The organism is Echinicola rosea, assembly GCF_005281475.1.
GTDB classification, from domain to species: Bacteria; Bacteroidota; Bacteroidia; order Cytophagales; family Cyclobacteriaceae; genus Echinicola; species Echinicola rosea.
The window spans coordinates 5,353,701-5,411,371 of sequence record NZ_CP040106.1; the positions used below are offsets into that span (position 1 = coordinate 5,353,701).

31 protein-coding genes (2 of these 31 cut by a window edge) are annotated in these 57,671 nt (G+C 44.8%); 2 read left to right on the forward strand and 29 right to left on the reverse strand.

Annotation, left to right across the window (positions count from 1 at the left end):
- The 24 genes from FDP09_RS20925 to FDP09_RS21030 all read right to left on the reverse strand — a co-directional run.
- Positions 1–1,169, reverse strand: partial view of a glycoside hydrolase family 43 protein gene (locus FDP09_RS20925; RefSeq protein ID WP_137404463.1) — the 5' portion only. Its footprint begins 577 nt before the window's first position; only the first 1,169 of its 1,746 coding nucleotides appear in the window; its start codon is at positions 1,167–1,169; its stop codon lies beyond the left edge, outside the window.
- A 117-nt stretch (positions 1,170–1,286) separates the two neighbouring features.
- Positions 1,287–2,660: a glycoside hydrolase family 43 protein gene (locus FDP09_RS20930; RefSeq protein WP_229683326.1), complete on the reverse strand. Its 1,374-nt coding sequence runs from the start codon at positions 2,658–2,660 to the stop codon at positions 1,287–1,289.
- A gap of 13 nt (positions 2,661–2,673) precedes the next feature.
- The gene (locus tag FDP09_RS20935; RefSeq protein WP_137404464.1) at positions 2,674–4,035 is read right to left on the reverse strand and encodes a glycoside hydrolase family 43 protein; all 1,362 of its coding nucleotides are present in this window, start codon (positions 4,033–4,035) and stop codon (positions 2,674–2,676) included.
- 4 nt (positions 4,036–4,039) lie between these two features.
- On the reverse strand, positions 4,040–5,992 hold the full coding sequence (locus tag FDP09_RS20940; RefSeq protein WP_137404465.1) for a glycoside hydrolase family 97 protein: 1,953 nt from the start codon (positions 5,990–5,992) through the stop codon (positions 4,040–4,042).
- A 105-nt stretch (positions 5,993–6,097) separates the two neighbouring features.
- Positions 6,098–8,017, reverse strand: coding sequence for an alpha/beta hydrolase-fold protein (locus FDP09_RS20945; protein WP_188834917.1), 1,920 nt, complete (start codon positions 8,015–8,017; stop codon positions 6,098–6,100).
- 12 nt (positions 8,018–8,029) lie between these two features.
- Positions 8,030–8,866 (reverse strand): sialate O-acetylesterase, encoded by an 837-nt coding sequence (locus tag FDP09_RS23955; protein WP_188834916.1) that lies wholly within the window; start codon positions 8,864–8,866, stop codon positions 8,030–8,032.
- Positions 8,867–9,030: 164 nt separating this feature from the next.
- Complete coding sequence (locus FDP09_RS24230) at positions 9,031–9,165, reverse strand: hypothetical protein (protein WP_262710636.1); 135 nt, start codon at positions 9,163–9,165, stop codon at positions 9,031–9,033.
- Between the two features lie 51 nt (positions 9,166–9,216).
- Positions 9,217–10,176, reverse strand: coding sequence for a glycoside hydrolase family 43 protein (locus tag FDP09_RS20950; protein WP_137404466.1), 960 nt, complete (start codon positions 10,174–10,176; stop codon positions 9,217–9,219).
- A gap of 34 nt (positions 10,177–10,210) precedes the next feature.
- A complete protein-coding gene (locus tag FDP09_RS20955) occupies positions 10,211–11,623 on the reverse strand; it encodes a glucuronyl esterase domain-containing protein (RefSeq protein ID WP_222840304.1) in 1,413 nt (470 codons plus the stop codon).
- 17 nt (positions 11,624–11,640) lie between these two features.
- Positions 11,641–14,136: a glycoside hydrolase family 95 protein gene (locus tag FDP09_RS20960; protein WP_229683325.1), complete on the reverse strand. Its 2,496-nt coding sequence runs from the start codon at positions 14,134–14,136 to the stop codon at positions 11,641–11,643.
- A 5-nt stretch (positions 14,137–14,141) separates the two neighbouring features.
- Positions 14,142–15,494 (reverse strand): family 43 glycosylhydrolase, encoded by a 1,353-nt coding sequence (locus FDP09_RS20965; protein WP_137404467.1) that lies wholly within the window; start codon positions 15,492–15,494, stop codon positions 14,142–14,144.
- Positions 15,495–15,512: 18 nt separating this feature from the next.
- Positions 15,513–17,081, reverse strand: a complete 1,569-nt coding sequence (locus FDP09_RS20970) for a glycoside hydrolase family 43 protein (protein ID WP_137404468.1) — start codon at positions 17,079–17,081, stop codon at positions 15,513–15,515.
- Positions 17,082–17,090: 9 nt separating this feature from the next.
- On the reverse strand, positions 17,091–18,248 hold the full coding sequence (locus tag FDP09_RS20975; RefSeq protein WP_229683324.1) for an endo-1,4-beta-xylanase: 1,158 nt from the start codon (positions 18,246–18,248) through the stop codon (positions 17,091–17,093).
- A gap of 302 nt (positions 18,249–18,550) precedes the next feature.
- Positions 18,551–18,928, reverse strand: coding sequence for a hypothetical protein (locus FDP09_RS20980; RefSeq protein WP_137404469.1), 378 nt, complete (start codon positions 18,926–18,928; stop codon positions 18,551–18,553).
- A 70-nt stretch (positions 18,929–18,998) separates the two neighbouring features.
- Positions 18,999–20,612 carry a peptidylprolyl isomerase gene (locus FDP09_RS20985; RefSeq protein WP_137404470.1) on the reverse strand — a complete coding sequence of 538 codons (1,614 nt, stop codon included), beginning with the start codon at positions 20,610–20,612 and terminating at the stop codon, positions 18,999–19,001.
- 530 nt (positions 20,613–21,142) lie between these two features.
- On the reverse strand, positions 21,143–23,281 hold the full coding sequence (locus FDP09_RS20990) for an endo-1,4-beta-xylanase (protein ID WP_137404471.1): 2,139 nt from the start codon (positions 23,279–23,281) through the stop codon (positions 21,143–21,145).
- Between the two features lie 144 nt (positions 23,282–23,425).
- On the reverse strand, positions 23,426–24,451 hold the full coding sequence (locus FDP09_RS20995; RefSeq protein ID WP_137404472.1) for a DUF5627 domain-containing protein: 1,026 nt from the start codon (positions 24,449–24,451) through the stop codon (positions 23,426–23,428).
- Positions 24,452–24,513: 62 nt separating this feature from the next.
- Positions 24,514–26,277, reverse strand: coding sequence for a RagB/SusD family nutrient uptake outer membrane protein (locus FDP09_RS21000; protein WP_229683323.1), 1,764 nt, complete (start codon positions 26,275–26,277; stop codon positions 24,514–24,516).
- Positions 26,278–26,307: 30 nt separating this feature from the next.
- A complete protein-coding gene (locus FDP09_RS21005; RefSeq protein WP_229683322.1) occupies positions 26,308–29,328 on the reverse strand; it encodes a SusC/RagA family TonB-linked outer membrane protein in 3,021 nt (1,006 codons plus the stop codon).
- A gap of 40 nt (positions 29,329–29,368) precedes the next feature.
- Positions 29,369–31,264 carry a RagB/SusD family nutrient uptake outer membrane protein gene (locus FDP09_RS21010; RefSeq protein WP_137404474.1) on the reverse strand — a complete coding sequence of 632 codons (1,896 nt, stop codon included), beginning with the start codon at positions 31,262–31,264 and terminating at the stop codon, positions 29,369–29,371.
- A gap of 13 nt (positions 31,265–31,277) precedes the next feature.
- Positions 31,278–34,724 (reverse strand): SusC/RagA family TonB-linked outer membrane protein, encoded by a 3,447-nt coding sequence (locus tag FDP09_RS21015; RefSeq protein WP_229683321.1) that lies wholly within the window; start codon positions 34,722–34,724, stop codon positions 31,278–31,280.
- Positions 34,725–34,865: 141 nt separating this feature from the next.
- The gene (locus FDP09_RS21020; RefSeq protein ID WP_137404475.1) at positions 34,866–35,891 is read right to left on the reverse strand and encodes a FecR family protein; all 1,026 of its coding nucleotides are present in this window, start codon (positions 35,889–35,891) and stop codon (positions 34,866–34,868) included.
- An 18-nt stretch (positions 35,892–35,909) separates the two neighbouring features.
- Entirely contained in the window at positions 35,910–36,563 is a 654-nt protein-coding gene (locus FDP09_RS21025) for an RNA polymerase sigma factor (RefSeq protein WP_137404476.1), read from the reverse strand.
- 1,189 nt (positions 36,564–37,752) lie between these two features.
- Positions 37,753–38,013 (reverse strand): JAB domain-containing protein, encoded by a 261-nt coding sequence (locus FDP09_RS21030; RefSeq protein ID WP_187328733.1) that lies wholly within the window; start codon positions 38,011–38,013, stop codon positions 37,753–37,755.
- A 569-nt stretch (positions 38,014–38,582) separates the two neighbouring features.
- On the opposite strand from FDP09_RS21030, the gene FDP09_RS21035 reads away from it, so the two are divergent.
- Positions 38,583–39,215: a response regulator transcription factor gene (locus tag FDP09_RS21035; RefSeq protein ID WP_187328734.1), complete on the forward strand. Its 633-nt coding sequence runs from the start codon at positions 38,583–38,585 to the stop codon at positions 39,213–39,215.
- 34 nt (positions 39,216–39,249) lie between these two features.
- Entirely contained in the window at positions 39,250–41,064 is a 1,815-nt protein-coding gene (locus FDP09_RS21040) for a sensor histidine kinase (RefSeq protein ID WP_137404478.1), read from the forward strand.
- A 61-nt stretch (positions 41,065–41,125) separates the two neighbouring features.
- On the opposite strand, the gene FDP09_RS21045 is transcribed toward FDP09_RS21040, so the two are convergent.
- From FDP09_RS21045 to FDP09_RS21065, 5 genes are all read right to left on the reverse strand, one after another.
- Positions 41,126–41,629, reverse strand: coding sequence for a hypothetical protein (locus FDP09_RS21045; protein ID WP_137404479.1), 504 nt, complete (start codon positions 41,627–41,629; stop codon positions 41,126–41,128).
- Between the two features lie 45 nt (positions 41,630–41,674).
- On the reverse strand, positions 41,675–50,224 hold the full coding sequence (locus FDP09_RS21050; RefSeq protein ID WP_137404480.1) for a DUF6923 family protein: 8,550 nt from the start codon (positions 50,222–50,224) through the stop codon (positions 41,675–41,677).
- A gap of 235 nt (positions 50,225–50,459) precedes the next feature.
- Positions 50,460–54,431, reverse strand: coding sequence for a beta strand repeat-containing protein (locus tag FDP09_RS21055; RefSeq protein WP_137404481.1), 3,972 nt, complete (start codon positions 54,429–54,431; stop codon positions 50,460–50,462).
- A 91-nt stretch (positions 54,432–54,522) separates the two neighbouring features.
- On the reverse strand, positions 54,523–56,001 hold the full coding sequence (locus tag FDP09_RS21060; protein WP_244940518.1) for a T9SS type B sorting domain-containing protein: 1,479 nt from the start codon (positions 55,999–56,001) through the stop codon (positions 54,523–54,525).
- Positions 56,002–56,105: 104 nt separating this feature from the next.
- Positions 56,106–57,671: the 3' portion of an OmpA family protein gene (locus FDP09_RS21065; RefSeq protein ID WP_187328735.1), read on the reverse strand. The gene runs 792 nt beyond the window's last position; only the last 1,566 of its 2,358 coding nucleotides appear in the window; its start codon lies off the right edge, out of view; it ends in the stop codon at positions 56,106–56,108.

Genomic DNA, 57,671 nt, shown 5'->3' on the forward strand with positions numbered 1-57,671 from the left:
TCATCGGAAAAAATAAAGTTACCATTGGGAAAATATCCATTTTGTCCGGTTTTGTTTTCCACGCCTTTGGGCATCTTCAGCTTAGGCTCCATCGGCACCAATCCATTTTCGAAAACCGGAAACTTACCAGACCAATCCACTGGGAGGATAAAGGTTTCCCGACCGGTGTTTACCCGGTCTTTTTCATTGGGACGAATACCCAAGAAAACACCGTAATACTTGTCATCAGGTCCCAATACCAGATCCGCATGACCTGCCCAATCCACTTTGTTCTGTCTATTTGGTGATAAATACCGCTGGCTAAGGATCGGATTATTGGGTGCTGGTACATAAGGTCCTTTTGGAGAATCACTAACAAAGATCACTTCACTGTGCCAGCCTCCCGTGCCGCCTTCCGCACACATCAAAAAATATTTTCCATCTTTCTTATAGATGTGTGGAGCTTCGATCCATATCGGTTTTTTGGCCAGGTCCACACCACCATTGACAATCACCTTGTCCGTTCCCGCAATGACCTGGTCCTTTTCCAGGTCATATTCCCAAACCTTGATCACCCGGTGGCCATTATACAACTCCTCTCCCTGTGCCGGTGCATCATTGTGCACTACATAGGCCTTCCCGTCTTCATCAAAGAATATGGAAGGGTCAATACCCTCAAAATTCAACTTATACGGTTCACTCCAACCTTTCATGGGATCTTTGGTTTTGACCACAAAATTTCCCAACCCACCGGCAAAAGCAGTAGTGATCATATAGAACGTGTCATTGTAGGGATTATAGCGGATATCAGGGGCATAAACCCCGCCACTGATACCGGTATCATGCACATCCAACTGGGAGGTCCTGTCCAGCACATGACCGATCTGGGTCCAGTTTACCAAATCATTGGAATGAAAAATCGGCACTCCTGGGAACATGGCAAAAGAGGATACCACCAAGTAATAATCATCACCCTTTCTGGTAATGGCCGGATCAGGGTAACAACCTTGAAGGATCGGATTATAAAACTCGTCCTTTCCTAAGGGGTTGTTCTCATAGACCTCGTCATTTCCTTCATAAACTGCCTTCGAAAATACGGGAATACTTTTTGGTTTCTTTTGGCTATAAGCTCCGGTCATGGAGAAAACAGTTATCAAAACTGCTAGAATACTTTTTAAATGCTTTTTCATGGTATGGTTAATCTTTTTTTCACTATAAATTTCTTCTCGGTCCAACACTGCCATTTCGATTTCTTGTTGAAACAGTGTCTTATCATATTGTCCCTTCAGCTGTCATCCGGCAATGACTCAATCGGAAAACCTCCAATAGTCGAAATACAGGATATTGCTGGGGGCGTTTCCTTTAAACACAAAATAAAGATCATGGACACCTTCAATCTGTTTTACTTCGGCGGACACCAATGACCACCGGTCATCTCCGCCCGTTAGTGGCACATTGACCGTCCCTAACAGCTCCCCATCCAAACGGTCAAGTCTGATTTCCATGCTTACATTGCCATTATGGACAGTTCCTACCCTTGCCGTAAAATCAGCAGGGCCGCTATTACGGAAATCCACTCCCTTTACTTGAGTATAGGCCTTGTTTTTAGTAGCTATTATAAAATTCCCCACTACCTCATTCTTATTGGCCTTTACCCCTTCTGACCAAGCAATGGTCTCCGCTTCATTTTTGATATAGGGATTGATAGTTCCCAAACTCCGGGTGATACCTGCTGACATTTTCATGGGAACAATGGTACCGTCATCATTGAACTTTACCTCATCGACACAGACAGATCGTGTAAAGCCACTCCCTCCGGGCAAAGCGCCATTATGGTAAAACAAATAGGTTTTCCCCTTGAAATCCACCATCCCTGGATGGTTGGTAAAACTCTTTCCCTCCGTTGGCATCAAAACGCCTTGGTATTCCCATGGGCCAGTCGGACGGTTACTGGTTGAGTAACCAATGTGCTCTGGCAAGGGACCCGCCGCAAAAAGCAGGTAATACAGGTTATTTCTTTTATACAACCATGGCCCTTCCTCGTAGGTAGTGGGACGACGTGGATCTTCTTTACCTTGCCGCTCTCCAAAAGCCTCCATCGTATTGGGAAACTGCCCTATCTCCCCGTCAAGGGAAATCATGTCCTCATTCAATTTTACATAATAGCAAACCGGGTTTCCCCACATCAGGTAAGCCTGCCCGTCATCATCCACAAAAACAGTCGGGTCTATGTCCGCCATGCTGTTACTGATCAACGGTTTGCCCAGTGGATCAATGAAAGGGCCATAAGGGCTGTCTGCTACCGCTACCCCAATACCGTTTTTATGGTCCCTATCGGTAATCGGTACATACATGTAGAATTTCCCGTCCCGTTCTATACACTGAGGCGCCCAAGCATTCATCTTGCCCCAACTAAAATCCCTATAGGACAAAACAGTCCCATGATCTGTCCAGTTGACCATATCTTCGGTCGTGTACAGTCTCCAGTCATTCATGGTAAACCAAGTAGATTCATCCTCATCATGAGAGGTGTACAAATACAGTTTGCCGTTATAGACCATAGGCGCAGGATCCGCGGTATAGGAGGTTTGGATGACGGGATTTTGGGCTTTTACTTGTAGAACAACCGTACCTATAATAAGCACGGATATTATGAGTATTCTAAACTGAAATTTCATCATTTATCCAGGTCTTTTATTTCGTAAATTTCCACCAATCAAAATTGAACAAGTCCATTTCTCCTTTAAACACAAAATACAGATCGTGCACACCTTTAATATTTTTTACCGGTTCGGTCACGGTCTTCCATAAATCACCCTGGCCTTTTGCATCTATATTGACTGTCCCCATTAATGGACCATCAATATTGTCAGCACGAACTTCAATTTTCCCACCATACAATGAAGCCACACTTACCTCAATCGTCTTTGGCCCATCGGAAAAATCTACCCCCTGTACTTTGATATAATCTCCATTATGAATCGCTGTCGCAAACAACCGCTCCGCCACCTTTTTACCTCTGTCCCATGAGATGTTCCGTTCCCATTCCGTGGCAAATTCAGTTTTCACCCCTTCACTCCAGGCAATGGTTTCGGCTTCAACACGATTGTATGGGTTTAAAACGCCAACTTGTTCTACATTTCTGGACCAAAAAGGGTGTTTCTGAATGGTTCCATCAGCATTATAGCTCAACTCCTCAACACAAATGGATCTTCGTTCATAATGCTTGGCCATGGTTTGTTTTAAAATGTTATAATTGAAACCAAACACGTAGTGCTTGCCTTTGAAGTCAATAATTCCCGGATGGTTTCCGTTTGATCGTTTGTCACCGTCCATGATCATACCCTTGTACTCCCATGGTCCGGTTGGGGAACTGCTCATGGCATAACCTATACCTTCAGGACAACAGGTTGAGGCATAAGACAGATAATAATGTCCGTTTCTTTTCCAAACCCAAGGTCCTTCCTGGTAATTCTTCGGAGTTGAAGGCTCTTGAACGATCTCTCCCGAGTAAGAAATCATGTCCTCATTTAATTTCACATAGTAAACTTTGGGATTTCCCCAATAAAGATAAGCCTGTCCATCATCGTCAATAAATACCGCTGGATCGATATCATGTTCACTCTTTTTTATCAATGGTTTTCCAATGGGATCTTTGAATGGCCCATAGGGACTGTCCGAAACCAAAACGCCTATACCTACTCCTCCCGGTACAGGACAGTAGAGATAGAATTTTCCATTACGCTCAATACTGTGTGCGGCCCACGCTCCGTTTTCCTGGGAAACCCATTCAAAATCTTTCAGCGAAGCTACCGCGCCATGCTCGGTCCAATTGACCATATCGGTAGATGTGTAGAGCAACCAATTGTGCATTTTGAAGCCAAACGCATCATCCTCATCGTGGCCGGTATAGAGGAAAACAGTATCATCATGGACCATCGGAGCGGGATCAGCGGTGAATTTTGTCTGGATAATCGGGTTTTGGGCATGGGTATTCAACCAGACTCCTCCAAGGAAAAATGCTGTGCATACGAGTTTTTTATAGTTTATATTCATGAGCCTATTTTGAATTTGTTATCACAAAGCCTCCACTTGGCTGGACGGTAACGGTCAATTCCCCATTTCTGCCAACTTTCACCGTATCGAGCGTGGGCTGTCTTTCTTTATCGTCATTGTATAAGGAAACCTCCTGTCCGTTGAGCATGGGCAGATCGATTTTCAAGGTCTTGGCACTGCTCTCTGCATTGACTCCTGCGATATACCATTGCTTTCCATTCCTTCGTGCCAAAACACTGTATTTACCAGGGTAGCCATCAATAAAGACCGTTTCATCCCAGACTGTGGGAAGCCTTTTCAAAAAGTCCAACTCAAATTCCGGAACATCGATCAGGTTGTTAGGTGTCAAACCAAACATTTGGACGGGGTTTTGAAACAGCACCCCCGTGGCCAACTGGAAGCTGTCCGTGGTCAAGCGCTCTTGGCCCGCTTTGTTTTCCCTGTTGAGGAATTTATTGAGCAACACCCCGCCAAACTCCATACTACCCACTGCATTTCGGATAAACGGATGAAGGGATGCATAAAAAGCTTCTTTTTCCCGCACATCTTGGGAAAAAACCAACATCTCTGATGCCAATACTGCTTCACTTCCTACAAAATTTGGGTACATCCTTTCCCAGCCTCGGGGCAATGTCGTTCCATGGAAAATCACCATCAGTCCATAGTCATTGGCATCCAGTAAAATGTCCTCATATAGCCTCATGGTTTCCTGCTTGTCCCCACCAAAAAAATCCACTTTCAAGCCTTTGACTCCTACTTCCTCCAGCCATTCCATCTCTTGTTTTCTGGCAATGGAGGTGTTCATTTTGTTCAGGGGAGTCTGAAATGCATCGTTAGCACTTCCATTGGAATTGTACCAAAGGAAGACATCCACATTCTTTGAGTTGGCATACTGGATCAACTTTTTCATCCTTTGATAACCAATTCTTTCATCCCACCAGGCATCGATCAGGATATATTCAAAATCCATGGCAGCAGCCAGGTCAATGTACTGCACCTGATCTTCATAATTCATACTGTTGTCCTGCCAGAGGATCCAGCTCCAAGTGCCTTTTCCATATTGATACGCGGTGGACGGTTCATACAGTGGCTCCACCACATCAAAGGGAATGGTGGTCTCTACAATCGGCTTTAGGGTTTCCCCAACGGTAATGGTGCGCCAAGGGGTAACGCCTGGAAGACTTATTTGGGCTCCGGTGCTGCCAAATCCATTATTTTGCTCCATGTGGGGATATTCCACGGTATATACGCCATCTTTAAAGCCACTGAGGTGCGATCCATTATAATTACTTTCTACCCCGGTTTCGGAGAGCAGTATCCATCCATATTCCCCTACTTTAAAAAGACCTGGAAAAACGTAGCCAAATTTCGCCGTAGTACTTTCCAAAGCCACCTCTGTCACATAACCACTTTCATAGCTGGGCGCTGTCCGGGCAAAGCCGGTCATGGGCTTCATCATAGAAGAGAGAAAAGCAGTACTGACCGATGGAAAGCGAAACCCGGTCAGTTCACGCTCCACTACAGTGGCCTTGGTATCTCCCCATTTGGGCAATTCGTACCGAAATGCGATATCATGATCACTCACCCTAAAGTGAAATGCAATTTGCTTTCCTTCCTCATTCCTGACCGTGTAAGTCAACGTATTGGCCTGATACTTCACAACAGAACTCTTGATCTTATCTTGGGTATAAGTCTTATCGATTTCCCCAGTAGAAGCATCCACAAAGGCCACATTAGAAGTAAAATCCCCGTCCTTGGTCACCAGCCCCAAAGGGGAATTTTCCATCATTATCTTATCCTGATAGCGAACCGTATATGATACCATGTCGTCGCTAACAGAAACCCTGACGTTAAGATTGCCATCGGGACTGGAAACGATCCTCATATTTTGTGCACCAACCTCCGCGATAAGCAGCATGCAAAAGGCACATAAAAATGTAAAAGAGATAAATTTCATTTTTGAACTTTTGAATTATTTGTTAGTCAACAATCTTACTTTTTGTATTTGAGAGCAAGGAAAAACCTGAGAGGTATCAACAGTACTCCATTATAGCTTAGGCACTTACTGAAACAGTAACTGAGCAAAACTGTGGAGATCATGCCGCCACACCGGCCAAGTATGGCCACCGGGATACTCACTGTAATCGTATTCAATCCCTATTTTATCGAACTCCCCAAGCATTTTCTCGCAATTGTCATGGGCAATGTCCTCTTCCCCTCCCATGGAAATCCAAAAAAGGTCCAGGTCAGCATTGATCATGGCGGCATTTTTTTCCATCATGGCATACTGCCCTTCGGCGATACTATTTTGACGTTGGGATATCCATCCTGAACTGAATACGCCTAAGTGGGAAAACAGGTCTGTATTGTTGATACCGGCATACAGTGTTTGGATTCCTCCCATGGATAATCCCGCCAGTGCCCTGTTTTCAGCATCCTTTAGCGTGCGGTAATGTTTCTCCACATGCGGAATAAGCTCATTCTTTAATTCGTTTTCGAACAGTTGCAAGCCTCTCTCCTCAAACGCGGCTATCGGCATATTGCCATCTGGCATGACCACCAACATTGGCCTGGCCTTTCCTTCAGCAATCAAATTGTCAAGGATCAAATCCGTTTTTCCCTGCTGGGCCCAGCCTCTTTCGTCTTCTCCACCGCCATGCAGGATGTAAAGCACGGGATAGTCTCGGTTTACATCCATATCATATCCTGGAGGAGTATAAAGGAAAAACCTCCTCCAAGTCCGTAACCCTTTAGAATAATACCTTACCTGCCTGATTTCGCCATGGGGGACGTCCTTTACCGCATAGAAATCATCCCCCGAAAAAGGCACCTCAATGCCACTTGCCATTCTGCCCATGCCATAAAAAGCCTCACTGGCAGGATCCACTACCGCAACCCCATCAATCAACAATGAGTAATAATGAAACCCCTCTCCCAATGGATCGGTGGTCACTTCCCATTCTCCTTGATCGTTCTTTGTCATTGGGTATTTTTTTCCCAAATCCACCTGGATATTATCCGCAGATGGCGCCCTAAACTTGAACTTGGCACTTCCATCAGGCATGATTTGCGGATATTTGCCCCCCCTGACATTTGTGGTCGCAGGAATGCCCAAGGGACTATATTGGTCAAATTTGGATGGATCAACTGGCTTGAACAGCAGTTGCGAGAACATATAGAGCCCGTTTTTCCAAACCTTAAAGTCATGGCCGCCTTCTTCGATATAAAAAATATGGGGTACGTCATTTTTCACCAAATAATCATGAGTGCGCTGGCTGAATCCCAAAAGGCCATCCTGATCTCCGCAAGAAATCCACAGCAATTTTAACTGCTCCTTGGCATAGGCAGGATCCGGAACCAGTATTTCAGGACTTTTGGTGTTGGGTGCCGCAGAATAACTCCCCACCCAAGCAAACTCATCCAGGTTTCCCAAGCCGAAATTCAGGGTTTGACCACCGCCCATGGACAGTCCGGAAATGGCCCGGTGTTCCCTATTAGCCAAGACGGGATAATGGCTTTCCACAAAAGGAATCAGATCATGGAGCAGGTCTTTCTCAAAAGTGGCAAAGGCCTCTACTTTATCTTTGGACATGATATTGCCCGTGGGGCGGTCATCTTTCATGGCGCGGCCATTGGGCATGACGATGATCATGGGTTCGGCCTTTCCCGCTGCATAGAGGTTGTCCATGATCACTTGGGGTTGGCCACCCCGCAACCATTCCGTTTCATCTCCGCCAATTCCATGTAGGAGGTACAGGACGGGGTATTTTTTTTCTTTGTCAAAGTTGGGCGGGGTATAGATTACCGCTTTGCGATCGGTGCCCACTGTGGTGGAAGCATATTCCACTGTGTCCAATTTTCCTTGGGCAATTTCACTTTGCTTCTGGTCAAAACCTTCCGGAGCTTCTTTTTCCAAATGCTGGGCATGTACACCAACTGCACTCCATATAAAAATGATCAATAAATAAGCGCTCTTTTTCATGGTCCGTTTATATTAATATCCTAAAATTGTAAGCATTTGGTTTCCATAACGGCTGCCAAGTTTTCGATACCCTGCTGCTGAAAAATGCAGTCCGTCTGCAATGGCCTCACAATCTTCCGAAGAAATGACATGTGCAGTGGGAATCACCACCGGTAAGGTGGCGATGATCGCATTCATGCTGGCACATTTCCCTCCTTGCTCGGCACTGACCATTTCCCCGGCCAATAGAGGCACTTCCTCTGATACCAAGCCCAAGTCGGAAAGCAGGTTTTCATATACGCCCTTCACTTTTTTGGGCCACTCGACATCCCCTGTATTGGACTCGCCCTGGTGGAGCAAAATCCCTTTGATCACGCCACCCTCCTGCGCCTTTTTTGCAAGTTCTACCAAGTGCTGATAGGGATTTCCATCATAGGCATTGATCATGTTGATCATCCAGTCAGGAGCTGTTTCCACATAGGTCTTGTAACGGTTCTTTTCGAATAGTTCAATTTTACAACCTCCCACAGACACATTGATCACTCCCACCCGTATGCTGTCAGGCAGGCTTTCTACCAGGGTCCTCCCAAAATAGTCCACTGGTGTAAGTCCGGTATGGCATCTGGTCAAAGGTGGTACAGCAGGATACCAATTTCCCCTTTCCCTATCCAGATCAGGGCAATTAATGGATTGCAAGACCTGAAACCGTGGATTCACCTCCATGTCCTGTTCTTCGAACTTCGCTGCTCCTTCCATATTGGATTGGCCAAAAGCCAAGAAAATATAAAAATTCTTGTCTTGCGCTTGGCTTGAAAACCCTACGGCCATAATGACAAGCGCCAGAGATATTTTTTTGAATGGTTCTTTCATTTATATGGTTTATTAATTGGTTATATTTTGTTTTCTGACCCTCCGATCATGATAGCTTTCGATAGCCGTTAATTTAAGCTGAATAAGCATCTAAACATTTCAGTGTTATCATCTCTACTCCTCAGGTTTTTACCTTGTAACTTTTTTGCTTCAGGTCAAAAAAGTCACCTAAAAACCCCGTCGCCGTGCATCTTTTGGCTAAAATTCAAGTCCACTCCCGCACAGGCAAACTCCTCACTTGTGAGCAGCACCCATTGCTGTTTGCTATTGGCCGTCAAACAAGCCTGTGCCTTTGCCATCCCACTTCTTAAATTTCTTTACTCTTTTTTTGTCTTGATAAAGCTGGATAATCACTCTGCCGAAAGTACTCCCTCTTTTGTCTGCGTCACTTTCCGGATGGTACCATCTTCGTTATAGTGCATATAGTCCACGCAGATAGAACGCCGGTAACTGCCTCCAGTGGGAAGTGTCCCATTATGGTAAAAGAAGTAGTCTTTTCCCTTGAATGTGGCTACTCCCGGATGAACGGTAAAGCAGTTGGGTACATTTCCCATAATGATCCCTTGGTAGTTCCACGGACCTTCAGGGCTCTTGGCGGTGCAATATTCAATCATTTCCGGTTTTGTCCCGGCGCTGGCATAGACCAAATAATACAGGTCTTTCCTTTTATACACCCAAGGACCTTCTATAAAATGCTTCGGTTTAAAATGATGGATGGGGCCATCCAGTTCGACCATATTATCCTTGAGTTTCGCCCATTTACAGCTTCCATTGCCCCAGTAGAGATACGCTTGGCCATCATCATCGATAAAGACTGCTGGGTCAATATCATCCCAGCCATGCTCATTATCGGTAGTCATTTCATTGGTGATCAATGCTTTTCCAATAGCATCTTTAAAAGGCCCCGTGGGACTGTCTGAAACTGCCACACCGATGGCCGCCCCACCGTTACTGTTTTTGTTCTTTTTATGAAAAGTAGATACATACCAATAGAATTTCCCATTGCGCTCTATACAATGGGCCGCATACGCATCTCCTGTGGCCCAGGAGAATGACTTTGGGGATAATTTTGCCCCATGGTTAGTCCAGTTCACCATATCAGTAGAAGAAAAGACCAACCAATCTTTCATTTGGTAATTGGTTGCTTCTACTGTGGCGGTATCATGGCTCGTGTACAAAAAGACTGTATCATTATGGACGATAGGAGCCGGATCAGCCGTAAAAACATCCTGAATGATTGGGTTTTGTCCATAGGATTTTACACTTATAAATGTGCAAAGAATAAGGATCCAATACGCTAACAGTTTCATTTTAAGAATTTATTTTTTAGGTTTTTTAATGCAATCATTTCCAGTATCGTGAAGCCCAAGCAATCCAAGTACTCCAGTTTGGACCTGTGGAGTGGCCACCGGCGTGCTGCCTGAACGCCACTTCTCCACCTGTCAGTGCTTTACCCATTTCAGGAAATTCCGAGGTTTCCAGTCCTTCCTTCTCCAAAAGCCCATAAACAGGGGAAGCATGAACCCCTGCCAGGAACATTCCTTTTGCGTCCACCCATTGACCTTCTATAAATGGCGAGCCTACGCTTATAAAAACAGGCCTTGGCGCACATAACGCCAAGAGGGAATGGGCGTCCACCGGCAGATCATCCACCGAAAGCTCACTGGCATATTTCAAGAAATTCCCGCAAAACCAATGGTATTCACTCGAAGAAGCCAAGTTTTCAACCTGCTCCCCAAAGTTTCTTCTTAGAAGGGATGCACCTCCCGCTCCTGAAGAACCCAAAAAACCCAGTGAAAATCGGTCATCAAAGGCCATCGTGACCAATGCAGCCTTTCCATACCGAGAAGTGCCTTCAATACCTATTCTAGCAGCATCCACAGCAGCGTCTGACTCGAAATAATCCATGGCACTACTGGCTCCCCAGGCCCAAGCACGCAGGACTCCCCATTGTCCTGGCTCACGGGACTTGCCCTTATTGGCCAAGCCAATAATACCAGTTCTCAATCCAGCACCGTGATCCGGTTGGATGCTTGAAGGCACCAATACTGCATATCCCCATCCTTTGGAAAGCAACTGCTGTTTCCAGCGAGGTTCATAAGGAGAAATAAAGTAACTATTAGGCTCGGCAGGAGGACTGCCAAACGGCCATTTTAAAAACCCAAACTCCATAACAACCGGTACTGCATCAACCGCACCCGAGGGTACGCCAACGAGCAGTTGGATATGAACGTCAGTTTGGGGATAGGAAGAATTGTCCACTTTTCCTATCAGCAGTTTCTCGGTCACCGGAAAATTTGCGATTACCGTATCCTTCTCATGGACCACTTGCCAATCCACAGTGGGCAAGTCCTCTGGTAGTGCCCCAAACATTTCATTTTCCAAATCATTGGCGATTTGGGACCTTCTTATTTCCTGCCACACCTCCTTGGATTTGACCACACTTCCATCATTTGCTACGAGTGGATCAGGCAAGGCGTAATGCCTTACTTTTGCCTCCTCCATATTGGCAGCATCGGGTGCGGAAGGATCTCCAGATGGGCCGGGACGCATAGCAGCTTTTAGCCCCAGTTTTTTTTTCATCCCTTCGTAGTCCAATTGGGTCAAGCGGTTTAGGCTGTCACGGGCCATCCCCTGTGCACAAAGCCTTTCGCCCATAAACAAACAAATACCCAACAGGAATGGAATTGTAATTACCGGCAAAAGCCGCTGTCCACCTTTCTTGATTTTACACAGTAGGTCAAATAGTCTTTTCATATCGGCAACCTATATGATCATTTAGCTTGTAGTTCATATTCCATTCCCGCATTGGTGGACAAATCATATTCATAGATTTTGTCCAGCAACAGCGGTGCAAACACCGTTTCGGAAGAAACCAAAGGAGTTTTCACTTTCGGAGGCTGATAAAATGGATTACTGTTTTGTCCTGTGGCTGGCCGCAGTCCCACTCCCTCGAGGGGAAAATACGACCTGATCCGGCATTGACCTCCCAGCGTGGACCGGATAATCACCCGTTTTGGCTTCTTCTCCTCCCAAACCATCTCTACTTCGAATCCGCCCCTGGTGCGGAGACCGGACACTTTTCCTGTGTCCCAAGCGTCCGGAAGTGCGGGAAGAAGGTGAATGGCTCCATCGTGGCTTTGCAATAACATCTCTGCAATGCCTGCCGTACAGCCAAAATTACCATCGATCTGAAAAGGAGGATGCGCATCGAACAGGTTTGGATAAGTACCTCCTTTTTGTTTCCCATCTGCCTGGATGGACGGAGACAATTGGTCTTTGATCAACTTGAGGGCATGATTACCATCAAGCAAACGTGCCCATAGGTTAACTTTCCATCCCATGGACCAGCCGGTGGATTCATCCCCTCTGGCCTGCAAAGAGGTTTTGGCCGCCTGAAAAAGCTCTGGAGTACGGTAGGGTGAGATTTGATTGGAAGGATAAAGGCCGTACAAATGCGAAACATGACGGTGGTGGTCATCAGGATTATCCCAATCATACATCCACTCCTGCAATTGCCCCCATTTCCCAATCTGCATTGGAGGCAACTGGAGCATTGTATTATGTAAACTGTCCGCAAATCCTCCACTCTCGCCTAATAGCTCAGCAGCTTGGATGGTTTTCCGAAACAAATCGAACACCAATTGGTTGTCCATCGTATTTCCGGCACCTACGGACGCCCCATGATCCAACGATGGGGCATTCTCCGGAGAAATGGAAGGCACGACTACCTTCCAACCTCGTTGTGGATCGGTTTTCAGAAAATCAAGGTAAAACCGGCTGGCCTCTTTGAGGATAGGATAAATGGAGCGGAGGTACTGTGTGTCACCAGAAAAAGCATATTTGTCCATTAGGTGTTGGCACAGCCAAGCCCCGCCCATAGGCCACATTCCCCAAGATGCACCATCCACCGGGCCAGTTATCCGCCAGATATCCGTATTGTGGTGCATTACCCAGCCTCGTGCTCCGTACATGTCCTTAGCGGTATGTCTCCCTGCCTGTGAAAGCTCCCTGACCATTTGCACCAATGGCTCGTTCATCTCAGTGAGATGGGTGATTTCCGAAGGCCAATAATTCATCTCCGTATTGATGTTTACGGTGTACTTGCTGTCCCAGGCTGGATCAAGCTGGTCATTCCATATCCCTTGTAAATTTGCCGGCTGCCCTCCCGGACGGCTAGCAGAAATCAGCAGGTACCTGCCAAAATGGAAATATAAAGCCACAAGCTGGGGGTCGTCTCTTTTCGAAAAGTTCTCGACTCTCACGTCGGTGGGGTTCATCGCCGCTTCACTCTCTCCCAAGTCCAGCGAAACCCGATCAAAATATTTTCGATAGTCCTGTTCATGGTCTTTCCGGATTTCTTCATGCCCTCTGGCAATCGCCTTGGTGAGATAGTCGTTGGACAACCTGAGGGGATCACCAGTGATGTCATCGTAGCTTTTATAGTTGGTAGCCATGGAAATGTAAAGGGTGGCCGTATTGGCATTGCTCACCTTTATGCCATTATCCGTTTTTTCCAAGGTTCCCCCCGTATGTTCCACCCTCACCCTTGCACTGAACTTTACTCCTCCCTTAATGCCTTCATGGTCCCCAGAAACGCCGGTCATTAGCAATTCCCCCGCATCAGCCGTTTGCATTTGAGGCGATCCTGGACGGTCCATGGAAGCAATAAAGCCAATTGCACCCGGAGAGTCGGCAGATAAATGCATGACGATGATTTGATCGGGATATGAGGCCAATACCTGGGAGGTAAAATGGGTATTGCCCTTTTTGTATTGCGTAGTCACCAGTGCTTTTTGCAAGTCTAGCTCCCTATGATATCCTTTGACTTCCCGCTTATCGGTAAAATGAAGGTTTAGCTGCCCAATGGTCTGATAGGGCATCCCGTTGATTCCCGTAAAGAACGTTTCATTGACCCGCTGTTGAGCCTGATCATATTTGCCGTCAAAAATCATTTTCTGTACTTCGGGCAGTGCCTGCTTTGCCGCTGGATTGTCATTTCTATGTGGTCTTCCTGCGTATAGGGTATTCTCGTTCAACTGGATCACTTCCTCATAAGGATCACCATAAACCATTGCGCCAAGCCTGCCGTTTCCTACTGGTAGCGCTTCCACCCATGATTGGGCGGGCTCATTGTACCATAGTTTAAGGTACTGATCCCCTTGGCCGAAACAGTAGGATTGAAAACACAGCCCGGTCAAGCACCCGACCATGATCTTCACGCATAGATGCATGGGATACTTTCGGCTTACTTTATATATTTCTAGCATCGTCATTATTCGAATTTCACCCAATCTACTGCGACCTTCCCTCCATTTTCATTGACAAGGACAATGTCATGGATACCGGAAATGCTATCCGTGATCACTTTTTGTATGATTTCCCAATGATCACCACCGGAAACCCTCACCTTTGCCAATAATGGTCCTCGCTCATTTCCTGAATAAAGGGCCAACGTTCCAGCTTTTGATGCCATGATGCGTATGGAAACGGTCTGGGGCTTTTGATGGAAACTGATACGGTTATATTTTACCCAAGCCCCATTTTCCAACTCCACCATCCACCCTTTAAAAGGCTTTTTATTGTCCAAAAAGGCTATAGAGGCTCCCTCCTTAGAAAGCGCACTGTACCTGTCCATTTGAATGTGATCGGTCATTTGGGTCACCCCAATTCCCCTGAGCGTAGGATCCACCTTTCGGATGCTTCCATCATCTTCAAAAAAAAGACTGTCGGCCCTGATGGAGCGGTTTTTATCGAATCCCGGCGAATAATCATTGTGATGGTAAAATAAGTAGTGCTGTCCCTTAAATTGGATGATCGAATGGTGGTTGGTCCAGCATCCGGTAGGGGATTCATCCATGATGACACCATTAAAATCAAAAGGCCCCAGAGGGCTCTTGCCGACCGCATACTCCAACCGCTCGGTTTTGTTGGCCACATGGGGATAGGTCAGGTAATAAGCACCGTCTTTTTCAAACATATAAGGACCTTCTTTCAATCCTTCTTGCGGAAGCTCCTTCAGGATCACCGGATCCCCCGCCAATTCCAGCATATTCTCCTTAAGTTTTGCGCCATAAATATGCTCTTGCGACCAATAGAGGTAGGCTTGGCCATCATCATCAATAAACACATTTGGGTCTATTCCCTTTACTCCTTTAATCGGTTGGGGCTCCGGAACGAATGGCCCCTCGGGATGGTCGGCCACGGCCACTCCAATGGTGAAGCCCTTTCCATTGACACTGGTTTCCTTGCCGTGGTCGGGAAAATAAAAATAGTATTTTCCGTTCCTTTCGATACAGTCCGGTGCCCACATGCTGTTGGCTGTGGAATTGCCCCACGGAACATCCTCCTGATGAAGGATCGTCCCGTGATCGGTCCATTCGGTGAGGTTTTCGGAAGAAAAAACATGATAATCCTGCATGCAAAACCAATTTTCCCTTCCATTGTTTTCGGCACAATAAATATCATGCGAAGGATAGACATACACCCTGTCCCCTACCACCATGGCCGATGGATCCGCCGTAAACTGATCCCTTACCAGAGGGTTTTGGGCAAAGGCAGCACCGGATAAAACGGCAGATAAAAGAAAAAGCAACAGGTAGCATTTGAAGTTGGTTATTTTAGGCATTTTCTAATTGGCGTTAGTTTAGTGTTTATCGGTTATGTGAAAGAAGTCAAAATCCACATGGCCTCCCGGTGATTTGGTGGCGTAATTGAACAGTCCAAAACGGTATCCCATAAAATGGGGAAGGGTGTACTTCATGTGCAAAGTGGCTCCAATGGGCTTCCAATCTTTTCCGTCCAAGCTGTAATAGAACGTGGCTTCATCCTTGCGATCGGAAAAGTCACAGGTGGCTTTCAAGTAAACGGTGTTGGCGCTTAATGGAACATGTCCGGTCTCTTCCGGTTCTCCAGAATCGGCATTGACCATTACGATGGCCTTTTTGCCATCGGCTACCTTTACCCCTACTTGGCCATACAGTTTTTGGAGCAGGGCGAGTCCTGCAAAGTCCCCTTCCTGCATTCCTGAGACATCGATTTTGGTGATCCCTTCACATCTTGGCCCGATGGTCCGTTGGGTCAGGGTATTCTTGGCATCCACCAATGTTTTGTCCACTCTGGCCGTGGTCAGGCGTAGAAAGCCCTTTCGCTTACGCACCGACCAATGTTCAGGATCGGGATTATGGTTCCACTGCCAGACCAAGGGCAGGTCTTTGTCTTTCTTTTTCCTATCGAAATCGTCCGAAGCTACGATTCCGGGAATCAGGCTTTTATTGGCCGGAAGGGCCAAATGATCGGGTACTTTTCCAGCTGTTCCCAGCACTGGCCAGCCATCCTGCCACTGGACAGGCACCAAGTAGGGAATCCTTCCCACGGCTCCATAATCGCGAAATAGATAAGCATACCATTCTCCCTCTGGTGTGTCGATCAGTCCCCCTTGGGCCACACCTTTATCCTGTAGCATGACCTTGCCTTCATAGGGCCCCGTGATCTGGTCTGCCCGATGAACGATTACAGTGCGCATACCTCCTTGCGGCCACGAGATATTGAAGAGGTAATATTTGCCATTTACTTTAAAAAGTTGTGAGCCTTCCGCAGGAAGCATCACATCCGGACCGGAAGGTGCGGTGGCATTTTCGATCAAAACCCTTTCCGTTCCTGGCTTTACCCCCAACAGATCTTTTTCCAGCTCCACCACACGGAGCTTTCCCCCACCCCAAATCAGGTATATTTTCCCATCATCATCAAAAAACAAGGTGTGGTCATGATAGGACGGGGAAAAGGAATGTGATTTCCAAGGGCCATTTTCAAGGTCCTCGGTAGTGAAAATGTAGGTTTTGCCGGTGGTGGAAGAAAATGTGCTGACATAGTACATTCCCTCGTGATACCTCAAGCAACTTGCCCAAGACCCTGCTCCGTAGGCATTCTTGCCATTTTCCAAGTTGATGGCATCCACTTCTCCCAAACGGTCATAGGCATAATTGACCAATTCCCAATTGGCCAGGTCCGAAGATTTCATAAGGGGAACACCGGGGCTCATGTGCATCGTGGTACTGCTCATGTAATAGGTATCGCCTACACGTATCATGGACATGTCCGGTACATCGGCATGGATGAGGGGATTGCTGAATTGGTCTTTTTGCTGGGCCAAGGCGTCAAACTGCCCCCCAAATAGCAACAGGCAGATCAGCAATAAACGGATAAATTTCACCATAATGTCAGTCTAGTATTGATTTGATAAATTGATGATGTCAGCAACCACTTCTTTTGGCTTGTTTTCCCGGTCAAAGAGCAAGGGATAATCTGTCCTGCCACGGATAGGCCAGCCATTTCTCCACGAATGCTGGTCGGCCACTCCCCAAAGGGTAATCCTTGATATCTTGTCCTGGTGCTTAAGGAATAAAGCGAAAAACTCCAGATAACGCGCATTAAAATCCCCATTCACTTCATCGGGAAGCCCGTCGGGAAATGGGTTCATCTTATCCTCGTAGTCAAAGTTTTTGCTGACCTCCGCCCCTTGGTCATCCCAAGGGGAAGGAAGAACGGTGAGGTCCAATTCTGTGACCATCACTTCCACGCCCAATCCGGCGAAAGCTTCAAGGCTTTTCTCAAATTCCCTGATTTCGGGATGGTTCAGACCAATATGTCCCTGCATGCCAATCCCATCGATCTTGACGCCTTCAGCTTGGAGCTTTTTGACCATGCGTACCACTCCTTCCCTTTTTCCGGGCTCGGCCATGGAATAGTCATTATAGTATAGCTCAGCTTCAGGATCGGCTTCATGGGCAAACTGAAAGGCCAGTTTGATAAAATCCTCTCCGATAATCCGGTAGAACTTACTTTCCCGATAACTCCCATCGTCCAAGATGGCCTCATTGACCACATCCCAGGTATCCACTCGGCCCTTGTACCTTCCGACCACGGTATGGATATGCTTCTTCATCCGCTCGATCAGCACTTCGCGTGACACGTCCTGCCCTTCTTCATCCGTAAAAAACCACTTCGGTGCTTGGGAGTGCCAGATCAAGGTATGGCCGTTGATGAGCATATTGTTTTGCTCGCCAAATTCCACAAACTGGTCCGCCAATTCGAAGGTAAATTCCCCTTCCTCTGGCTGCAGGCGGCCACTCTTCATACAGTTTTCGGCCACGATAGCGCTAAACTGATCTTTAATAATCCTGATGGCAGCCGTATCCCGACCTGTAATCTGCCAGGCATTCATGGCCGTGCCTATGGCAAATTTCTCTTGAAAGGCTGTTTTCAGGGTACTATTTTCTTCTTGTTGTGCGTTGCCTTTGCATGCGCTAAACAATAGCGCAGAAGCCATCAGGCACTTTATGGAAGTTTGATAAGCTCCCACCATTGTTTTGGTTATCGACATAGTAATTAAGTAACTTTTCTATTTTAATTATATTTATTAATTCTACCCGGAAAGCAACTAAGTAAATTAAGAGGTCGAAATTTCAAAAAATAAAGCCAATCATGACTTAACTTCTGTTCATTCATTCAAATAAATTGACCTAAATGACCTACTTTAAAACCTCTATTAAATATATCACTTCATCAAATCATTGCTATTTTCCGGAATAATTAAGAAGCAGAAGAACCAGTAAATGAAACCCGCCTTGAACACCCACAGCCCTTCTACTTCCCTGTTATTGGTTTGTAAGTTATCCTTCTAGGTTACCACCCCCAACGAAGTGTTGCGATGCCTGAACATTTATACGCATTCAAGTAAACTGTAATAGAATTCCAATAGCGAGAACTATTATACTCACTTCTATAGCTATTGGAATTGGTACCACTATTGTAGGTATATTCTCCAATCAAAATATCCGAATATGCCTGAGCAGCCCCACTTGCTTCAGAACCACCCGACCATTCGGCATCGAAACGTATAAATGGACAAGTATCATTTAAATTAACTATCATCATAGAGTTTGAATTCGGATTCTGCCCTCCTGCTGTTATAGATTGATAAGGAACGCTCTGAACATACGCATAACTACCTGAGTAACAGAATAATAAAACGAATAAAATCAACATTAATTTTTTCATCATAATTAGGTTTTAGTTGTTAATTAATTTTTATTAAAAACGGGTTTGGTTTATTGTTTTATTCTCATTCCTATCAAATTTTACTATCCCAAGTATCTAGTAAATCAACCTTTATTGGATAATGTGTTTTCAAAAGGGATATATGTTTATCATATATTTCCTTCTCCATTTTATTTAATACAGCTTGACGAACTCTGACACGAACCAAAGCGTAAGGAATTTCTCCTTCTCCTGATTTGGCCAATAATTTAACAAGCCAAAAATCTTCTCCCACCTTTACTGGATTTGACATCTCATTTATTTCTAACCCCATTATCGTCTCTAATATGGTCAAGTTTATATCTCCTTTGGATACAATAATCCTGTTGACTTCTCCCTCCACAGACTTCTTATTAGTCCTTATTTCAATTTGATCATCAGATACTAAAAAAGGACGACTTTTAAAGGCTTCGTCAAAACTGGAATATTTGTAGGTAACTATACTTGCCTCTTTAAAAGACCGAAAATCACTTATATTATTTTTATAATATTCCTCGAGCTCTTTTTCTGATGGATTTAAATCTGGCAGTACTTTTTCTGCATTAAAATGATGAATAAGTACCTCCCTTTTTCTAAGGTTATTCCAATGGATATAATCTAGATCTTTTTCCATACCCATATCTATCGCTTCATAATGTAAATACTTACCAACCAAAAAATCTTTCATCATTATTATCATGTCGTTCGGGTCGGAAAGCTTACCTATAAACATAGGCTGGTTTCGGACAAACTCTATAAAATTCCTAACCGAGTAGGTCAATTTCTCTTCATTAAAATGATAATCCATCAAGATCATCTCTAAATCCACTCCTGGCCAATCTTTTTTATCAGGATCAAATCTGTAAACCATGTCTTTAATGGCTTGTTCATGCATATTTGGTTTAGTTTCATTAAAGATTTGTTGCTGACTCTCCCATATATACTTCTCCTTTAATCCCTGAATCAATTCTTGCTCAATAATGGACTTTTCCTGCTCGTAAGGTCTTTGGATTTCTCTTTTTGCGTTAGTGATATGGGCAATAAAGAATCCTTTTAAAGTCTCCAATGGCCCAATAACATCCCCAATATTTAATTGATCCAAGTTTTCAAGATATACCCCTATTGGGTTAAATGGGTAATGGGATGGGTAGGAATAGGTTTTAACCCTTTCATCCCCAACAACCTCTTGCTTTAAGCTATTAAAACCTTCAATAGTATTTACTTTTACTTCCGGATCATGGTATTCCAAAAGGGTTTCTCTTGTAGGGATAAATACAACTTCTATATCATATACCGAACCTCTGCGCTTATAAGCCTTTTGAAGCGCTTCTTCATCGACCTTGAGATGAGGTTTCACCTTTTTATTCCAAACATAGCCATCTACAGTTGAAGCATAAAAGCGTTGAATATATTCCAGTTGCTTGGCTATTTTTTTTATGGTATCATACTGGTGATCCAATGCATAAGCCAAGATCAAACCCTCTTCCAGTAAGCGTTCATGTAATTGTTCCGTGGATAGCTTACTGTACTTTTCATTTTTTCTAATGTACTCATATTCATTGGCAGTCAATGTATAAGAACCGATTTGGAGCAACACTTTATCGTGTTCCCGGTCACAAGCGGTACTTACCCAAATGAGCAATGAAAGAATTATTATACCAGATTTCATCAACTAAAAAGATTGTTATTTTGCATACTTGTTCATAATCAAAACCCATTATAATGATGCAGTATCAGGAACTATACATTTTATTAATTTAAGCCCAATCCACTTGCCTTCATTGTATGTTATTAACTTAAATTCCCTAAACCACTTTTACACCGGATTGCCCCAGGCATTAGACTCACCACGATCAATTAAATGCTCAAGAGACCGATTTTCCCCTTATACCTCAATCTGATTTCCAGATACTCATTATTCATTTCACATTGGTCACTGATTACTGACCACTGATTACCGGTTACTGGATCAGTCAACGGCCCACTGTCCACGGTCGCTGCTGGTAATACATCATTCCTCATTGTTACTTCCTCCCTCCGACTTCCAGCTTTGCGCTTTTGCTCTTGGTTCTTGCCTCTTAGTTCTTGGTTCTATTGTCTCAAGTCTACCTATTCTTTCTTCCTGTAAAACAAAGAGAATTTAGCTGCTGGCCTCAATGCAGATAAACATATCCAGTTCGGGCCCAGCAACTTAAGCTATTACAATCCCTGAAGCCCTTCCACAAATCCTTCATAAGCTGGCTTCCTGTTAAGGTCCAGGTTCCAAAGCCCCTGGTGTTCTCCCGGCAGCCAGTTGGCATCATCCGGACTATCAGTAATGCCCCAGACCGTGATGCCATACCGTTGCGATTCTGGCACGTATTGCAGGTACATGTCCACCACGTACTTGTACATTTCCGCTTGCTGTTCGAGTATTTCCGCAGTAGGACTGGCAGTATTCACCCTTACGTCCAACTCGGACACCTTGATCAGCTTGCCGGTCGCTGCCAGCATTTCGAACATCTTGGCAATATTTTGTTTGTTGGAATCAATGCCGATATGCATCTGTGTTCCGATGCCGTCCACTTGTGCGCCTTGGCTTTCCAGGTACGCTACATAATCGATGATGCCCTGGCACTTATCCAGGTTATACTCCAAGTTATAGTCATTGATAAAATGAAGGTCATCGGGGTTTCCATATTCCCTGGCCCACTGAAAGGCCTTGACGGCATAATCCTTGCCCATATAGTCCTGCCAGTAAAATTCATCGGAGGCCATATCGGTCTTACCAACGCCCGTTTTCAGTTCATAGGGATTGCCGTCATCCATTGGCTCGTTGACGACATCCCAGGCTTTTACATGTTCTTTACTGCTGGTAACCATTTCGGCAATCCATCGCTCAAGTTCGCCCGAAATGATGTTTTCTTTTTCTTCGGGTGTCTTTTGTACCAAGGTGGTCGAACCGCCGGAAAGAGAGGCACTGCTCAGGACCACATTATCGATGTAAACGGTTCCGGCAAATTCCCCATAACTAAAGATCAGCCGGCTTCTGTCATCAGCGGTGGCTGTCGTGGTAAGCTCCACCTGTTGCCATTCCTGTGTGACCATCACCTGGCCATAGCCATTCGAGGAATAATCAGGACTTTGGAGTTCCGGCCGGATGATACCCTCGGCATCACCTTTTACCCAAAAGGACAATTTGTAATCTTCCCCATTTTTCAGTGACTCAGTAAACTCATAGGAGGTCTGCACTTCCCAGAATCCCCCAGTCACCGATGGATTGGTCACGAAAAAGGCCTTTCCTTCTCCACCAAAACCCATTCCGTCCTCCGTAATGCCTCGCGTGGAGCCATTGCCCCAGCCTCCCCAGCCGGTACCTGCCTCAAAATCCCCGTCCACGACAAGGTTATTGGTCATTGGTTCACCGTTCGGATTAAAGACATATAGATTATTAATATCCAGGTAAGTGGCAGCACCTGGCGTATAGCCCATATCAAATTTGATCTTAAAGGTCTCCCCTTGGAAATCGCTTACCCTAATCCGAATCTCCTGCCAAGACATGGAAGTCTGAAAAGTCGCCGAGACCTCCCCGGTGGACCACCAGTCCATTTCAGGCTCGTTGTTCTCCAAGCCCTCAAAGCTGATCCTTCCTTCTGCGGGCATATCGGATTTGACATAGGCCACGATCTCGTATTCGTTTCCGGGGACAATGGTGATTTCGGGCGTGGCCAACTGCAGGCTGGATGGGTCCGAAACGCTCGCCCCTGCGCTTAGCTTAAAGGCAGGCGTTCCCGCTCCCATTCCTTCATTTTGGACGATAGCCACTTCACCTTGGGTACCCCATCCTGAAAGGTCACCTTCCATTGCTGCCGAAAGGGCCAGTTCATTGGCAAAAGCCGGGGAATTCACCACAAGTGGCTCCAATAATCCATTTAGGTAACCTGCATTTTGATTGGCGTGCCAACAGAGGGTATGGCCATAAATGCTGGTTCCTGCCGCTGCAGCAGCTTCGTACATGGCGTTTACACCATCCAGTAAAAGGCTGCCATCTGCTTGTACGACAGCTCCATGCTTCATGCCATAGCCGGCTGTGATTTCATGGAAATTACTATTTATCAAGCGGTACATCACTCCCTTATCCGCATATTCGGACTGGCTTACTGCTCCACCAAGGATAAAATCAGGATGGGCAATACTGTCCACATAAGACTTTAGGGGCAGGTACGCATTCAATTCCTCTTGCAGGGCAATACTTTCAGGTTTTTCCACTTGGTATTCATCTGTGGGCACATAGTCCACACAAGATGTACCGAGCCCCAGAGCGAGTATTCCCAGTATATTGATATATCTTGTTTTCATATTCTTAGGTTATTGGTTATTGAGGAAAGTCAAATCCCGATTACTTGGTAACTCCGGATTTGAAATCGGGAAAGTATCCCTCAGGAAAGGCTTCTCGAGCGACCAAAGCCGATCTTGCCCATTCTTAATTCATCATTCTCCATTTTACTTAAGCACAGGACTAAACGTTTCCATGCCCACACCACGATCCCTGAGCACCAAAGTATCCACGGTGGCCACATGCATCTGCTCCATATCGATCTCATATTCCAGGTATAATGCATCCCGATCCTGATTGCCCCAGCTGGATTTTTCTCCATCTTTCACAAATCGTCCCGTTCCGGTAGCCGTGTAGCCGTCCTTAGCGGCAGAAACGGTACAGTTTCCCTCATCATTAAAAGACAGCAGGAGGTCGGCCGTTACGTTTACCCCTCCCTCTCCGGCAAGGGTAAGCGGAAAGACCACTTCGGTCATGGAGCGGGTCACTAATTGGTTGATCTCATCATCCACGACTTCTTCCTCGTGACGGACTTGCGTTTCATCAATGATCTCCGGATTTTTTCCTGTAATGATATCCCTGCCCCGACGCAGATAATTGCCATGCCATTCGTTGACATATTTTACTGCATATAGGGTGAAGTCCTTGGGAGCAGGAAACCAGTCATCCGCAATCGCCCGCCTGGGGTTTTCCACCACGGGAGTGCCGGACAATACCGAATCCGCGTTCATCACTTCTGTAATCCTTACAGGAAGGACAAAGGTCCTGTTCACTGCACGGGGATCGTTAAAAAATGCCCCGGTAAGCTGCACTTCCACTCCTCCGGCCACCGTGCCTTTAGGGATGGTCACCGTCTCGGAACTTAGCTGGAAAAATTCCGAAGAAAGTACTTGTATTTCCTCCCCTCCTTCTTCGAACAGCAGCCCTTCTGCCAGTGACTCGTCCACTTCGATCTGAACGGTCACATCTGTTGGAGAGGAATAAACGCCTCCTGTGGTCACCATCAATTTGAATTTGCCTTCATTGTCCAGAGAGGTGTCAAAAATATCCTCCCCGAAGGTGATGGTCCTCACCGGAAACTGATAAGCAAAATAAACCGTTTGGTATTCGAAATCGGGAAATTCCCAATCCTGGTTTTCGCAAGCGCAGAAAACCAACGAGAATGCTAAGATCAAATATATTTTATTCTTCATCTTGTTTGTTCGTTATTAATTCCTAATTCACCATTCTTAATTCTTCATTCCTGCCCCTTATCCTACCAACCTGCATTCTGCTGTAAAGTACTGAATTTCAACATCTCGCTATAAGGAACAGGGCCGTAGATCATATAATCCTGATACACACGGTTTTCCACATCGATTACGGAATAATCATCCTCATTTTGGATCCGCATTCCCTGGGCCGTTTCGGTCAGGTTTGCTCCCCATCTTCTCAAGTCCCAAAAACGGAACCCTTCAAAGCTTAGCTCCAATCGCCGTTCATTTCTGATCAATTGGCGCATGGCATCCTGATCACCTTTGATGGATTCCAAGTAGGGATCACCACTGTCCAATCCTATTCCCGCACGTTGACGAATGGCCTTGATCACATCATAGGCGGAGAAGGAAAAGCCTCCACTGGCCATGGGTCCCCAAGCCTCATTGGCCGCTTCTGCATAGATCAAAAAGAACTCGGTATAGCGCATTCGTGGCTGCAAGTGTCGCTGCCCCGTGGTGGCCACTGGGTCGAGGTTTACATCCTGACGTAGGAGTTTGCGCATATAATACCCCGTACGCGTGGACGTTTCCACCTTGTTCAGCCCATCATTGGTGTCCGAATCCAAGGCGGTATTGATATTGACTCCCGTCGGGCCGGCAGTACTTCCATTGAGCAGAATGAACTGGGCCAATCGTGGATCCCTGTCTGCATAAGGTGCCGCAGGCGAATATCCAGCGGCAGGATCGGTAATGGGATAGCCATTGGCCATGGGAAAGGCATCCACCAAATTCTGTGTGGGATTTACCAAGCCTTCGCCATACAATGTAGGCGGATAATTCTGTGTTTCCAGGTTATTGGAAGGGCCACCGATAGAACCCCTCCAGAGGATTTCCGGAGGATTAATTCCTGCTCCCAGCCCATCGATTATTGACCTGTTATTGTACCAGGTCACACCATTGGGATCCAAACCGCTTATGCCTCCGATATCGTTGAGCAATTCACCTGCATAGGTGGCGGCATCGGCCCATTTGGCTTGGTCATTGTCCAGGTTAAAAGAAGGACTGGCGGCCAGCAAGGCGGCCTGCGCACGGATGGCCCGCGCGATCCTTCCGGAAACCAATTGCTTAGCATCATCCCCAAACACCCTATTATAATCATTTACACCTGTTCCGCCTTCCTGGTATTTGGAAGGGATCATCGAGGCATCGCCGATATTGTAATAATCCATGGGAAGTAGGTCAATGGCGATATTAAGGTCTGAGTATAGTTGCGCCATACAGTCATCGAAAGTGGCTCTGGGCATATTAAAATCGGAATCCACCGATTGGGGCTCCAAAAATATGGGAACGCCCAAAAGCTCTCCTCCGGCCATTCCTCCATGTGCCTGCAACAGGTAATACATAAAGAGTGCCCTCAATGCGTAGGTTTCGCCCGTCAATCGGTCCAAAAACATTTGATTTACTTGTGGATTGGAGGCATACTCGGTATTCCCCACTTCGGTCAGCATTTCATTAAGGTATTGGATGGAGGAATTGGCGGCATTCCACCTGTCCACCGGATTAAAATTCGACGCCCATTGTCCTGTGGCCATGTTCAGGTAGGCATTGTCCAGGTCATTGCTGACCGCATCATCCGTGGCCATTTCGCTAAAATTGTAGCCATTGGTAGGAATCCTTAAATAAGCATTCAATAATAAGCCTTGTACCATTCCTGGTCTTTCCCGGATCATATCCTTACTTTGGATGTTTTCTATTGCAGGATCAATCAGGTCACTACAACTGGTGGTCAACACCAAGGCCATAATGGCGAGTTTTATGTTCATCTTTATCTTCATGGTTCTTTTTGGGTCTGGTTAAAACTTCGCTTTGATACCAACATTATAAAACCTGGTCTGAGGGGCACTGCCAATATTCATCTCGAGAATTTCCCTGTTGGGTGAAATGGTCAGTAGGTTGGCGCCATTGGCGTAAATGTCCAGTCCTTTCAGGAACCGCTCACCAAACATGTTGCTTGGGAAGGTATAGGAAAGCTGGACCCGAGAAAGGTCAAACCTGTTGGTGCTGTACATCCAGAAATCCGAATTCCGGAAATTATTGGCTCCATTCAAGGTGGTCAGTCGTGGATAGGTGGCCATGTCCTTGGTGGACTCTGTCCATCGTCCCCTGACCACTTCGGAATACTTGTCATCCCCATTTACCCAGAAGTAATTATTGGTTTTCATGGCATATGCACCTGTGCGGGCAGTACCCAGCGCAAAGAAGGTAAAGTTTTTATAGCTGGCAGTGATGTTTACCCCCATGGTCAGGGGAGCTCCGGACCAACCGCCTCGGCCGAGATAAACCTCGTCCTGGGCATTGATGACCCCATCTCCGTTTTGGTCTTTGTATTTGATGTCCCCGGGCATGACTTCTCCGAATGCCTGCTGGGGACTGTTTTCGATGTCATCAATCCCGGAGAAAAAGCCCAAGCTCTCCAAGCCCCAAAGTCCATCCAACGGTTTTCCGACACGGCTTTGGTAATCAAACTCGAAATTTTCCGATCTCCTGCTGGCCTTGGTGGTATAATAGATACCCGAGAATCCCAGGCTCCAATCGACCTGCCCGATCCGTTTGTTCAGGTTCAGCTGGAAGTCAGCTCCTGTGCGCTGGTCGTTGTTGTAATTGATATAGGGGATCCAAGAGGATATCGGCCACCCTGTGTTGAAATAATTTGGATAAATATTATTGTTCTGGACAAACAAACCGGTCATTTTACTGGTAAAAAAGGAACCGTTCAGCGTAATCAACTTATCAAATAGCGAAGCGTCCAGCTCCACACTGATCTCTTCCCGCTTTGGCATGGCCAATTCCAGGTTTTCGCCTCTCCTAACGTCAGTAGCAGTATTGCTAAGGCCGTCCTTCCATTCGTACCAAGAACCCTCATCGGTATAGATCCCCTCATACAAGTAATACTCCTCAATATCCAAGTCGGTATGAAGAATCCCGCCAGAAATAGACAACCTAAGATTGTCCACTACACTGGATGAAGCCAAGAAATCCTCTTCACTGAGCCGCCAGCCAAGGGAAACCGTAGGAGAAAAGGCATTCCGATTGCCCGGTGCCAACTTGGCACTGCGTACCATGGCACCGCTAAAGTCCAAGTAGTATTTCCCCTTATAGTTATAACTTCCATAAAGTCCTAGATTTGCGTTACTTGCCTTATGGTAAATTGCGGATTCAGCTGTTTGGAACCCATTGGCAATGAGCATCGCAGAAATGTTATGCCAATTGTCGATGACTTTTTGATAGTTCAATTGGCCTGAAAAGGAAAGTGTCTGCCTGAACCAGCTGTTATCGATATTTTGGGTTTTGGAACTGGCATCCTGCCCGTACTTGGTAAGGCTGGCGATTTCATCCATCCCGTTGAAATTTGTCCAACTGGGTTGGTACACCGCGTAATCATTGTTAAAAGACAGGTTATAGGAAGTGGCATAATCCAGTCCGAACAGGGAGTTAAAACTCAAGCCTTCCAATACATTGCTCAAATCCGCATCCACTCCGGCATTGAATTGAAACTGTCTGCTGGTATACTTGGACGAACCTCCGGCATAGCTGCCCGCGATGGGATTGGTCTGGTCCAGCTGCGTACCGCCTAGCAAGTATTTACCATCGATCAGGTGCTGGCTGTTTTGCACATAGTTTTGCGAAGTCTCATCATCTGGCGAAAGCATATCCACTGGGATCAGCGGAGCGAAACGGTATGGCCTCAAGGTGGTGGAACCGCCCCAATAATCCGCATTGATGCCCTTACCATTATAAAAGATCGCCGCGGCATCCACTTTTGCGGAAATGTAGTCGTTCAGGTTGATGTCCACATTTCCACGTACATTTAACCGTTCGTTGCCATTTTCAGCAGCCTGCCCAAAATCCAGCACGGAACCCTCTGTCCAAAAACCCAGGTTGGTATAGTACCTTGCCTTTTCATTGCCGCCTGAAATCTCCATGGTGGCATCGTAGCGGGTATAGGCTTTTTGTAGGTAATCGTCTGAATAATAATCCACATTGGGATAGCGGTAGGGATTTCTTCCTGAAGAATAATTATAGATATCCTCTTCGGTATATAAGGGACTCAGGCCGTCATTCGACCGGGCTTCGTTGTATAAGGCCATGTATTCTCCAGATCCCAGGTATTTTGGATAGCTTTTGGGCATATTTACCCCGGCATTGGTCCGCACATCTATGGTTTGGGTATTGGCCACTCCCCTTTTGGTGGTCACCAGCAGTACCCCTTTGGCACCACGGCTTCCGTAAAGTGCAATAGCATTGACGCCTTTCAGAAAAGTCATCTGGGCGATTTCGGTGGGCATTACACTGCCAAGGTCACGCGGTACGCCATCCACCAATGTCAGATAGCTGTTGTTTCCCCATAGGTTACCGTTATAGCCTCCCACATAGGCTTCCATGCCGTCCAAGGGATAGGTAATGTAATTTTCATTCAGAACATTGGGCATGTTCACGTATGAAATACCCCCCATAAGGTCACGCTTATCTTTGGTCTGAAACGCGACCAACACTTCCTCCCCCTCTAAGTATGGAAACATAACGATCTCTTCCAGCTCGGAATGAGCCTGAAGGATCTTGGTTTCATAACCTGGGGCCTCTACGGCAAGGTAAGCATTGGAAGTTACCTCCAGCTTTACGCTTCCCAGACTATCGGATACCGCTGAATAATCATCCTGGTCACTGGTGATAATGGCACCAGTGATCGGATCTCCGGAACTGGCCCTCACGATGGGGGCGATATTTATTTTCATTGTACCCTGGGCCATTAGGTGCAGTGGAAGCAACACCAAACAGATACAGCATACAAAACCTGCTTTTATATATTTCATCATCTTAATTCATTAGGTTTTACAAGACAAAAAACAGCTTCCCTTACCATCCCGGATTCTGTGGGAATTCAGGGTATAGGCTCACATCGGATAGTTTAAGCGGCAACCAATAATGCTTGTTGGTAAAAATCCGCTCGATGATGACCTCTTCCCTCATGTTCACTATGCGGTTTTCGGTTGGATCCTCGGTATTGAAATCCCCTGCCCGGTCAAACTCAAATGAAGTTTTGATGGTATAGGGCTCTTCAATCAACAACATCCACCTGCGCAGGTCATTGAACCGGTGCCTTTCGAAAGCCAGCTCCACGGCTCTTTCCCTTCTCAGTTCGGGAAGAAAATCGGCAACCGACCCCAAAAAATTCTCGTGGACACCGACCATTCCGGCACGCTCACGAATCACATTTACTGCCTCCACAGGAGTTTTGGCAAAGCTGGAAGAAGTCGCCCCAGTGGAATTATACCCCATTAAAGTGGCCTCTGCATACATCAGGTAGATGTCGGCTAGGCGCATGTAAGGCACATTGATGTTCAAGGAGTTTCCCCAATCAAACGCCCTGTCGTATTTATTGGCAGTCAAGGGTGAAAATTTCCTATTGAGGTACCCTGACCTACTTCCTGTTACCACATCCCGGTAGCTTCCTCCATCATAAAGGTTGGCATAGCGGTGTACCTCTTGATTTGCATCGGGAATGGCGCCTTGGATAACTTTTACCCCATCGTATACTATTACCTTATAAAAGCGTGGATCGCGTCCCTTCCAGGGATAGTTGGGGTCGTAACCGGATTCTGGATCTGCCTGAGTTACATCATCAGGAAGAGGAAGTCCATTGGCCATGCCAAAATTGTCATGAACATAATTAGCGGTAGGCACAAAATTCGTTTGGTCCCCCTCGTTGATCAACTGGGGAATATATTGTTTTGAAACCTGATAATTAGAAGAATTACCGGAATAGTACACTGCTCTGAATATGGCTTCAGTCCCCCCGGGCATCGCCCAGTTTTGTCCAGTGGTATAAAAGTTATCGTAATATTTATCAAAGGACATCAAGGAATACTGGGTTTCACCACTTTCCACCAATTGTAACAATTCTCCAAAAACCTCGGATGCCTTCTTACAATAATCCGCATGATAGCTTTGACTTCCCGTAGATACCGAATTCATCAGCGGACTTCCTGCCCACAGGTAGTTTTTGCCCAAATAGCCCAAGGCCATGATCTTATTGATCCGAAGCTGGTTCTTGCCCAAGGTCCTCCTTCCGGTGGTGGTATCATCCCAGTCTATTGGGAGCAGATCAGCTGCCCTTTGCAAATCCTGGGCAACACGGTCAGCACATTCGTGATAACTTAAGCGCGGCAACGCCAGCTGCTCATCGCTTGGCAGAACATGGTCCACATATGGCAGTCCACCAAAATATTGGATCAACGAAAAATGGAACCAAGCCCTGAAAAACAGCAACTGACCTTCTATCAAGTTTCGCTCCTCTTCGGTGGCATCTGTCATCAGGGAGAGATTCTCCAATCCCATATTGGCCTTTCTGATCCCATACCAGGCCAGAGGCCATAAGCCTTGATAATGATGATCACGGCCAGTATTTACCCCGTTATCATCCAACCAGCCTTCTCCGCCCCCATTTTCATTTTGCCAGCCCCAAAAGTTGCCACGATCCACATCATAGGCAAAAGTAAAGGTACCAGTAGTAGATTCTATCTCATCTTCCCCCCAGTTCCATGAGCTCACCCAGTTGGACAATGTAAAATTGGGTACACAATGATAAAGCTCCTCTACATAGCCCTGGAAGTTGGTGAAATTCTGGAAGGCCTGTTCTTCGGAAATAATCGATTCAGGTGCCCGCTCCAGGTAATCCTCACAAGAGGAGATGGCCAGAAACGCCGCTATCCAAACCGTTCCCTTAAATAGTGATTTTATAGATTTGTTCATTGGAATTGCTCGTTTAGAATGTAACATTAAGGCCCAGATTGATTCTTCTTACCGTCGGGTACGCCCCTTGGTAAGAAGGCCCGCCGAAATTGGATTCCCGGTCATCGGGCATATCGGTCCAGAGTAGCAGGTTGTTTCCGTTCAGATACACCCGCATATTGCTCAGTCCCATGTTCCTTACCCAATCGGACTGGAAGTTATAGGCGATTTCCGCATTCTTTAGCCGCAGGTAGGATCCATCGTACAGGTACCTTGGGCCGGAATTATAACTGGAAGGTTGTGAACGCCATCGCGGCATGGGAGAATCTGGATCGGTGTTCTCCTTGGACCAATAGGTCCCCTCATCATATACCAAATTAAGTCCACCGGCAAGACTGGTCAGGTACACATCCCTGGTTACATTATTCACCCCATAAAATTGTAGATAGAGGCTCAAACCTTTATATTCGACCCCCAAATTAGTGCTGTACGTGTTTTGGGGCACGCCGGAATAGCCATAGGGAGCCGAATCAAATGAATCTATGACCCCATCCCCATTAAAATCGGCAATATAATAGTTGCCCGGTAACTTGGCCATATCGTTGGTATTGTGCTGGGGACTGGCATAGAGTTCGTCCCAAGTATTGTAATAACCCGCACTGATATGGCTACGGTACTGGCCGAGCTGATACCCTGCACTTTTTTGATAATCAGGACGAAGCTCAGGGTCGTCACGGTCAATTACCTGGTCGATGGCATGGGTCATGGAAAAGTCTCCCCAAAGCCTGATCCCACTGGCGAAGGTATGGTTAAGCCCAACGGTCAACTCATACCCTTCGGTCTCTACCCTCCCTAGGTTTGCGGCCGGGGCAGTGGCACCATAATAACCCGGGACCGAACGGCCACTGGCCATCAGGATATCCACCCTGTTGTCCCGGAACCAGTCCACGCTGCCATTGACCAGTCCATGGAAAAAACCAAATTCCAATCCCGCATTGTATTTATAAACCGTCTCCCAGTGTACATTGGGGTTACCTACAGTAGCTTGTCTGTACCAGGTATAGGGACTGTTTTCACCGCTGACACCAATCACCCCCATCTGGGAATTGTTTCCGTAGACCCACTGGTCCATAAACAAAAACCGACCTCCGATATTGTCATCCCCTACTTCGCCATAAGAAGCCCGAAGCTTTAACCGATCTACAAAAGACAGGTTTTTCATAAAATTCTCTTCGGAAATATTCCAACCTAGCCCACCAGAGGAGAAAAACGCAAACCGGTTTTCAGGAGAGAATTTCTCAGAGCCGTTATAGGCACCGTTGTATTCGATCATGTATTTGTTTTTGTAATCATACGTCGCCCTGAATACCCAATCCTCACGATAACTTGGTATGACACTACCAATGGCATCTTCCTGCCTGTTCAGAAGTCCCATCAGGGAGTAATTATGTTTCCCCTCAATATTTCCCGCATAGTTCAATTGCAGTTGATAGAAAAGCCTTCTTCGAGATGCATTATTGTTTACACTCCCCGCTTGATCCTCCCAGGTAATGGCCTCCACAAAGTCAAACCTTGTATTACCGTCCAAAATATTGGTGTATTTAGGGTTTCCAGTAAAGGGATCAATCCATTTGGTAAAGGGAGGGTTATAGAGATCGTTTATCCCCTTATTGGTTTCCTGAAAAGAATTATCTACCGCTAGGGTTCCCTTAAAATTCAGCCCTTTCAAAACCATGCCCAGGTCCTGCTCCAATAGGAAATTGGTGGACAAACTGGTCGTAGTAATGTAATTGACTCCACTGGCAGCCAGGTTCAACAAGGAGTTTTGAACCGCATAGTCTGAAGGGTCATAGCGCCCATAAGCCCCATCAGCGTATCGTGGCATAAAAGCATCTGGCGGACTTTTGTAGGCCGAATTCCAAAATCCTTCCGGAAAATCATAGGCCCATGGCGCTTGACGAACGCCATAAGTTCCTCCGAGGTTAACGCCCAACTTGGTCGAAGGAGTCAATTGAAAATCAAGGTTACTCCTAAAATTGATCCTATTGAAGTTAAATCCAGCCTGGTAGCCCCTTCCAGTTTCAAATTTCCGAAAAAGATCACCTTCGTACTGGTAATCGATGCTGGTAAAATATTTAACGAAATCGGTTCCTCCTCTTACACCCACGTTGGCATTATAGGCCATGGCCTGGTCCTTGAAGACCACATCCTGCCAATCCACATTGGGATACCGTTCCATTTCCTCCAGGTTGGCAGGAAACCGGTACTTCTCCCGCATGGCCTGTGGAATCATCTCATCCCAGCTATTTGGGCTCAGGGAGAGTTCACGTTCGATCGCCATGTTCCTGACGCCAATCGCATCATAGGAATCCAATTTTCCGGGCAATTTGGAAACAGATTTCATGGTGGTACTGATATTGGCGGTGATTTCAGCCTTGCCTTCGCGTCCTCGTTTGGTGGTGACGATGATCACGCCGTTGGCACCTCTAGAACCAAATACTGCTGTAGCCGAGGCATCTTTCAGTACTGAGATAGATTCCACGGAATTGATGTCCATATTGGCAAAAAACTCCGGCCGCTCCACTCCGTCCACCAAGATCAAAGGAGAATTCCCGTTCCAACTGTTTTGACCCCGAATGACGATCTGTGGCATTTCTTCGCCGGGTGTACCTACACTGGAAGTCGTGATCACTCCGGGCAAGTTCCCAGTCAAGGCCTGTCCCACATTAGAAACCCCTCCGGTGCGCTTTAGCACCTCTCCGTCGGTTTGGGTCACCGCACCCACGATGGTTTCCTTTTTCTGTTCTGCATAGCCCACTACGACCACCTCATCCAAGGATTGAAGGTCTTCCTCCAAGGAAATATCAATGGTACTTTGGGAACCAACAGTAACTTTCTGTTCGATAAATCCCACAAAGCTGAACACGAGTGTTTCGCCCTCATTCACATCAATGGTGTATGCACCATCGATATTGGTCACCGTCCCCCTTGTGGTTCCTTCTATGCGAACGGTAACCCCGGGAATGGGCATTCCATCTGTATCGGAGATTACTTTTCCGGTAACTTCTATCACTTCCGCTGTCAACGGAGCTTCCTTCACGGAAATATCACCGGATTTCTTTTTGGTGATATGGATTGCATTGTCCACCCGGACAAATTTCAGGGATGTTTTTTGCGAAATTTCCTTAAGTACATCGGCTAGAGCGGTATCTTTTCGGTCAATATCCAATTGAACATCCTTAAAGGAGATTTTCCCCTTGTTATAGCTAAACTTAAAGCCAGTCTGCTCTTCCAGTTCGGCTATGACCTGGGCAAGGCCTGTGGATTCCACCTGGATGGTCACCACTATCTCATCCAAACGCTTGAACTGGGCATTCCCTGTGTTTGCCATCAATACAGCCGTAAAAAACAACTGAAAGATAAAAGCACCCACAAAATATCTGGAAAGCATAATGATTTGCCTTAGTATTGTTTTTTCCATACTTTGTTTAGGATTTTAAGTGCATAAAACTTGAAATTGGCCTTTGTCTGGTTTGGCGATTGGATCAAAGGCCCCTAGGGCAGAAAAGGTCACTTCTCTGCCCTTCTTTCAACTGGTATTCCTGTACTGTTTTTTCATAGGTTAATGTTGTTTTGGGTTATAAATTGTTATGTTTTTTCCTTCCATGGCATAGGCAAACTCTGAGGCTATGCCAATTCCCTCTAGGACATACTCCAGTGATTTATCGTGGTAGGCTCCCGAGTATGACCAGTCTGCGGGCATTGAATGTTTGGAGCTGATCTTGACCCCGTACCACCGCTCTAGTTTCATGATCACCTTATCGAAAGGGGCATCTTTAAAGATGAGGTACTTATCTTTCCAACCGCATATTTCCAGGGGATCGAATTGGCCCTTGGTCATGGTTCCATGGGGCACTTTGGTCAACATTTCATTGGGTTTCAATTGCTCCATATCACCCTCTTGGGAGACATAAGTGACACCACCTTCTATCAAGGCCACGGACAAAAAACCTTTATAACTGCAGAGGTTAAAGGATGTTCCTGTCACCCTGACCTCTTCCTCGCCCAGATCGACAACAAATGGTCTCACGCTATCTTTTTTCACCTCAAAATAAGCCTCTCCCTCCACGGTTACCCTTCTGACGTCACCTGTAAAGGTCTCTGGATAGGACAACTTGCTACTGGCATTGAGGTGTACAACCGTACCATCTGGCAACCTAAAACTGGATTTTTGACCGGCGGGATTGCATTTGACAACCATTACTTCCTCAGAATTAGAAATATGCCCGTCCCCCTCCAAATAGTATTTAAAACAATAAACACTGGAAAACATGACAAAAAGTATTGCAGCCACTTTATGCCATCCCTTCCATTCAAAGTCATTTCCCGACCGAAAATCCTTTGGGCGGCTCTCGGCAATAATATTTTCGTATAGATCGGTATAGGCCTTGTCCGAAAGGGAATGGTTTTCCTTATAATCCACAAAAAGAATGATCTCTTTTGCTTTTTGGATGATCTGCGTTTTCTCGGGGTGCTCAGCAATCCATTTTAACCAAAAATGATCAGTTTCATCACTAGGCCTTTTTACCCATCTGATAAAAAACTCATCATTCAGAAAATCCTCAATATCGTATTGACTGTACTTCATATCTTTGTTGAGAGGGGCTTACCTAAGACATTCCCTTGTATCAAACACTTCTTTTAACCTACCCAAGGCCTTATAAACCAACGACCTGGCAGTCTTAACCTCCTTAAAATCCATCAGGTCTGCAATTTCCCTGTAGCTCAATTCCTCCCTGTAAAGCAAAACAATGGCTTGCCTTTCACGCTTTGTCAATTGGTTAAGAGCTTCTTCCAACTCCCTTTTCCTCTCTCCTGAAAGTTCCTGAGCAATCAGCTTGGTCTCATGGGAAGCCTCGATAAGGAATTCATCAGCCATTTCATCGAGTGGCACAAACTCATCCTTTCTTTTTTTCCTGATGAGCTTGAACAGTTCACGGTGAAATACAGTAAATAAGTATCCCTTAATACTATGGACATTCCCCAACCGTAAACGCTTTCTCCTTATGTCCACAAACATCGCCTGCAAACAATCCAACACCCATTCATTTTGATGACATACCTGCATGCCGTAATTGTACAATTCCGCAGCATGCTTCCGGTATATGTAGTTAAAGGCTGATTCATCACCGTTTTTGAACGAGCTCCACACTTCAAGGTCACTTTTATCGGCGTAAACCATCATGATCTTGCTGTGCTTCATGAGGAGCATAGGAAATTCAACTTTATCGTTAATGTTGGTATTTTGGGTCTTTTTCATGATGGAGCAGTCAACTTTTTGACTCTTCACTTATAAAGAGAAGAGGGGCTGTAAAAACAACCTCAAAATTTTTTACTTATTTATTTTTACAAAATCATACACTATAAAAAACCATATTCACCTATTATAAAAAGGCAAATACAGACCTTTACCACAGCAAAACATATATCACCGCTTAGTAACTGAGAATCCGTATTGGGTAATTAGCTTTTTACCTCGGGTTTGAATGGTGCTGGATTTGGGAAAAATATTTTCTATGCCGATAGAAATGGAAAGGAAGTGACTTTTGGTCCAAACGACTCATTCCATTGCCGACTTTCCAGCGCATATCGTATAATAGGAAGGAAATGATGATTGAAATGTAAATGATTCTTCATATTTGGTTCTGGGTTTAGGTTAATCAACAATGTCAATTTACATCCTAACCTTAACAAAATAAACTCAGCAGCATAATTGCAACAATCTGAATTTCAACTACTTATAAAATTCATTGCGTTTATTTCCAGTAAAACAAAATGAATAAAAAATTACGGATTTGTGGGCTAAACACCTTTACGGGTCTTATTTCCCAAAATCGTCATTTCGCTTAAGTGAAAATACTGATTATCAACACATTACAACTATAAAAAGTATTGTAATCACATGGCTCACTATGTATAAATACCATTATTTAATAATATACTGTCCTTTAAAATCGGACTTACTTGACTTGATATCCAGTAAATTTAAACTTCCACTCACTAGATGTCATTGTCCCTTTTTTAATATCATACACATGACAAAAGCCTTAAATCCTCCTTTAAATGGTTCGAATTTGCTCTTATCAGCTCCACAACCCAAAAACGAGGTGAATTTCCGCCTCGTTTTTTATTTATATTACATAAACCAAGCAACAAAAATCGTTTTCATCTATATAATAAGCTTTTAATTCGAAAAATGAATTTCCAAAAACCAATTCTATCAAAAATCAAAATACTGACAACAATCTTCAAAAATCATATGATTTAACAAATGGTTCGATAAATCTCATTGGCTTAGCCAATAGGATTCGAACCAAATTTCACTGAAAATTCCAATATTTTTTTTTGAATTTATCCATCAAACTCTTTTTTAAAGCTAAATATCAAACACATCTAAATCAATCGTTCTTCCAATTGCCCCTTCCAAAGGTAACCGCACTTTTCAACCTTTACTGTGCGGTTAAGGGACAAAGTCTTCCTCCGGATGAAGCGTTGATAATTTCAAGGACACGGTTTGCCTTGTTGAGCAATATCACCTTGAACTCTTCGATAAACTCCAGTTTTGATGCGTCCCAGTTGGCCCTGAGGATTTTGTTGGCCGCCAGAGAGGAGACAATCTGCGGTTTTTCGGAAATCCTTGAATTGGGACGATAGCTCAGGGTGATTTCGGCTACCTGTTCCAAAGCGATCTTCTTGTTGTTGCTGTCCATAACATTTCGTTTTTGATGGTTAGAAATTAATTATGGACACCGCCCCGCTTGAGGGCAACCAAGGCCAAGTGGCAACGGAATAAATGAAGGACATGCGGGAGAGGCAGTGTTTATGCCGGACACTCTTGGCCGCCCCGGCCGGCCGAAAGCTAACTTTGTGCTATGATTAATGAATAAATGGAATCACCTCTGTTATCAAAGGTAACCGTATTCTATAATTAAGTATGTTATGTTGAATTCTGGTAATCAAAAAATCCTACTATAAAAGGCAGGGAATATGCAGCAGGGATAGCGGCGGGGGCATCAACTTATTTTTTCCATAAAACAGTAGCTAAAATCACCCATATTATTACATTAATTGCAAATAAACAGTGTTTTATACCTATATTTATAACATAAAACCAAATAATACCAGATGGGTGCAATAAGGGAATATACGTTTATAGTGTATGATTCAGAAAATTTAATTTGAAATGAGAACTTATGCCTATTAACTAAACTCACAAAGCACCTCCTACCATACTCCCAGAAAATCACCCTAAAAATAACCAGTAATTGAATGCATGAATATGGATAAAATTTTACCCATCAGTATTGTTTTAGATGACCATCTTCTCTTTCTAGATTCATTTTCAGCTTTATTAGAAAGGTTGGAAATTTTCCGAGAGGTTCATTCCTTTCACAAAGAACATGATTTGATTCAGTTTTTGATCCACCATCCACAGGATAAAATTTACTTGTACTTGGACTATTATCTAAATGGAAAAAATTCCCTTCCACTTTTCAACGAAATAAAACGGTTAAACCGCAAAACTGAGGTGATTGTTGTGAGTTCGGTGACTACCCCAATTACCATAGGAAACATCCTGAATTACCAGCCTAGGGCTGTGATCAGTAAGTCCTCAGGTTTGGATTCAATCCTACAGTGCAAAAAGGTCATAGACAACGGAGAGCAATACTTATGCCCAGAAATAAAAAAAATCATTAACAACAGTCCCCAAAAGTCCGATATTCCCTTTAGTTCCAGGGAACTGGAAATTCTACAGTATTTTGCGAAGGGATTATCCATTGTCCAAACTGCAGAACAAACCCATTTGAGCAAGCACACAATAGTTTCTCACAGACGAAAAATGATGCACAAAGCCCAGGTCAATTCGATTACAGAATTACTTGCGTTTGCACGTAGCCTTGAATTGGTATGATTAGGATACCCAAACTGAATACCCCATAGTAAACATGTCATCCCCAAAAACCTTTCTATTATTCTCTATTTACCTCCTCTCCAACTTTTTCGCCAGCCCTACCATTGGTCAAATACAACTGATCAATAAAGAGATAGATCGTCGGTCTATGATCAAGGACAGTATCGACCTTGTAAACCACTATAATCGTCTGGGAGTGCTTTTCAGGACCAGGAATTCGGATAGCAGCTTTCATTACGGCATTAAAGCCAAACACCTGGCCACAAAGTTACATTATCTAAAAGGCCTAACTGACGCAGACCTTATTATTGCCCATTCTTTATACAAAAAGGGGCTTTACGCAGAATCCCTAGAACTTTTGGGAAATTTATTGGCGGATTATAAGGAGCTCAATGATACAGAAAAAATCATTCGGATAAATCTGGACATGGCAGAGATCATAAACAAGGAAATCTATGACAAAAACGAGATAATCCCTTTATTACGTGAAACCATTAAACTGGGAGATCAACTCGAAAAGGACAGCATTATGTCCGAAGTGTACATGACCTATATTAGACTTGGCCCGAAATTGTCCAAAGACAGTATTGATCATTATCTGGAACGGTCTGCTGAAATCGCCAAACGTTATCACGATGTACGCATGCAACACTATAACCGGATGTGGCGGACTCGGATGCTCATCTTGGAGGATGAAATGGAACAAGCTCTTCCACGGGTAAAAGCCATGCTTGAAAGCTCCCGGTCATCCGGAAACCATAGTATGCAGATCAATTGTCTTTTTCAAATGATGGCATTTTATGAGGACAACCCAAGGATGTCCCTCCATTACCTGTATCAAGCAAGGGAGGTGGCTAAAAAAAGTGGTGACAAATATGTTGAAATCTATATTTTAAACTATGGAATAGGAATAGCAAGAGAGCTCGGGGATAAAGATGAGACAATTTACCTGCTCAGCGAATTAAAAAAGGCAAGGGAAGAAGAATGGGAAAAATCCAAAAAGTTCTTTAGTGACTATATCAAATTCAATACAATCAAGGAAGATAATAGGTTACTAAACGAGAAGAACAAGCAAAAGGCCCTATGGATCATAATCACCTCCTTATTGGCCTTATTTACCATCTTGGTCATCTATCTGATAATGCTAGGGAAAAGCCGAAAGGCCAAAGCCCAAATAGATTCCCTAAACGAAACCGCCAGCTTACAAGTAATTGCCATGGAAGAAATGAAGCATGCTGCCATCAAGAAAGAACAACAACGAATGGGGCAGGAACTTCATGACGGTCTATCTGCAACCATTGCAGCAATTAAGCACAATTTGGAAGGCCTGTATATGGAAATGAGTGACCCGGTCCTAAAAAACAGATTGTCCAATCTTACCGAAGATCTGGCCCATGCCTATGCCTTGGCGAGAGATAAAAGCCATGAATGGTACCTCGCCGGAGAAAAACAAGAAAGCAGCTTTGAACAGCAGATTAAAGCGCTAGTGGACAGCGCCCTTCCAGATGGTTCCTATCAAAAAAGTATCCAAATAGACCCAGGATCAATGAGACAGATTGATTTGGATACCAGAATCGTACTATTTAGAATTATCCAAGAGGCCATTACCAATATTATCAAGCATGCCAAGGCCAAAAGGATCAGCTTACTGATCTATGAAGAACCCCATCATTTATCACTTTCCATCAAAGATGATGGGGACGGTATGCCGAAAAAAAACACCAAAAGGAACAAACCATCCATGGGGCTTCAGTCCATACAACGTAGAGTACAATTACTCAATGGCCACCTTTCCATTCAATCCTCAAGTAAAGGTACGGAGATCAATGTGGACATTCCCTTCCCATAAATTCCCACAGAAATTTATTAAATCGCCTTTGAACCGGTGGAAAGGAATGACCTCCACTTTACTATTTCCAATAACTCCACTCCTCACCATCAAACACTGCCAATGCTTTTGCATCTGTATCATAGCACATCATCCCCGGATAGGGACTCGGCACATTGGTATGCGGAGAGGCTATTTTAGGCAGGATCAGGCTTTTATTGGAAGATTCCAATACCAGTGTACCATCAACTGAGGTACTGGTAGCACCGATAACCGATTGTCTATCAGAGTCGGTGCCGTTATAAGGCAACACAGCGCTATTATCCCCTTCATCCGTCAAATTCACCCAGGTCCCATTTTCATACACTTTGACCCTCTGGTCATTTTTATCGTACAGGAATGTTCCGTTGGCAGGACTACTTGGCAATGTTTCAATTGCTGGCAAAATAATTCCTTTGGTTGTCCCACTTGGAAAGTCCAACAAGCCATCACCATCTACCGTGTTTTTTTCGATTGCGGTCTGTCCAAAGGACAAACCACAACCGAAAAAGGATAGGATTAGTATTAATGTGAGCAAACGTTTCATAATAGTTATTTTTTTTTCAAAATATATCAATTCCAATCTATAGACTTATTCGTTACAGCTCCGAACGATCCTGTTCCAAGCAGTACCATTATATAATTTGATACATTGATCCTGTATTTCATATACCAGCATCCCCTCCACTGGGCTTGCTACATCGCTGACCTGCTGTACCCTGGTAATAACAAATCCGCTATCTTCTGATTCGATCACCACAAAGCCATTGGGGATATTGCCCGGCCAACCGGGAGTCAGACCGTCTCTGTCTGAGAAGCCTACTTTAGTAAATTCGGTAGGCGTACCTGTATTACCTGGTTTGGTGCAATATGTAGGAAAATCAGAAATACATGCTGTACCATCCAATTGATTGATATAGCCGGTAATATTTTGAATAAAACTGGCGTTGCCTGTTGTTAAATCAAGCTGATAAATGTCTCCTGCGTTCGTAACGCCAAATATTTTACCGCTGTCCGTGGCAAACATACCTCCAAAAGCTGCACCTACATTCGTAAGTCCAATTTCTGTGATCACACCTGTATAAGGGTCAATACTGAATAGCTTATTGGTGGAGTTGGTAACCGTATATAAAAGATCATCCACAGGATTGTAAGCCATGTCTGCAATGAAATCATCAGTGAATGAACTTGTCAATAAAGTAGCCGTTCTATTAGCTATATCGATACTGTATATAGGTTTTGTCCCTCCATTTCCCCTTACAATGTATGTATTGCCATCTGAAAGGACATCCCCGGCTACAAAACTATCCGATGGTAATCCTGTTACCACACCCAGACTCACGACGCTTCCATCACTACCAACCTTATATAATGTATTTCCAGTTCTTGAAAGGGCGTAGATATAATTATCTACTTTGTTATACCCTATGGCATTATAAGCTACGCCATGTGAATTATCCCCAATAACCGTCATTGTATGTGGTGTCACATTATAATCAACCAAATGCAATGTACTTGGATCTGAAGGGGAAGCAGCAGTTATTAAGTATATATTATCATCACATACAAATGGCGATAAACAACTTAAAAGAGTGCCATCCTTCGACGTACCAATACCTTGTGAAGTACTCCCTGGAATACCATCTACGTCTATAGGATGCATTATGATATTAATTGAGCCATCAGCATTCAAGTCTGCATCTTCATAAATACCATCCCCTTCTAAGGCATCAAAACACCCATCATTATCACTGTCCAAGTCCTGGTAGTCCATTACCCCATCACCATCTGTGTCTGGACAAGCATTTATTTCAATATCCCCAAGGGCAAAATCATCGGAAGCCCCAGATCCAGATACAAAGTCAAACCTTAAATCTCCTGTGCTAGGAATGCCACTTGGCAAATCAATGACCCAATCGGTATATACTGTTCCAATACTAAAGCTGGACAATGAGCCTGTTGCTCCATTTGCATAGGTTATCGTGGCTCCCGAACCTGCGCCATCAGAAGTTTCCAATGTCACGTAATCCACTCCAGCATAAGATATGGTGAGTGTAGAAGCTGTACCACTTCCACCCGGGTTATTTGCAGCTATTTTTGAAATATAGATTTGCTGAGTGCTATAATTGTCCCATCCGGTAATATTTTGCGTAATGGATTGGGTCTGACCATCCCTTTGGAACCTGATGCCATTGCCAAATACGAAAGGGCCTGTAATATTATCCCAAAGGATCTGTGCACTGGTACCGGATCCTGTAGAGTTAAAAGTCCAGTTATTGGAAGTCGCGGTAGAAAATTGCCCGGCACTTAAGAATCCTGGCGAACCGGGCAAATTCGTAAAATCGCCTCTCTTAACGATATTGTTACCACATTCATCAGCATCCAATATTCCGTCGTTATCATCATCCAAATCGCAGGCATCATCAATCCCATCTCCATCAATATCATTTCCCGATGGATTCGGACAAGGCCCGCACTCGTCTAGTTCAAGTACATTGGAAAGCATTGGAGATCCTTCCGCACATGGGTTTTCAGGCTCTACTACCAATTCAAATAAACTGGATGCAAAATCCTCATCAGTGAATATATCACTTGTGATATCCACCACTACGGTAATAGAACTTTCGCCGGCTGGAATGGTAACATCCTCTGTTTCTATATAGGACTCCCCTACCGGGTTGATACCATGGACTCCCGTAACCCCACTATTAAAGGTTACCGATACAATCTCTTGGCCTATATCATAATAGCCTTTTAGGGTGGCTCCAGTGATTTCAGCTCCTTGGTTGTCAAGGTTCAAGGTATAGGTCACTTGGTCGCCGTCCTCGATACATGAAGCATCCACTTCATAGAGTAAGTCCAATGGCGGCTCGGAATACGTACTTGCCTCAAAACCTACGGTACTAAATTCATTGCCTGCCGGATCGATACTGGTATAAGAATTCCCCGTTTCATCCACCGTAAAGTTACTCGTAGTGTTATAGGTAGTCGTCGTACCATCAGTACTCCTAACGTTGATGTACAAATAGGTAGTACCTGGGGGCAACTCCAGTCCGTTTAAAGTGAAGCTGGAGGAATTATACGTATAGGTCGGTGAAGCAGGAAACTCTGAATCATTGTAAGTATCTTCTACGAATTCCAATCCTGAAGGCAAGCTTTGACTAATATCCACCGTTCTGGTATCGCAGTTACTATTGGTAAAACGCATACGCATAGTCGTTTCAATGCAACTTGGTACCTCCTCACTTTGGGTAAAGTCCTGCACCATTGTCACATTATCCTCGGTCGGAGGCAGTGGCAATGCACATTCAAAAGAAATATCGCCCACATTTAGGGACCGTAATGTATTTCTGGAATTTACCCTATCCACTTCCGAAGTAATTACAATTTCCTCAATAGCCCTGTCAAACCTGACGTTCGCAGTGGAATGTAAAAACGCCAATCCACGGTAACGCTTCGTCCCAATCACCTGGTTATCTTGTATTTCATAGGTTGTGGCATCGGTAGGCGGTGCGGCATAAGTGATTTTTGGCATCACCAAGTTTCCATCACAATCGAAACCTTCCACCGTAAACCTATTGGCATTGCTTAGGTAGGTATTGATATTTGATAATTGGAAACTGGCTCCTGATACAGATTGGTTTAAGCTAATGGTATGGGTTACTGCTAAGTTTTGGTTATCGTACCTTCTTGATAGCATCCATCTTCCATAACGTCTTGGCGAACTATTGGGGCCATACTCAATACCGGGAGGATAATTGGCTTCCATGTTTACGATCAAATCCCCCTGATCTGTCGTTCCTATGGTTTCCGGATCCATTACATTGGCGATCCTTTCGGTACTGGCATCCCAACTGCTTCCTGTCTTGAATACAAAGCTTCCGCCTGTACAGATATCACAGGTACTCGGTGCCACAATTCCTGCGAATTTGAGGTATTTGACACCTTCTGGGATCAGAACATTAAAGGTGGCGATCCCGCCTGAATAGGAAGCTGCCGGTATCTTCACCAAATTAGTAGTGAAATTTTCATCATCTGCCATCCACATTTCTATGTCTGTGTTGAAAGTATAAGCGTTTAAATCTGCTTCCAACCATATAGGGTCTGCCGTATTGGTGGTTTCTACACGCCACACTCTATTTGAAGATGATACTGCTGGGTCTAAAGTTTCTCCTGTACATGGATCTGTAGCAAGTGAGGTTTCTCCAGTTGCTTCATTATCCCCGAACAGCATGTAGGTTTCATCGTTAGTAAAGCTTGTTCTTGAAGCATCGAGGTTACTCAATTCAAAATCATTATTGGTAGCAGCCGTTAAGATAGTTCCCGCATTAATACTTTGCGATACTTTTTGTTCGAAGTTACCAATAACCGATTGAGCTAAACCGAAAATATTATTATTAAACGCGGTATTATCAGCACCATTCCAAACAATAGCACTTCCTATAGCTGTTGAACCTAAATAATGCTCGGTATCAACACGATCTAGGGTTATCCCGTATTTAATAGCCAAATAAGAATCTACACTACGTTTTTCTGTATCAGTTAAATCACCTGCATATAGAATAACCTCACTAATTTGTCCATCCCAACCATAAACAGATCCATTTTCAACATTATCACCTCCACTAGCCAAACCAAAACCAGTTTCTACATAATTCATAGGTTCTAATCCTGTACCTGTTGCTTCGGCACTACCGTTTTGCGCTAAGAAAAAGGTTTGATTCTCTGGTGCCGGGTTTGACCCTGTTGTAATAATACTAGGTAATCCCGCTTCCCATACGCCATTTTCTACATAATCACTAAGATTTCTAAACTCTCCTATTTGTGGAGCTGTCCCGCCGGCACCTCCTACGTTACCAACAGCTATTCGCCTATCATTTTCATTAGCACCAGTACCTGTTTGTGATACATTGGTAATACCGAAAATATATTTTCTTTGTCCCAAAGAACTCGTATTTGGCGTCGCTACCGAGAACGTTGTTAAACCTGCTGTACCGGCAGCATAACCCGCCGTTAGGCTATTAAGTGCGGTATGCGGATTGGGTGTAAATTCCATATTCGGATTGAAATTTACAAAATTTGAAGTTTCATTATAGAACGGTTGGCGGTTTACATCTGCTTGGACAACTGTTTCTATACCACCCACTTGATCTTGTAAAGCACTTACTTTATCAACATTTAATGTTACTCCTTTATCTGCTCGATACCAACGAGCAATACCACTGGCAACACCCGCAGGAGCATTTACATAACCCGCTAACGTAAAATATTCTCCATCGTTTAAGGTTACTGTTGCCGTATTGTACACCACTCCATTAACCGTAACGTCTGTAGTCATTTCGGTAAAGGTGTCGGTATTATCAAACGTTTCATCTGCCGATTGCACCAAGTATAAATTTGAAATACCTGCTGGCCATGCCACCGTAACATTACCGACGGCATTGGTGTTTTGTACTTTCCAAATGGCTGCAAATCGCGAATTCACTTCTCCATTAGCTCCTGCTGTATAACTTAAAGATTCGCTTAAACCTTGCAATAAACCATTATCGCCAACCATTAAAAATTGTCCATCATTAAGTGTATTGGTATTCGCTGCATTGGTATCAAACAGTGAACTTCCCACTCCTAAAATCAGTTTTTGGTTATCATTGATGCTTGTTGATTGTTTTTGGTGAAGTGCTGAAGTAGCATCGTTAGCAATTCCAAATACGTTATTATAGTAATTACTGTCTGTACCATCCCAAATAACAGTACCTGTAGCACTTAAATAGTCTCTGCTCTGCTCTGCACTTAATGTTTGCCCATACTTAATGGCAAGATATGATTCTACTCTATTAAACTCTTCATCGGTCAGCTTGTTATCAAAAACAATCATTTCATTTTGCTGCCCTTCTAATTGATAACCGGCATCAGCCTTTCCTACCATAAAGGCATTGCGATCAGCATCAAGTCGTACATCGGTTATATTTGTATCATATGTTTGATGAAAACCACCAAGTGTAATATCTACAAGATTATTTCCGCCAACACCAGCTCCATTTTCCCAAGTTCCGCCTCCAATGTATGGTCCATCTATTGTGTAAGTGCTTACGGGATCATATTCTCCTAATCTGGGGTAAAATAAAAAATCATCATCGGTAAACCTGTACAAACCTGGATCATCCATATCATTTCCACGTCCACTAAGCCCAAAGCCTATAAAGGGTGCCAAATCACTTGTACTTCCAGCAGAGAATAGGGCGCCTTGGCTTCTATCAATAATATAGCCATTACTATCTATTGGATCATACTGTAACCATTTTTCACCTCCTGTATAAGTTACCGTTGGATTAAAGTTGACCAAGGTGGTTGTATTTGAATAATCAGGTCGGTAATTAGCGTTAGATTGCGACAACGGAAAAGGATTATTGTTAAACTCATTCCACTGTTGAATAGTTGAAGCATCTGTTGCATTGGTTGTACCAGCATCAGAAAATAGTGTGTTTGCCGCATCTGCCCTATACCAGGCTGCTGCTGTAACCCCGCCTGGAGCATACATATACCCTGCAAGAGTGAAAAACTCACCATTATTTAACGTAACTGTAGCCGTATTATAATTTACACCATTGATACTTACCGTATTATCCATTGCGGTAAAGGTATCGGTGTTATCAAAAGTTTCATCAGTTGATTGGACTAGGTATAAATTTGAAACGCCTTCTGGCCAAGCTATTGTTACATTACCGACACTATTGGTATTTTGTGCTTTCCAGATAGACTCAAAACGGAAATTGGTTGCTCCATTGGTACCTGCAGTATATAATAAAGGTGTTTTCAGGTTTTGCGCAAGACCGTTATCACCTACCATTAAAAACTGTCCTTCAGCCAACGTATTGGTATTATCGGCATTAGTATCAAAAAGTGAACTACCATTCCCTATGATCATCTTTTGACCCGAGTTGATACTCATGGACTGTTTTTGGTGCAATGCAGAAATTCTATCATGTGCTATCCCAAACACATTATGGTGGTAGCTGGCATTGGTTGTGCTTCCAGCCCACACTTCATTGCCTTGGGAATCCAAATAATCGTATGTCCCGTCAACAGCATCCATAAGTGTCTTGCCATTTTTGATTGCCAAATAAGAGCGGACTTTTTGTTTTTCATTGGGGGAAAGTTCCCGCTCATAAGCAATCACCTCACCGATCAAACCATTATTGACTTCAGCTTGGGAACCCAAAATACTTCCATTGGCTTGCAATGATCCTCCAGCCGACCTGGTCTGCGATGTAGATGCATTACGCCCATTTAATCCGTAGTTTATCCCTGAAACATCGACCGTATATGACACATCAGTCAATAGCAATTCGTTATCAGGATATTCATTTGGAAATGCAGATGATGTAGAATTATAAAGTACAATATTATCATTTAGCTTGGTTACAGTAGGGAAATTTGCATTAGCTAGACTACTTCCTGTAGTAGTGCCACCAAATCCCAAAATATCCCGATAGCCACTGGTGCCGCCGTCCCTTGTCAGTGTTGCTGTAAAAAACGTCCCACTTAATCCATTGGCAGAAAAAGGCTGGCCACTGGGAACTACCATAAATCGCCCGTCGGCTGATGCATCGCCACCAAAATCAATTACTGGATTAAAGTTGTATTGATCTGCAGCCACAAAGGGTTGTCGGCTGGCATTGGTTTGAGTATAATCATTTGCGTGAATAGAGTAATCGGTCCATGTATCAGTCGAAAACCCATTATCTGCTCTTAACCACACGCGCAAATCATCGATTACACCTCCTGGTGCAAATGCATAGCCTGCAAATGTAAAGAATTCCCCATCAGCTAAGGTTACGGTTGCTGTATTGTAAACCACTCCGTTTACCGTAACCTCATCGGTCATAGGCGTATAGGTATCTGTGTTGTCAACAGTCTCATCGGTTGACTGTACCAGGTACAAATTCTCTATTCGTTTTGGCCAAGCGATAATCACTGTACCAACAGCATTGGTGTTTTGTGCTTTCCAAATAGACTCGAAACGGAAATTGGTTGCTCCATTGGTACCTGCAGTATATACTAAAGGTGTTTTCAGGTTTTGCTCCAATCCATTATCACCAACCATCAAAAACTGACCATCGGTAAGGGTATTGGTATTATCGGCATTAGTATCGAAAAGTGAACTGCCCGCTCCAATAATAAGTTGTTGTTCTTCCCCTTCACTTTTGGATTGTTTTTGCAGCAAGACCGAAGCATCATCACGCCCCAAACCAACTATATTATGATGGTATGTTGCATTTGCCGTTGCATCCCACACAATTTGGTCGGCTGAAGACGTGTAATCATGTCCCGTTGTTAAGGTAATACCATATTTAACTGCTAAATAAGAATGTATTTTTTCAAGATCGGCATTTGCCATATCATCCCCTACAGGATTATGATAAACGATTACTTCGGCAATCTCTCCCAGGAAATTATCACCTGTAGTACCATCAGCCCCCATATAAGCCCCGGTAGTTGGCAAACTGTATGTTCCTCCTGAATATGGGTAAGGAGCAGGGTAAACCTTTTCAAGCCCATTATAAAACCCACGCTGGTCCCCTTGTCCAGGTGTTTTAGGAAGAATAGCCGAATAAATTCCAAAATCGTCCGGTGAGTTTATGGCTGCAGCTGCTACATTGTAATTATTCCCGATAGTAGGAAAGGCTGTATTCCCTCCACCTCCTGAATAGAAAAATCCATCATCATTTCCTGAAACACCAAATAAATTACGGGCTGCAGTGCTTCTATTAGTCCCTTTTGCCACTACTATATAATGTACAGAGCCTGCAGTGTTCAAATAAGGGGTTGAATTATTACTCAAGTAATTATTAGTTCCATTAAACGTAACGGTAGGATTAAAATTCCATGTATTCACATAAGTTGTATGGTCATTATAGGGTAATGTTGGTGTATTATTTGGTCCAAGACTTACGTTTGTTGGAGAAAAGGAATCCCATTGTGTTACATGGTTTGACCCATCTGTTGCAACACCACTGTCTGCTCTATACCAAACAGATAAATCTGTTACCACCCCACCTGGCGCTTGACCAAAAGCGATAGATAGAGAACCAAAAAAAACTACCAGTAAAAATATTCCATTCAGATTGCTTATGATCTTCATATTATCTCTATTAATATTTTAGCTTTATTAGCTTTAAAAGATGGTTACTAGTGTTCTCCAAATTGACAAAACAGTGAATCATTAATTGTCAAGGAATTAGAACTTCAATCATTGAAGATGATTATGCTCTAACCTTACGGATTTCCCCATGTTTTGATGAAGTCTTTACCAACCAACCTGTCAATTATAAAAACTACCTGAAAAATTCAGGTAGTTTTAAACATAGGACGCCTATTTATGGCGCTTCCACAACATACTCCACGATGATATAGTAATCTCCCGCAGGATGAAGTGTTGTCATTGAGCCCGCCGTACCCAGGATCAGTTGCCTGGTACTATCATCATATTCGATAATATTAGTACTAATGGACCCTGTAGATTTACTGACGAAACGGACACTGATCAAAGTGGCGCCCGTCGGAATATCACTTCCTGACAAATCCACCAAATTGGTATTGCTAGCCAAGGTAATATCTGCCACTACTTCAAATACCGGCTCATTGTTCAACCATTCCTTTCCTGTGTCCTGACTGGTAGATCGGTAGTGTACCTGTTGGGATTGAACCACTGAGACATCTGCCGAAAGGACATTTCCGCTTGCATCGGTATAAAGTATGTTTTCAACTGGAGTGGCCCCACTATTGTCCCGGGAGTTTAAATAATTATGAAATTGCAATTCACCCGCATCATCTATTGTCAGCCTTGTACCACCGTTGGTGATAAAATTCAAAGGTTGTGCAAAGCCTGTGGTCATTCCTATATTGAATGCATCCATCGTAGGGCCATCTGCAAATAGCCGGGCGGTATTCCCAGAAAATTCTAAATTGATTTGGTTACCATCTGTATTGGAACTTCTAAGATTATCACCATTCACTTCAATTAATCCGTCTGTTCCTTGAAATCTCAACCAGTTTTCCGTACCGCTGACTGTCCTAAGTCCGGGTAGAGTCCCGTCCGTATTGTAAATATTCAAGGTAGAACTGGGCACATATAGTGCGCCATCTGTACCTGCTACAATAGTGTTCCCAGCGTCGATAGATATCAGATCCAGCGACTGTGTATTTCCATCTTCTATGGTCGTGGACAATGCTCCCCCAGAAATGCTCAGGTCAGTAATCTGTTGATTATCAGTATCAATATCATCGGCCAAATCTGCCAAGGCGAGCTGCACGGTGCCCCCTTCACTGTCCGTTAGGATCAGGTTGGTCCCGTCCTCTGTCAGACTGGCATTGGTCGTATTCGTATCGATATCCCCCAAAGCCAAGGTAACTGTCCCCCCTTCACTATCGGTCAGAATCAAGTCCGTACCGTCCTCTGTCAGACTGGAATTCGTAGTGTTCGTATCAATATCGTCGGCCAAATCTGCCAAGGCAAGCTGCACGGTACCCCCTTCACTGTCCGTTAGGATCAGGTTGGTCCCGTCCTCTGTCAGACTGGCATTGGTCGTATTCGTATCGATATCCCCCAAAGCCAAGGTAACCGTACCCCCTTCACTATCGGTCAGAATCAAGTCCGTACCGTCCTCTGTCAGACTGGAATTCGTAGTGTTCGTATCAATATCGTCGGCCAAATCTGCCAAGGCAAGCTGCACGGTGCCCCCTTCACTGTCCGTTAGGATCAGGTTGGTCCCGTCCTCTGTCAGACTGGCATTGGTCGTATTCGTATCGATATCCCCCAAAGCCAAGGTAACCGTACCCCCTTCACTATCGGTCAGAATCAAGTCCGTACCGTCCTCTGTCAGACTGGAATTCGTAGTGTTCGTATCAATATCATCAGCCAAATCTGCAAGGGCAAGCTGCACGATGCCCCCTTCACTGTCCGTTAGGATCAGGTTGGTCCCGTCCTCTGTCAGACTGGCATTGGTCGTATTCGTATCGATATCCCCCAAAGCCAAGGTAACCGTACCCCCTTCACTATCGGTCAGAATCAAGTCCGTACCGTCCTGGGTCAGACTGGAATTCGTAGTGTTCGTATCAATATCATCGGCCAAATCTGCCAAGGCAAGCTGCACGATGCCCCCTTCACTGTCCGTCAGGATCAGGTTGGTCCCGTCCTCTGTCAGACTGGCATTGGTCGTATTCGTATCATTGTTAGCTACTATAGTATTCACTTCAGTATAAATACTACTAGAATTATCTTGCAACTCGGTCAATACATCACCAACCACATCAATGGTAATGGTATCTCCATTTGCATTGGTCAAGGTATAAGTACCATCACCATTATCTGCCAAAGTCGTGGTATTGGCATCAAAGGTAATCGTTGTCCCATCTCCTGCAGTGTGTGTAAAAGTTCCATCTCCATTATCTACTAATTCGTCACTACTTGCAGCTACAACAGTTTCTATCTCATTTATAAAGTCACTGTTACTGGTAAGTGTATTGATGAAACTGGAGTTATTAGCGATTTCATCCAATGAAACTTGAACCTTATCGCCCTCGCTGTCGGTCACCGTGAGTGAATCGTTCTCTACCGTAAAGCTGTTGTTTATCGTATTGAAATCGCTCCAGTCGATCACCTGCTCGGCACCACTGTCATCGATATAGGTAAAAGTACCATCGGTCTGGTCATAGGTCACATTGCCAAAATCCTCCTCCAATAATTGCGTGATCTCATCTATAAATTCACTGTTGTTGGAAATCGTCGTTATGAACGCCGAATTGGCCGCCACTTCCTCTAGGGAAAGCTGTACCTTATCACCCTCGCTGTCGGTCACCGTGAGTGAATCGTTCTCTACCGTAAAGCTGTTGTTGATCGTATTGAAGTCGCTCCAGTCGATCACCTGCTCGGCACCGCTTTCATCGATATAGGTAAAAGTACCATCGGTCTGGTCATAGGTCACATTGCCGAAATCCTCCTCCAATAATTGCGTGATCTCATCTATAAATTCGCTGTTGTTGGAAATCGTCGTTATGAACGCCGAATTGGCCGCCACTTCCTCTAGGGAAAGCTGTACCTTATCGCCCTCGCTGTCGGTCACCGTGAGTGAATCGTTCTCTACCGTAAAGCTGTTGTTGATCGTATTGAAGTCGCTCCAGTCGATCACCTGCTCGGCACCGCTTTCATCGATATAGGTAAAAGTACCATCGGTCTGGTCATACGTCACATTGCCGAAATCCTCCTCCAATAATTGCGTGATCTCATCTATAAATTCGCTGTTGTTGGAAATCGTCGTTATGAACGCCGAATTGGCCGCCACTTCCTCTAGGGAAAGCTGTACCTTATCGCCCTCGCTGTCGGTCACCGTGAGTGAATCGTTCTCTACCGTAAAGCTGTTGTTGATCGTATTGAAGTCGCTCCAGTCGATCACCTGCTCGGCACCGCTTTCATCGATATAGGTAAAAGTACCATCGGTCTGGTCATACGTCACATTGCCGAAATCCTCCTCCAATAATTGCGTGATCTCATCTATAAATTCACTGTTGTTGGAAATCGTCGTTATGAACGCGGAATTGCCCGCCACTTCCTCCAGGGAAAGCTGTACCTTATCACCCTCGCTGTCGGTCACCGTGAGTGAATCGTTCTCTACCGTAAAACTGTTGTTGATCGTATTGAAGTCGCTCCAGTCGATCACCTGCTCGGCACCGCTTTCATCGATATAGGTAAAAGTACCATCGGTCTGGTCATACGTCACGTTTCCGTTCCCCTGTCTTTCTAGGAGGGCCATGATCTCAGCATAGACGTTTCCATCCTCGGAGATGTTTGTCGCAACAACAGATGGTATATCGATCATCGACTCATTGCCTTGCTCATCGGTGTAGGTAAATGTACCATTACCGTTGTTCTCCAAGGTAGAAACCGTCTCATCGAGCAGCTCACTTATATCCAACGGGACCAAATCTCCGTTTTCGTCGTTGTAGTAAAACCGATCAGCTTCTTGGTCATAGACAAGCATGTTATTGGATGCGGGGCTTCCCCCGCTCCAGGCAAGCCGTCTCCACTTCCCGTCATACCAATAATAATATCCTGGGACAATCATGTCATTATCGGTAATATTGAACACCAATAGGCTTTCTACGTTACCATCGGTGATCGTACTCTCATCTGTAATGTCCTCTAGGGCCACCTGCGGGATCAGGATCCCACGGTCCGAAGCTACCACTTCCAGTTGGGAAGACATGTTCGGATCTTCGGTACCTATTCCAACCTGAGCCATGGCCGTACTTCCCATGACCAAACAAAAGGCTAAAAGTATTACTCTTTTCATAGCTATCATTCTTTAAAATTTATTGACCAACTGAGTTCCTTTATTTTATAATGACAGAAAAGTTCAATGCACGAGCATTCCTTCCCCTGTCTCATTCCTTTATTACCTGTATCCATCCTTTAAATTCCTTTTCCTCTCCACTGGGCTCAGTGACTTCCAGAATGTAGAAATAGGTACCTGCGATAAGTCCACTTGCATTCCAGTCATTTTGATAATTTTCTACGTCAAGTACCTCATCATTCCATCGATTAAGGATCACTATCCTGTTACTGGTAAACCTATTGAGACCACGTATCTCAAATAAATCGTTATCCCCGTCGTCATTTGGAGTGATCACATTGGGAATAAAGAAGGCATTAATGTTGTTTTCATCGGTGGCGGCATTGTCCGAAGGATCACCATCCTCTTCAGAGGATCCTACCTCGGCATAATTTGTGATTGGACCGGCATTACCTGCAGTTACCCGAAGCTTGATTATCATCTCGTCCCCGGCCCTGAACAGTGGGACACTCCAAGTCAGTACCTGACCCATGGCTTCCATATCCCATTCCAGCAGCCCAAAGGCCGATTCCACTTCCATACTTTCATATTCCACCCCATTGGGCAGGTTGTCCACTATTACTACATTAGAAGCATCCACCCCACCATTGTTCTGTACCCTGATTTCATATTCAAATACATCCCCTTCATAAACAGATGCTTCGAACGAGGTCTTTGATATCGACATATTGGTCATATTAGCCGACATCACTGCCAGAGTAAATATGCCATCATCCTCCAAAGGGTCAGGTGTTGTCACCGTTTGGCTATTACCGTCCACATCCCCGCCTAAGTTGGTCCACAACGATTCCCCCTCGTCCCATTTTGCCACCACGATATCACTGGTTACTCCCAAAATAAAAGCAGGGGTTGTGACATCTCGCCAAGAAAGGGTCAGACGGACATCGTCATTATCATTACCATTCTCCAGGAACAGCTCCCAATATTCCGCATCGTCAATCAGCTCTAAACCTTCCTCTTTTTGTTCCCTAGGATATGATCCGTCGGGATCTTCAAAAAAGTATTTGGTATGGAATTCAACATCGGAGTCAGAAGGTGCTGATATTCCTGCAAACCTGAAAAAACCACCATCACCGACAGGGTAATCAAAATCCTCATCTCCTCTTTTTTCGACATAACCGTCCACATGGCTGGCATCTGACGCTCCTTCATAGGTACTGCCACGCTCAAAAAGCACTAGTCCGCCATTTCCATCGGAAAGAACCACCCCGTCCACAAACCTGGAAACCCCGGAAATACTGATGTCGCCGGAAAGATGAAAGGCATTTTGGTGATTGGGATTTTCAAAAAGCACATTGTTGAGATTTGATATTTGACTACCACTGATATCCTGAACACCGTTTTTTCCTACAAATCGGGTATTCCCCTCATCCCCCTGACTAAAAGTCACTTCTCCATCATTGTTAAAATGAGCATACAGGTACAGGTCCCCATCATTGAGCAACTTTCCCGTTTCGGTATTGTTCAAATCAAAATTACTGGACACCACTGTTCCGCGCTTAATACTCATAGTACCCTTGTTCACCGTCTGGGCCGACACACCGGCTCCGGAAACCATTGCCAGAACCGTCAAAAGGAAAAATGATTCCCTCAATAAAAATTGTCCACGTTGTCTCATTGTTTCACCTTGATTTCAGTTCTTCTGTTCAATTGATGGATTTCTTCACTGCAGGGGATATCCTTGCAATCCTCTACTGGGGAAGATTCGCCGAGTCCGGAATAATCCAGTCGGCCTTTGTTTATCCCTCTGTCGATCAGGTATTGGGCCACTGTCCCCGCCCGCTCTTCCGACAGCTCCTTATTGTAGGCTTCGCTTCCTCTGATATCAGTATGCCCTTGGAGCTCCAAGCGGAGGTCATCATTATTTTCAAGTAACAGGACCAATCGCTCCAGTTCCATTTTGTCTTCAACCCGGAGGTCAGTCCTGTCAAAATCGAAGTGGACCATAGGAACACCTGTATACTCTTCGATCATCTGCATGGGCTGCAGCTTATTACACCAATCTTCCGGCAACATGCCACCGGGAACGGTCATGCCCTCTTCAATTTCCAATGAGATGACCAGTTCGGTCCTCCTGTTGAGTTGGTGCAGTCCTTCGGGGCAATGGTCACCATCCGCACAATCGTTTACCAATTGTTCTTCCCCGTGCCATTCGGCAGCTATTCTTGCCGCATCCACGCCTCTGCCCACAAGGCTGGCCTTTACATTTTCGGCTCTTTGCCTACTCAGCTCCACATTATATTGTCTTGACGCCCTGGAGTCGGTGTGCGCTGAGACCTTGATACGCAGGAAGGGATATTCCTTGAGCAGCTTAGAAGCCCTGTCCAAAATCTTGGAGGCATCTTCCCTTATGGAACTCTTGTCAAGATCATAATAGATGATATCGACATATACCGTCCTATTATCCGGTACGGGCACAAGCCTGTATTCCCTTTCAATGGTCCCCGGTTCGGTTCCCTTGGTGGTAATATCAAGGTCTTCGACACTGAAATATCCTTTCTTGGTCAGTTCAAGTTCATATTCGGTATTACCGGAAAGGACCCCACTATAAACCCCTTCATCCTCCTGTGCCATTTCCACCTGTTCGCCCTGTTCGTTTTGGACCATAAGCCTGGCCCCTTTCACGGGAAGCCCGTTGCAGTCCACTGTACTGACCACCAGCTTCCTCAGGGCCCGGGCCACCTGCCGGTAGATATTGTCCAGTCCTGAATCTCCTCTTCTGTTGGAGCTCAAGTAAATCTCATTGTCCGGATATTGACGGTAGGCAAAATCATCCTTGCTTGAATTATAGGGCTCATCCAAAGGGGCAATATCAGAGAAACTCCCTTCCTGTAGATCCACTTGGTAGACATCCAGTCCTCCATGGCCCTGGTGTCCGTTGGAGGCAAAAAAGAATTTGTCCGAATCCACAAAGGGATCTCTTTCGTCACCCGCAGAATTGACGGGCTCCCCTACATTTACTGGCTCACCGAATTCAAAATCACCGGAATACCCTACATAGTAGATATCATATCCGCCATGTCCACCTTCCATGTCCGAAGCAAAATATAGCCGTTCGGCAGATTGGTCCACAAAGGGCGTCACCATTCCATGTTCAAGTGTGCTGTTGAAGGGAAAGGATTTGATATTGGCTACTTTGTCCCCCTGCAGCTCTCCGTAAAAAATCTCCGGGCTGACCGT

What these genes read in the sequence shown, in the direction of transcription:
- FDP09_RS20930 (WP_229683326.1), bottom strand. Translation starts at nt 2,660, where the DNA reads ATGATGAAATTTCAGTTTAGAATACTCATAATATCCGTGCTTATTATA.
- FDP09_RS20935 (WP_137404464.1), bottom strand. Translation starts at nt 4,035, where the DNA reads ATGAATATAAACTATAAAAAACTCGTATGCACAGCATTTTTCCTTGGA.
- FDP09_RS20940 (WP_137404465.1), bottom strand. Translation starts at nt 5,992, where the DNA reads ATGAAATTTATCTCTTTTACATTTTTATGTGCCTTTTGCATGCTGCTT.
- FDP09_RS20945 (WP_188834917.1), bottom strand. Translation starts at nt 8,017, where the DNA reads ATGAAAAAGAGCGCTTATTTATTGATCATTTTTATATGGAGTGCAGTT.
- FDP09_RS23955 (WP_188834916.1), bottom strand. Translation starts at nt 8,866, where the DNA reads ATGAAAGAACCATTCAAAAAAATATCTCTGGCGCTTGTCATTATGGCC.
- FDP09_RS24230 (WP_262710636.1), bottom strand. Translation starts at nt 9,165, where the DNA reads ATGGCAAAGGCACAGGCTTGTTTGACGGCCAATAGCAAACAGCAATGG.
- FDP09_RS20950 (WP_137404466.1), bottom strand. Translation starts at nt 10,176, where the DNA reads ATGAAACTGTTAGCGTATTGGATCCTTATTCTTTGCACATTTATAAGT.
- FDP09_RS20955 (WP_222840304.1), bottom strand. Translation starts at nt 11,623, where the DNA reads ATGAAAAGACTATTTGACCTACTGTGTAAAATCAAGAAAGGTGGACAG.
- FDP09_RS20960 (WP_229683325.1), bottom strand. Translation starts at nt 14,136, where the DNA reads ATGCTAGAAATATATAAAGTAAGCCGAAAGTATCCCATGCATCTATGC.
- FDP09_RS20965 (WP_137404467.1), bottom strand. Translation starts at nt 15,494, where the DNA reads ATGCCTAAAATAACCAACTTCAAATGCTACCTGTTGCTTTTTCTTTTA.
- FDP09_RS20970 (WP_137404468.1), bottom strand. Translation starts at nt 17,081, where the DNA reads ATGGTGAAATTTATCCGTTTATTGCTGATCTGCCTGTTGCTATTTGGG.
- FDP09_RS20975 (WP_229683324.1), bottom strand. Translation starts at nt 18,248, where the DNA reads ATGTCGATAACCAAAACAATGGTGGGAGCTTATCAAACTTCCATAAAG.
- FDP09_RS20980 (WP_137404469.1), bottom strand. Translation starts at nt 18,928, where the DNA reads ATGATGAAAAAATTAATGTTGATTTTATTCGTTTTATTATTCTGTTAC.
- FDP09_RS20985 (WP_137404470.1), bottom strand. Translation starts at nt 20,612, where the DNA reads ATGAAATCTGGTATAATAATTCTTTCATTGCTCATTTGGGTAAGTACC.
- FDP09_RS20990 (WP_137404471.1), bottom strand. Translation starts at nt 23,281, where the DNA reads ATGAAAACAAGATATATCAATATACTGGGAATACTCGCTCTGGGGCTC.
- FDP09_RS20995 (WP_137404472.1), bottom strand. Translation starts at nt 24,451, where the DNA reads ATGAAGAATAAAATATATTTGATCTTAGCATTCTCGTTGGTTTTCTGC.
- FDP09_RS21000 (WP_229683323.1), bottom strand. Translation starts at nt 26,277, where the DNA reads ATGAACATAAAACTCGCCATTATGGCCTTGGTGTTGACCACCAGTTGT.
- FDP09_RS21005 (WP_229683322.1), bottom strand. Translation starts at nt 29,328, where the DNA reads ATGATGAAATATATAAAAGCAGGTTTTGTATGCTGTATCTGTTTGGTG.
- FDP09_RS21010 (WP_137404474.1), bottom strand. Translation starts at nt 31,264, where the DNA reads ATGAACAAATCTATAAAATCACTATTTAAGGGAACGGTTTGGATAGCG.
- FDP09_RS21015 (WP_229683321.1), bottom strand. Translation starts at nt 34,724, where the DNA reads ATGGAAAAAACAATACTAAGGCAAATCATTATGCTTTCCAGATATTTT.
- FDP09_RS21020 (WP_137404475.1), bottom strand. Translation starts at nt 35,891, where the DNA reads ATGAAGTACAGTCAATACGATATTGAGGATTTTCTGAATGATGAGTTT.
- FDP09_RS21025 (WP_137404476.1), bottom strand. Translation starts at nt 36,563, where the DNA reads ATGAAAAAGACCCAAAATACCAACATTAACGATAAAGTTGAATTTCCT.
- FDP09_RS21030 (WP_187328733.1), bottom strand. Translation starts at nt 38,013, where the DNA reads ATGGACAGCAACAACAAGAAGATCGCTTTGGAACAGGTAGCCGAAATC.
- FDP09_RS21035 (WP_187328734.1), top strand. Translation starts at nt 38,583, where the DNA reads ATGGATAAAATTTTACCCATCAGTATTGTTTTAGATGACCATCTTCTC.
- FDP09_RS21040 (WP_137404478.1), top strand. Translation starts at nt 39,250, where the DNA reads ATGTCATCCCCAAAAACCTTTCTATTATTCTCTATTTACCTCCTCTCC.
- FDP09_RS21045 (WP_137404479.1), bottom strand. Translation starts at nt 41,629, where the DNA reads ATGAAACGTTTGCTCACATTAATACTAATCCTATCCTTTTTCGGTTGT.
- FDP09_RS21050 (WP_137404480.1), bottom strand. Translation starts at nt 50,224, where the DNA reads ATGAAGATCATAAGCAATCTGAATGGAATATTTTTACTGGTAGTTTTT.
- FDP09_RS21055 (WP_137404481.1), bottom strand. Translation starts at nt 54,431, where the DNA reads ATGAAAAGAGTAATACTTTTAGCCTTTTGTTTGGTCATGGGAAGTACG.
- FDP09_RS21060 (WP_244940518.1), bottom strand. Translation starts at nt 56,001, where the DNA reads ATGAGTATTAAGCGCGGAACAGTGGTGTCCAGTAATTTTGATTTGAAC.